We start from the raw sequence: 57,671 nt of genomic DNA, 5'->3' as shown, positions 1-57,671 counted from the left end.
AAAAATTATCTCCAAAGAATCATGATCAAGGGCGTCAGGGGTTCCCCCCTTGCCTCTTCTTTTTTCAGTCTGCTCCACACTACAACATTAACATCGTTTTCTTTTCAGTCAATGTTCTTTGCGTACTCCTGAATGGTCTTGACGCCGATCTTTTTTTTCCGCACCGATTCCATGGCCTGGGTCATGGCTGACCCACCGGTAATGGTGGTGGTGTAGGGAATGTGATAATCAAGGGCTGCCCGCCGGATAGTGTACGAATCCTCGGTGGTCCGGGTACCGGCTGAGGTATTGAGAATCCACTGCACCTGACCGTCCTCGATTTTATCAAGGATGTGGGGTCGCCCCTGGGAAATTTTATTAACCTCCGTACAGGTCACGCTGTTTTCTTGAAGTCGGGCAGCGGTCCCACGGGTAGCTAGAATGGTATAGCCCAGTTGCTGCAGCTTTTTCGCCACCGGAACCACGGCATCCTTGTCAGGATGCCGCACACTGACAAAAACCGTGCCGTTCAAAGGCACCTGGGTGCCGGCTGCCAGCTGAGCCTTGGCCAGTGCCTGGCCGAGATCATCATCAATACCCATGACTTCGCCGGTGGATTTCATCTCCGGCCCCAACAGGGTGTCGACGTTCTCAAAACGGTCAAAGGGGAAAACCGCTTCCTTGACCGCCCAATGGGACAATTTCTTTTCCGTGATGAATCCGAGTTGCTCCAAAGTCATGCCCAGCATGACCTTGGTGGCGATTTTGGCCAACGCCACCCCGGTGGCCTTGGAGACAAAAGGCACGGTCCGCGAGGCCCGCGGATTGACCTCAAGAACAAACAAGGTCGACCCCTGGACCGCGAATTGCACATTCATCAGGCCAACCACCCCCAGCTCCGCAGCCATGACCCTGGTTGCCCGGATGATTTCGTTGACCATTGCTTCAGAGAGGGTATGGGGCGGCAGAACACAGGCCGAATCTCCGGAATGGATACCCGCCTCTTCGATATGCTCCATAATACCGCCGATCACGGTCATCCGGCCATCACTGACCGCATCGACATCGACCTCTATGGCATCTTTGAGGAACTGATCAAGAAGGACCGGATGCTCACCGCCGACCATACCGGGGATGACCATGAAGGCGCGGATACCGTCTTCGTTGTAGACAATGCGCATGTCGCGGCCGCCCAGCACATACGAGGGCCGCATGACCACGGGATAGCCGATCTCTCGGGCAACGGCCAGAGCCTCCTCGAGGGTCTGCGCCGTGCCGTTGGCCGGTTGCCGCAGCCCAAGCTTCTGCAGCAACTGTTGAAAGCGTTTGCGATCCTCGGCCCGATCGATGGCGTCCGGGGAGGTGCCGATGATGGGCACCCCCGCCCTGGCCAATGGTGTTGCCAGATTAAGCGGCGTTTGACCGCCGAACTGAACGATGACCCCATCGGGCTTCTCCCGTTCAATGATATTGAGGACATCCTCGCGGGTCAGGGGTTCGAAATAAAGTTTGTCGGATGTGTCGTAATCGGTGGACACGGTTTCCGGGTTGGAATTGACCATAATCGATTCAATGCCGATCTCGCGCAGGGCGAACGAGGCGTGAACACAGCAGTAATCAAACTCAATGCCCTGGCCGATGCGGTTGGGGCCGCCGCCGAGAATCATGATTTTCTTACGATCACTGGGGCTAACCTCATCTTCCTGCTCATAGGTGGAATAATAATAGGGGGTGTAGGACTCAAACTCCGCGGCACAGGTATCGACGAGTTTATAGACTGGCTCCAGGTTGAGTTGACGACGTAATGTGCGGATATCGTCCTCCGAGGTTCCGGTGAGATGGGCCAGCTGGACATCGGAAAAGCCATGCTGTTTGACTTGAAAAAGAAACTCCGGGTCCAGACCGGTAAAGCCGCGCCTGGCCACCTCCCGGCCTTTTTCAATCAAGGTTTGGAAATTATAGAGAAACCAGGGATCAATATGTGTCAACTCATAAATCCGCTCAATGCTCATTCCCCGACGCAGGGCTTCAAATATGCAATTGATCCGTTTCGAGTTAGGCCGGTGCAATCCCTTCTCAAGGTCATCCTGGTGGAGGGTTTCCAGATCTTCCCTGCCGTCAAAGCCAAAACCCATGCGGCCGACCTCCAGAGAACGCATCCCTTTCTGGAAAGCCTCGTTGAAGGTGCGACCAATGGCCATGGTCTCTCCCACCGACTTCATCGCCGTGGTGAGGATATCTTCGGCTTCAGGGAATTTCTCGAAGGTCCAGCGGGGAATTTTGACCACACAATAATCAATGGTGGGTTCAAAGGAGGCATACGTCTCCCGGGTAATATCGTTACGTATTTCATCCAGGGTATAGCCCACAGCCAACTTGGCGGCGATCTTGGCAATGGGAAAGCCGGTGGCTTTGGAAGCCAGGGCTGAAGAACGCGACACCCGGGGATTCATTTCGATGACCATCAACTCGCCGTCCGCCGGATTAACGGCAAACTGAACATTGGACCCACCGGTTTCCACCCCGATCTCACGGATGATGGCAATGGCGGCATCACGCATATCCTGATATTCTCGATCTGTCAGGGTCTGGGCCGGAGCCACGGTGAGCGAATCACCGGTATGCACTCCCATCGCATCGATATTCTCGATCGAACAGATGATCACCACGTTATCGTTGCGGTCCCGCATTACCTCCAGTTCGAATTCCTTCCAACCAAGCAGGGAACGTTCGAGCATGACTTCATTGGTCATGGACAGGTCGATGCCGGCGGCGGCCATGCGGCTGAGTTCGCTCCGGTTGTAGGCCACCCCACCACCGGTCCCACCCAGGGTGAAACTGGGTCGAACAATGATAGGAAATCCTATCCGTTCCCCGGCGGCCATGGCCTCCTCCAGGGTGTGCACGATTTCCGATTCCGGTACTTTGAGGCCGATGGTACGCATGGCGTCACGGAATTCCTCGCGGCCTTCGGCCTTGCGGATGACATCAATATTGGCGGCCAGCAGCTCGACATTATACTGTTCCAACACACCCATTTCGGCAACTTTGATAGCGGTGTTGAGTCCGGTCTGACCACCCAGAGTGGGCAGGAGGGCATCTGGACGTTCCCGTTCGATGATCCGGGCCACACACTCAGGGGTGATGGGCTCTATATAGGTGCGATCGGCCAAACCGGGATCGGTCATGATGGTGGCTGGATTGGAGTTGACGAGCACAACCTCATAGCCCTCTTCCTTGAGGGCCTTGACCGCCTGAGCCCCGGAATAATCGAACTCACAGGCCTGACTGATGATGATCGGCCCGGAGCCGATGATGAGTATCTTGTGTATATCTGTTCGTTTAGGCATGATATGCTGTCCTGCCGAGCTGTCAGCCGGCCTGCTCCATCAGTTGAGTGAACCGGTCAAAGAGATATTCGGCATCGTGAGGGCCGGGGGCATATTCGGGGTGATACTGCACCGAAAAGGCGGGCCACTCCCGGTGACGCATACCCTCCAGGCTGCCGTCGTTGAGGTTGATATGGGTAACCTCGACATTGTTGGGTAGCGTAACCGGATCGACGCAGAAACCATGGTTCTGCGAGGTGATTTCCACCTTACCGGTGAGCAGATCCTTGACCGGCTGGTTGCCGCCCCGGTGGCCGAATTTGAGTTTATAGGTGGCAGCCCCATAGGCAAGCCCCAGCATCTGATGGCCCAGGCAGATACCGAAAACAGGCACAGCCCCCAGCAGTTGCCGGATATTGTCAACCACACCACGCACCCCGGCGGGATCCCCCGGACCGTTGGAGAGAAAAACCCCGTGGGGCTTGAGGGCCAGCACTTCCGTCGCCGGCGTGGTTGCCGGCACCACCAGCACCTGGCAGCCTCTGCCCTTCAACAGTCGGAGCTGATTGTATTTGATGCCGAAATCATAGGCCACGACCCTGAATCGGTCTGCCGTCCCCTCTACAAAGGCACCGGCCGGAACAAGCCCTTTGTTTTCCCAACGGTAAGGTGTTGCTGTTCCTACCCCCGCCACCATGTCCCGGCCCACCACTCCCGGCCACTCCCGTGCCCGCCTGACCAGGGATGCGCCATCCATATCTTCGGTGGAAACCATGGCCCGCATCGCTCCACCGGTACGGATCCGTCGGGTAAGCATACGGGTATCCAGACCTTCGACGCCCAGGACACCGTACTGGCCGAGAAAATCGGCAAGGGTACCGGTTGCGCGGTAATTACTCGGGTTTTGCTGATATTCGCGGACAAGAAAGGCACGGGGATGCACCTTGGCCGATTCCATGTCCTCGGGATTGACCCCGTAATTGCCGATAAGCGGATAGGTCATGGTGACCAGCTGACCAGTATACGACGGATCGGTCAGCACCTCCTGATAACCGCTCATACTGGTGTTGAATACGATTTCCCCAGCTGCCTCACCGGGACCGGTGAAGGAACGGGCGGCCATGACAGTGCCGTCTTCAAGTCCGATTAATGCTTTCATGAACAAAGGTTTCCTGATAGGACAAAAATAATAATCAAAAGGTTCAAAAAAGCCGGCGGGGCGGGAACTGTCCTGCCGGAGGAGAATAGAGTTTCGTCAGTGATATCGCTCTGGCCGGAGCTGGTCTGGTTCAGTTGAACAACCCAGCGTCCGTACGCGGGGGCTGCTTACCGCACCACTCCCTTAAGCACATCCTCTAAGGTTGTGCCCATCAGGAATCGAGATATTCTCAGCTCTTGTCCGTTGATGCCTCCAGCACCTCATGAACAAGGGCGACCTGTTTCCGCACCGCGCCCCGCTGCCGGCCGGCAATGTCCGCTGCCCGGGCGCAGGTCGCCGCATAGTGATCGGGTGCGTCAAGATGCGCGAGCAGCAGATCAGCCAGGTGGTCAGCGTCGCTGACCTGGAACCCGCCCCCTGCTGCGATGAGTAATTCCGCTGCATCTCGAAAATCCTTCATGTACGGCCCAAAATAGACCGGCCGTCCCCAGCGGGCCGCTTCCATGACATTGTGCCCGCCCCGATCGACCAGACTGCCACCGCAGAAGATATAGTCACCACCGGCATAGAGATCGGCAAGATCCCCCATGGTATCGATCACGACCACGGATGGGCGCTGTTTCCCGTTCGCCAGCCGGGAAAAATAGGCAAAAGGCATCCCGGACCGGTGCAAAAACGCCTCCAAGGCAGGCAGCCGCTCCAGGTGCCTGGGAGCCAATACCCAAACCGTGTCGCATCGCTGACCAAGCTGGAGAAAAACTGGAAGCAGAAGCTCTTCCTCGCCCTGGTGGGTGGATCCACAGAGAAACACCTTTTCACCTGTCACTCCGAGCAGTCGGCGACTGTGCAGGCGAACCTGTTGAGGATTCTCCGCCTGCATGTCGTATTTCATGTTGCCGCAAACCCGGAGCCTCGATTCAGGGAGGCCCAGGGCGGTATAGCGCCGTCCATCCGCTTCGCTGATGACAGCCACGGCAGCAAAACCGCTGACCAGCGAAGTCATAGAGCTCCGAATCCATAGGTAGCGGCGCAACGACCGCTGTGACATGCGGCCATTGAGCAGCAGCATTGGCACCTTGGCCTGCCGCAGCGCGGTCAGCAGGGCCGGCCAGAGTTCCGTTTCCAGGCAGATATACAGATCAGGTCGCAGAGCACGCAGGGCCCGCTGCACAGCCTGGGGTACATCCAGGGGGGCCATCAGACAGGGCACCCTTGCCGGCATACGGCTTTTTGCCAGTTTATTGCCCTGTTCCGTTGCCGAAGTGCATACCAGCTGTGGCTCGTTTTCGGTTCGCTGCAATGCATCGGCAAGGAGCAGAGCGGCCTGCACCTCGCCAACAGAAGAGGCATGTATCCAGATGATTTGCCGATGCGTGCTGCCATCAGAAGGACAACAGGCGTACCTGCCCAACCGTTCGGCCAATCCATAAGCGTATCTGCCGCCGATTCTTTCCAAAAGAGGACGAAAAAGCTGCAGGGACAGATATACCCCCCTACCAAGGGTACTGTAGAGCAGGTACAGCAATGGCCCCTCTTTTCCCGGCTCAGTGGTCCACAGTTCCAACTGCCGGATACAATCCTTCACTTGTACCCGGTGAGCGGATGCGCACAATGATTACTTTTGGATTTATAACAAGGACCTGTACGAAAACTCCCTCCAGCTCCATACTCTCTACCGAAAAAATTACAAAATCTGTTCATATAATCTGATTTGATAAGTGGAGTCAAGCCCGTTTACCGGCCATCCGGGAAAAAGGTCCAGCCTGTCCCGGTCCACCACCCCCGATTGCATGGAAATGAATACGCCGGGATACAGCAGCAAATGGTTCACATACTTCTTGCATCCGCTCAAGGGTTCCCTTTACTATAGGCATGCTCATATCGTGGATTTATCCGCAGCCACCGCGACCCAGGCCAAACCATCCCCTTGATGGGTGAGTGCTCCCCTGAATTCGTGACGGCTGGATTCTTGTACGGTTTTTTATTTTGCTGTAATCAGATTGTACTTGCAGCTGAATCTTGAATTATACATGGATCCGTGAGCGTTCGTCCGTACGTCAGCTCTGTTTTCTCACCTATGCAGGTATCCACCTGCGGACAATCATCACCCGATATCGGTGAACCTTGGCGAAAGCACACCCGTCACCCACTTTGGCCCTCTGGGCGCTGATGTTCGGCAATTTCGTCATTGGCACCGGAGTGCTGGCCCCAGCGGGAATGATCAAGGATCTCAGCCGGGCATTTGGGGTTGATGTGGCCACCGTGGCCCTGCTTATTGCTTATGGCGGCGCTCTTCTCTGTTTCCAATCACCGCTCCTCGCCTTGGTCACCAACAGACTCGACCGTCGTTACCTCCTGACGGGCGCACTCCTGCTGTTTGCGATGGGTCATCTCTTTTCGGCCCTGGCGACCAATTTTTCCATGTTGCTGACTATTCGCCTGATCATGATCGCCTCGGCGGCGGTCTTTACACCTCAGGCTGCCAGCACGCTGGCCCTGTTCCTGCCCGTAGAACGCCGCTCCGGGGCTATTGCCTTTCTTTTTATTGGCTGGTCGTTGGCCTCCGCCATCGGAATCCCCATGGTCAATCTGGTCAGTGGCCTGATCGGGTGGCAGGCTGTGTATCTCGGCCTGGCCACCGCCTGCGCTTTGACCGCCGTGGCAGTTGCCAGCACCCTTCCCGCCGGACTGCGGGCAAATCGTCTTTCCCTGGGGGCTTGGCGGAAACTATTAAGCGGCCGGAAAACCTGGCTGCTGCTCTCCATAACAGCCCTGACCATCGCCGGCCAAAACGTCAAGTATCCCTACATTGTCGTTGAAATTCACTCCCGACTCAACGCTTCTCCCGCAGTCACCGCCACCCTTCTTGCCGTGTACGGCGCGGCCAGCATCATCGGCACCATGATCGCCAGCCGAGTGATTTTCCGCCTCGGCCCCCGGAACACTGTCAACTTCTTCCTCTGTATCCTCTTCATGGGCCTGTTCCTCTGGGCCGGTGAGTGGGCCATACTGCCATTGACCGTATTCGCCCTGTTCATCTGGGGTTTAGGGACCAGTCCCGCGGTTTCCTCCCAACAGGCCCGCTTGGTGGATGCCGACCCTGATGCCGCGTCGGCTTCGACCTCGCTCAACACCTCCTTTGTCTACATGGGCCAAGCGGCGGGCACGGCCCTGGGAGGTCAACTCCTGGTCACCGGCCACTCGGGACTGGCCAGTGGTCTCGCTCTGACCCTGCTCGCCCTGGCCCTGGTGACATCGTTGCTGGTTGCCCAACGCCTGCGGATATAGCCGGAGCATCAGCTGCCCTTCCCTCCTTCCTCAATGCCATTTTCGTTGACAAGCGGTCCTCCTCTTTGTATGCAACCACCTTGACCAAGCTTGTGCTGTGAGCTGCAATCAGCAAGACCTATTCGGAGTTTCTCCATGGACAAGGGCGAACAGCATGCCTTGACTTCGCAAATAAACGTACGCCGGAGACCCCCAATGAACAGATTTTCAGTGCTGCTCCTGCTGTCAGCGTTTCTTTTTTGTTCCGGACACGTTGCATCTTCAGCCGAGGAAAAGATTATGAAAGACGGATTGTATGCCAGGATAACAACCAACAAGGGAGCCATTCTTCTCGAGCTCCATTATGACCAAACTCCGCTGACCGTGATCAATTTCGCCGGCCTGGCGGAAGGCTCGCTTCATCTGGGGCAGAGCGGCAAAGCCGTGGGCACGCCTTTTTACAACGGGCTCACCTTTCACCGGGTGATCGCAGATTTCATGATTCAGGGCGGTTGTCCGCTGGGAACCGGGACCGGAGGGCCCGGCTACACCTTCCCCGACGAATTTGATCGCAGTCTGCGCCACGACGGTCCCGGGGTACTCTCCATGGCCAATGCCGGTCCCGGCACCAACGGCAGCCAGTTTTTCATCACCCACCTTGCCACCCCGCACCTTGATGGCCGCCATACAGTCTTCGGCCGGGTTGTCGAAGGGCAGGAAGTGGTCGACAGTATCAGAACGGGTGATATCATGGAAACCGTGGAAATCATCCGGGTTGGCACAAAGGCGGAAGCCTTCAAAACCGATCAGGCTGCCTTTGATGCCGCTCTGCAGGCCATCAAGGGCAAGGCCATGGAGGCCGAGAAAGACCGGCGGGAAAAAATTATCGAAAATATCCGTGAACGTTGGCCCAGGGCAACCCGGACTCCTTCCGGTTTGTATTATGATGTCACCGAGCAGGGCCAGGGTGATGTGCCGGCCAGGGGAACGACGGTCCACGTCCACTACACCGGTCGTCTCCTCGAAAACAACCGCAAATTTGACAGTTCCTATGACCGGGGCGAACCTATTGCTTTCCCGGTTGGAACCGGTCGGGTTATCCGCGGCTGGGATGAAGCCCTGAGCCAGATGCAGCAGGGCGAGAAAAGAACGCTGATCATTCCACCTGAACTGGCCTACGGTGAGCGGGGTGCCGGCGGAGTCATCCCTCCCGATGCCTGGCTGGTTTTTGATGTTGAAATGGTGCGTTTCTGATCAGGAGCACCGTTCACGCTGCTGTTGTGTTCAAGGCGGGGGCCAGCAAGGATCCCCGCCTTTTTTCGTCCTGAATCCGTGACAGCTGGACGCTTGTTTTTGACATATCTTTCTGTCATCATCCTGAATCCGTGAGCTTTCGTCCGTGCGTCAGCTTCGTTGTTCGTGACCGTTCGATTAAAGTAGACTTTATCGGACGGTAACGGGCAATGAAGATGGCGGGCGGACGGATACCCCGAAGGGTCGGGCGGACGAACGCTCACGGATCCAGGTTCGTGGTTGCTCCTGTTACCATTGAAAAACCATTCCCTCAATACTTCAAGCCCATCCTATCGCGGGCCAGGTCCAGAGTTACGGTGGCCTTGGCTCGGGCCTTTTCCGCCCCGGCGGCGAGAACCTGGCGCAGATACCCGGGGTCATCGAGGAACTCTTTTTTTCTGGCCCTGGCCGCGGCAAAATATGTATTGATCAATTCAAACAGATCCTGCTTCAGATACCCATAGGCGGCTCCGCCGTTAACATACAATGCATGCACCTCCCGCATTTTCTCCGGCGATGCGAAAAGTTTAAGCAGGGCATACAGGTTGCAAGTATCTGGATCCTTGGGGTCCTCCACCGGAGTGGCATCGGTCTGGATGGCCATCACCCGTTTGCGCAGGGCTTTCTCATCGAGAAAAATGGGAATGGTGTTGTCGTAGGATTTCGACATTTTCTGACCATCGAGCCCAGGTATGATAGCGCTGTCCTCGCTGATCTCCGGTTCCGGGACAACAAAGGTCGTCCCATAGGTATTATTAAAACGAATGGCAATATCCCGCGCCACCTCCAGGTGCTGCTTCTGGTCTTTGCCCACCGGGACGACCTCGGCCTGGTAGAGAAGAATATCCGCGGCCATAAGGACCGGATAGGAAAAAAGTCCATGACTGGCTGGGATGTTCTTGGCGACCTTGTCCTTGTAGGAATGACATCGCTCCAGCAGGCCCATCGGCGTGAGAATCGACAACATCCAGGTCAACTCGCAGACTTCCGGGACATCTGATTGCACCCAGAAGGTGCATCGATCCGGATCAAGACCAAGGGCGATGAAATCCGCCGCCGCCTCCAGGGTCCCCTGTCGCAGCCGATCTCGGTCCTGCACCGATGTCAGGGCATGGAGGTCAACAATAAAGACATACAGGTCCGCAGCCTCCATATGGCGGATCATGGGCTGCATCATGCCGAAGTAATTGCCAATATGAAGTTTTCCGGAAGGTTGAATTCCCGACAGTATTCGTTTCATGGGCATCTCATGTTTCATGTTCTTGGGAAGGAAGGAATAAGCAGGAGTCGTTTGTCAATGGCATCCGTTGAGAAATAACTCACAGAGACAGGTTTACGACGAGGCGAGTTTTCAGGTTTACTTTGACCGCACGCATCCAAAGACCGAACTGTTATAGCGCACTTGCAAAAAAAAAGGGAGCGCAGATTGACCTGCGCTCCCCTTTATCGTGCAAATGATGCCGCCCCCCGGGCTCAGCCGTGGGCCGGTGACGAATCGCTTACTTCACTTCTTCAAAATCAGCATCAACGACATCATCGTCATCCTTGCGTCCTTTCTTGCCTGCACCAGCGGCTCCGGCACCGGCACCCGCAGCACCGGCACCTCCGGCATCGCCGGGTCCGCCGCTCTGCTGATTTTTGGCTTGGGCATACATCAGTTCAGCCAGTTTATGGGAGGCCTGGGTGAGAGATTCGGTCCCGTTTTTAATGGCGGTCAGGTCTTCTCCCTCCACAGCCTTTTTCAGGGATTCAATTTCTCGTTCCACATTGGCCCTGGTTTCAGCGTCCACCTTGTCCCCCAGTTCGTTGAGACTCTTGGTGGTCATATGGATCATGGAATCAGCGTTGTTCTTGGCTTCGACAAGTTCCTTGCGATTCTTGTCTTCTTCGGCATGGATTTCCGCATCCTTTTTCATCCGCTCGATTTCCTCTTCGGAGAGTCCCGAAGAAGCCGTGATACGAATAGACTGCTCCTTGCCTGTTCCCAGGTCCTTGGCGGAAACATGAAGGATACCGTTAGCATCCAGGTCAAAGGTCACTTCAATCTGCGGCACACCGCGGGGCGCAGCCGGGATATCAGCCAAATCAAATCGACCGATCGTCTTGTTGTTCTGCGCCATCTCACGTTCGCCCTGGAGGACGTGAATGGAGACCGCCGGCTGATTATCAGCAGCTGTGGAAAAAACCTGGCTCTTTTTGGTCGGCACGGTGGTGTTCTTCTCAATCAATTTGGTCATGACACCACCCAGGGTTTCGATCCCCAGGGAGAGCGGGGTCACATCAAGCAGGAGGACATCCTTGACGTCTCCCTTGAGGACACCGCCCTGGATGGCCGCGCCTATGGCCACGACTTCGTCCGGGTTGACTCCCCTATGGGGATCTTTGCCGAAAATGCCCTTGACCTTTTCCTGCACCTTGGGCATGCGGGTCATTCCGCCGACCAGAATGACCTCATCAACATCAGCAGCACTCAAGCCGGCATCCTTGAGCGCGGTGCGGCAGGGACCTTCACAACGGTCGACCAGATCCTCCACCAGTCCCTCGAGTTTGGACCGGCTCAATTTGACGTTGAGATGCTTGGGTCCGGTGGCGTCCGCGGTAATGAACGGCAGGTTGATATCGGTTTCCATGGCCGTGGACAGCTCTTTTTTGGCCTTTTCCGCCTCTTCCTTCAACCGCTGCAGAGCCATTTTGTCATTACGAAGGTCAACCCCCTGCTCGCGTTTGAACTCATCAGCGAGCCAGTTGACAATACGCATGTCAAAGTCTTCACCGCCGAGGAAAGTATCACCATTGGTGGACTTGACCTCAAAAACACCGTCGCCGATCTCAAGAATGGACACGTCAAAAGTGCCGCCGCCGAGATCGAAAACAGCGATTTTCTCTTCACCTTTTTTGTCAAGGCCATAGGCCAGGGACGCCGCCGTCGGTTCGTTGATGATCCGCTGGACGTTCAGACCGGCGATCTTGCCGGCATCCTTGGTGGCCTGACGCTGAGCGTCATTGAAATAGGCCGGTACGGTGACCACGGCGTCGGTGACTGTTTCTCCCAGATATTCCTCAGCTGTCTGTTTCATCTTGCCGAGAATCATCGCCGAAATCTCGGCGGAGGAATAGGTCTTGCCGGCCACCTCGACCACCGCGTCGCCACCAGGACCTTCAACGATGGCAAACGGGCTGATGCCGATGGACTTCTGCACTTCGGCATCGTTGAATTTCCTGCCGATCAGCCTTTTGATCGCAAAGAGGGTCCGGGTTGGATTGGTCACGGACTGACGCTTGGCGATCTGACCGACAAGACGTTCACCGCTGTCGGTGAAGGCGACAATCGAAGGCGTGGTCCGATTACCCTCACTGTTTTCGATAACCTTAGGATCACCACCTTCCATGATCGCCACGCAGGAATTGGTGGTTCCCAGGTCAATGCCAATTATTTTTCCCATATTTCTTTCTCCTGTCTCCTGTATTGACACACAACCTTAAATCGGTACTGTTTGGTATCTCTTGCAACAACAATGTGAACGAACCAGACTCTGTCAAGGCTCTTTTCCAGGTCCACTGGATACGACCACCTGAGCGTGACGCAGGACCCGATCCTTGAATCTGTATCCTTTAGCGTATTCCCGCAGCACATGGTTGGCAGGGACGGTGTCACTGGCTTCCATGGTCATGGCATCGTGCTCATCCGGATTAAAGGTCATGTCAACCGCCTTCAAGGGTTCAACGCCGAACCGTTCCAGGGTGGCAACCAACCCTCTCTGCGTCAATTCGAGTCCATGGAGCATGGCTTCCAACTTCTTGGCCTCGTCACCAGCAGCAGCGGCACCCTGCTCCAGGGCCCGATCGAGATTATCCACGGTGGTCAAGAGTTCCCGGAGAATATTTTCCCCGGCATACTTGAGCATTTTGCTTTTTTCCCGCTCCATTCGTTTTTTATAATTCTCGAATTCAGCGGCAACCCGCATCAATTGATCACGAGTTTCTTCCAACTCCAGCCGTAATGCCTCAGCTTCGGCCTCACCCCCCTCCTCCGTAATAGTCTCCACATTGCCCAGGTCTTCGGGAGCATTGGCTGTATCCTGTTCGCCGACAGATTCCTGTTCCTTTGTCTCGTCTATCACCTGGTGTCTCCTTGTTCTGATTCCTGTTGTATTTCCTGTACTCCATCCCGAGGTCCCCGCAAATGGTTACATACCCCCCGGATGTGCGCGCCCGCTACTGCCCGTTGGAGGATGATCCATGGCAGGCGGTCACGTCTGCACGTATCTGAGATGCATGTACCTACTTAGACCTAAAGAAGCATGTATAAACCTAAACAGGTACAAATACCTCATGATCATTCAATGCCCTTCCGGAAACGATTTTTTCCACTGACGCTTTGCTACGCTGGCAGATGTACTCTCAAAAAAAAAGGAACCGTAGGCCTGGGTACACATTCACCAGCGCGCCTCAACTCAGCGCGGAATATTTTGTTTCTAAAGAGGCACTGGTTACCGATATCCCATGCATCAAGGCGCGGATACGGTCAAATCTGTCGGCAACATTAAGTATCGGAAATTGCAGTGTCAAGGGCAGGCGCCCCGGGAATGTTCGGGAAAAAGATGAAGGGAGAACAACGGAGCGCAGCTGGAAGAGCAACTGAAAACCAGAGCAGAAGATCAACGAGAAAAACCGGCAGTCGCGTCCACGCAAGATGAGCTGTCTGCTGTGATTACTGTTACGGACAATGCGGATGGTGTACGGACGGACACCCCGGAGGGCGGCTGGTGAAAGGTATTACCAAGGATTCCGCTGTAATGAGAAAATAATGACAGCAAGATATATCCTAAACAAGCGCCCAGCCGTCACGCATTCAGGAATACAACGGCGGAAGCAAGGTCCATGGGGATAACGCACGTCAACCACCCCTTGGCGGGGTAAGGAGGAGTTGCCCCGCCTTGTCTTTATCAAGCGGTGCCGCCAGCAGGGGACCCTGCACAAAATCGCAGCCACAACGGCGAAGCACGTTGAGCTGGGCCTCCTCTTCAACACCGTCGGCAAGCACAGCCAGGCCAAGACCATGACACAGGTTGATAAGGGCGTTGATCAGGGTGACGGCATTTTCCTCTGCCGCCACCCCATTCAGTAGGGAACGGCTCAGCGCTACACGCTGCAGAGGCAGTTGCTGCAAGCGAACAAGCGGACACCCGGCCGCTCCGAAATCCCTCAGTCCCAGCACAACTCCACAGCGAGCAATAGTTGTCAGTCGCTCCAGGTCGAGCCGGGTACCGATGGCAAGAGCGCGCTCCCGCACCTCGAACACCAGCATCCCTGGAGGAATATCGAATCGATTTGCCGTTTCGGCGACCATGATAGGGAAATCTTGGTCCAGCAGTTGCCGGGACGCAACCTGAACCGTCACCGGCAGAATCTGTCCGCCTGCCTGGCGCCACGAATACAGGGAACGGCAGACATCCGTAAAAATCCATGCACTCAAAGCCCCCAGCATACCGCAGGTATCGGCATCGGCAATGAAGGCATCCGGTAACAGCACCCCCATTTCCGGATGACGCCAGGAGAGTTGCGACTTGAAGCCGACCAGCTGGTTATGGCGCGCTTCATACTGGGGCAGAAACTGGAAGACGAACTGGTTCCCTGCCAATGCGGCCTGAAACGGATCCGAGCTCAACTGGGGCCGCTGACCGTTGCGGGGCAGGTCCCTTCGGTAGTGCTCAAAGGTATTGCGCCCGGTCTCCTTGGCCGCATACAGGGCCATGTCAGCACATTTCAACAGCTCTTCACCATCACCGGCATCATCGGGGTAGAGAGCGATGCCGATGCTGGTTGAAATCTTCAGTTCATGATGACCGACCGTAACCGGTTCGGTCATTGCGTTCATGATCTTCGTGGCCACCACGGCGGCATCATGCCGACGACCAATGGCCTCAAGCACGAAAACGAACTCATCACCACCCAACCGAGCCACTGTATCCGACTGACGGCACTGCCGCTGCAGCCGTCCCGCCACCTCAGCCAGCAGACCGTCTCCCACATCGTGCCCCAGAGTGTCATTGATTATTTTGAAACGATCGAGGTCAAGGAAAAGAACGGCGACCCCGGTTCGGTTGCGCTCGGCTTTGCTGATCGCCTGGGCGAGTCGGTCCTGAAACAGCAGGCGGTTGGGTAGCCCGGTGAGAGTATCATGATGGGCCAGGCGGTACAGATGGGACTGACTGTCGCGTAAATCCTTTTCAATCCGCAGCCGGTCAGTGATATCTCGTGCTACTTCGATGATGCCATACAGTGCCCCGCGTCCATCTCTGAGTGGGGAGACATCCAGTTCAAAGGTATTCCTGACGGCGTTGCCGTGATACGGATTGTGGATCAGTTTCATCTGCCGCTGGCCGGTGCGGATTTCAACCACCGGACAGGGAAAACGACTGTCCCGACAGGGCTCCTTGGCGTCGTGGAAGAGCTGATAGCATTTTTGCCCCTGCATTGAGGCAACATCGCCGCCGCCTCGGACCAGAGAGGCCGCGGCCCGGTTGATGAGCAGCAGATTGAAGTCAAGGTCAATGGCCATGACCGGGTCGCCGGCGCTGTCAATCACGGTCTGGAGAAAGTTCCGCTCATAATCAACCGCTTCATGCAATTGTCTCTCCAGCAGGTTGAGGGCCTCGTCCTGCCTCTTCTGCAGGGTGATATTCTGATGGGTGCCGGTCATCCGCACCGGCATATTGTTTTCATCCCGCTCCACCACCCGGCCCCGATCGAGGTACCAGGTCAATCCCCTATCTGGATCATTGACCCGGTATTCGATACGGTATTCATCGGTTTTGCCGAGGAGATGTTCGTTCAACACAGACAATACCCGTTCCCGGTCTTCGGGGTGAATGAACCGTGGCGGTCCACCCTGGTGCTCAGTATCAGCGCGGTAGTCAAGCAATTCCCAGTGATCGGGGCTGGTGTACATCTCACCGGTTTTGATATTCCAGTCCCATAACCCCGCCTGGGAGGCGTGCAGTGCCAGCTCATATCGCTCTTCGGACCGCTGCAGCTCCTGTTCCCGATTTCTGGCCGCCACCTCAGCAAACAGCTGACGGAGGGCCAGGGTGATGGATTCGGCCAGCTCACCGATGAGTCCAACCTCGTCCTCATCCGGCTGAATTGCCGGCAAGAGTGGCACGGTCAGAAAACCGGTCAAACTGGGGCTGCAGCGCAGAGGGGCACAAAGAGCCAGGGTCGCATCTTCCCCGCACATGGAACAGCTGCAATCCGTGCAGAGCACCACCTCCTCGCTGTCGGCCTCAAGCACCCGGATCCCGCAGGCAGGCAGACGTCCCTGACGAAGCTGAGCCATGACCGACTCGAACCGGTCACCAAGATTGGTTTCCGCGGTGATCATTGCTCCTGAATCCCGGTCCATCAACACCACCAGGGCCGCCTGATAAAGACCCGCCTTGGTCAGGTGGTCGCAGAGCCCCTGCAGCAAGGTGGGGAGATCACGCTCCTGAAGAAGGATCCGGGAGACAGCATAAGCAGCTCGGAGCAGGTCCGTTGTTCTGTTCATGAACCTCGTTGCAGATTGCAGTTATTATTTCGAGAAACCCGCGCGTCTTTCAGCCACCCCTGGCAGGTTACCGGTTACGAGTCGACCCTCTGGGCAGAAGCCTGATCATCCGCGGGTGGCCTTCATGGACCATAAACCCCCTGAAGAGCCTGCAGGTATCCTGGATCAGTGAGCGGTCAGCTTATATTATAACCTTTAAGCTTGTTCAAGAGCGTCTTGCGGGTAACCTGCAAACGGCGGGCAGCTTCACTGCGATTCCCACCGGTTTCTTCCAGGGTCTTGAGGATGAGCATCTTTTCCGCTTCCTTGAGGGTGGCAGGCTCGTCAACCTCTCTGGGCACATTCATGCCGGCCCAACGCTGCAGGGCCAGGGGGAGAACATTGGTATCCAGATACTCGCCGCGCATGAGGATGACGCCCCGCTCAATGGCATGTTCCAGCTCGCGGACATTTCCCGGCCAGGGATACCGGTTGAGCACATCCATGCATTCGGGGGCGATACCGCTGACCTGACGACCATTTTTTTCGGCAAAACGGCGTAGGAAATAGTTGGCCAGCAGGGGAATATCGCCATGCCGGTCCCGCAGAGGCGGGACTTCCAGTTCCACCACCTTGAGGCGATAATAGAGATCTTCCCGGAAACGACCAGCTGCCACCTCTTCTTCTAGATTCCGATTGGTCGCCGCAAGCAGACGAACATCGATTTTGATGGTTTCCTGACCGCCCACCCGCTGCAATTCGTGTTCCTGGAGGACCCGCAGCAGCTTGGCCTGCATGCCCGGAGAAGTCTCGCCGATCTCATCGAGAAAAAGGGTCCCGCTCCGGGCCTGAACAAAACAACCCTCCCGGCGGCGGTCGGCACCGGTGAAGGCTCCCCGCTCGTGACCAAACAGTTCCGATTCAAGGAGGGTTTCCACCAGGGCGGCACAATTGACCTTGACCAATGGACCCTGACTCCGGTGGCTGCTGTGGTGCAGGGCGTCAGCCACCAACTCTTTACCGGTGCCGGATTCACCATTGATCAACACGGTAGCCTCGGTGGGAGCCACCTGGACAATCAGATCCCACAATTCCCGCATCGGCACGGAGGTGCCGATAATCCGGCCGTTGTCACCAAAGGGCTGCCCCGCATCGACTGTACTGTCTCCCTGCTGCCGATGTCCCATGGCCACCTCCAGAGTCGCGCGCAGTCGATCGAAGTCCAGCGGTTTGGTCAGGTAATCATGCGCCCCTTTCTTGATGGCCGCAACCGCTGAATCCACTGAGGAAAACGCGGTCATAATCACAACAGGAATAGCTGGATTAAGGGCATGAATACGTTTGAGAGCCTCCATTCCATCCATGATCGTCATGCGCACATCCATGAGAATGGCATCATAGGGTCCCTGCTCAACCGCGGCAACCGCGGTGGTACCATCGTCTGCTTCATCCGCTTCCCAGCCCCATTCCGCAAACAATGAACATAACATGAATCGGTGCACCCGTTCATCGTCGACAACAAGAATCTTGACCTTGGCCTGTGCGTGCACGTTCACTCGTCCCTTTCTTTTAATGAATCCGTGACAGCTGGATCACGTTTTTGATATATTCCGCCGTACTCAGGTTACAAGCGCGACGATATTTTTGACAATTCACCTTCACAAGCCGCCCTTTGCGACGTTCGTCCCCACGCCATCTTTATCCTGAATCCGTGAGCGTTCGTCCGAGCGTCAGCTTCGTTGTTCGTGACCGTTCGATTAAAGTACACTTTATCGGACGGTTACGGGCAATGAAGATGGCGTGCGGACGGATGCCCCGAAGGGCGGCTGGAGAAAATTTTTATCAAGGGTTTATCTGCAGTTATACTATAATTACAGCAAAATATATCCAAAACAAGCGTCCAGCCGTCACGGATTCAGGTTTATTACCCGTGCCCGTCCGATACAATATCCTGTAATCAAACGGCCACGAAGAGCGATACTGACGCATGGACGAACGCTCACGGATCCGGTTTTTCATGTTTTCTCTCCGATCCGGCCCCGGAGCACCCATTGTCGAATTCGTAGCATCTGGACTAATTCTGTAATCATTTCTTGAATATACTAGCACTAAACTGCTACAATGCGCAAATGGAACATGTGGTGACAATCAAAAAGATCATTACCGGAGGCAAGGGATTGGGGCACCTGGCCGACGGCATGGTGGTGATGGTCTCGGGTGTTTTGCCGGGAGAAACGGTCATGGCCCGGGAAACCAGAGCCTGCCGAGGCCACCGGGAGGCCCGTTTGTTGCGAATCCTTGAAGAAGCCCCGGAGCGGGTCGAACCTCCATGCCCCTATTATGGTCGCTGTGGTGGGTGTGATCTGCAACACGCCGCCTACCCCTTTCAGCTGCAGAGCAAGCAGCAGATGCTTGCCGAAGCTCTACAACGGGCCCATGTGGCTCTGCCACCCGGCCAGCCCGCAGCTCCCCTGCCTTCACCCAAACCATTCGCCTACCGTTACCGGCTGCGTCTCCATCTTGACCGGAAAGGTCGGATGGGATTCCATCGACGGGCCAGCAATCAAGTGGTACCGATTCGTCGCTGTCTGCTGGTCCATGAACAGCTCAACCAGGTCATGGCCCGTCTGGTTGACTTCGATTGGCCGCAAAAAATGCGAACCCATGTCCAGGCCCTGGAATTGCTGCTTTGTCCGGCCAGCGGCCGGACTATTGTTGTCCTCGAACCGAGACAAAGACGCCGATCCACCAATTTTCATATCCCAGCGGATTCAGCTTCCTCGCCGGCTGACCTGGTGGTCCTTGCCACGCAACCTTCCACTCGAGGTGAACTCAGCCCGGGCGCCACGGCGTTGCTGGCACAATCCTTCAACGGGCCTCGGAAAAACTACCAGCTCAGCTGGGACCATCGCTGTTTTTTCCAGGTTAATATTGCTCAGAATACCCGGCTGGTGCAGCAGGCCCTGGCCCTGCTTTCCCCCCGGAGCAGACCCTGGTCCGCCCTCGACCTGTTCTGCGGTATGGGCACTTTTTCCATCCCCCTGGCTTTGGCCGGAGCGAGGGTCACCGGGGTGGAACATAACCGGCACAGTCTCCACTGGGCAGAGCGTAACAATCGTGCGGCCGGCCTGCAGGGGACCCGCTTCATAACCGCTGATGTCCGCTCCCAGCTCGAGACCATGGTTGCCGGTCGGGAGGCCTTTACCTCTATCCTGCTCGACCCGCCTCGCCAGGGACTGGGCAGGACCGCTGCCCTCCTGCCTCGACTGGAGCCAGAGCAGATCATCTACGTCTCCTGCGACCCGGCCACCCTGGCCCGTGATCTGGGCCTGATCACCGCTGGCGGCTACCGGGTACAACAGGTCATTCCCGTGGACATGTTCCCCCAGACCCATCACATCGAATCCGTCACGCTCCTTGAAAGGAATTGACATCAGCGGAGCCTCGCACTATCCTATAAATTTGTTTGTTCTGCAAGCAAACCTTTTTTGCCCATCCAGGAACCCGCTCCTCGAGCCACGCCAGCAGGACGCTCGTACCCAATCATGGGGTTTGTTCCCGTATAGTTGATCACGCTTTGGTATCCCTGGAACCGCGTACGGGCGCTCAGGTTCAATTTCTACCCAGACAACCAGATGGAAACAACAAGCAATCTCCTCCAACAGCGGCGTGAAAAAGCCGAATCCCTGGCTGCCGCCGGAGTGAAACTGTTCAGCAACACCTTCAAGAATCCCGAGCCCATCAGCGCGATCCTTCCCCAGGGGCAGCACCTGGTCGCAGAGGCCCACGATGACAGCGGCGCTGTCTTCCGGGTGGCTGGCCGGGTCATGTCCATGCGAAAATTCGGTAAAGCTGCCTTTTTCCATCTCCAGGACGCGGAAGCCCGCATCCAGATCTACGCCCGCCGCGACCTGTTGGGCGAGGAACAGTTCGACCTGTTTAAAAAATGGGATGTGGGCGACATTGTCGGTGTTGAAGGCAAGCTGTTCAAGACCAAAACCGGCGAACTGTCCATTGAGGCTACCAGCCTGCAGATGATTACCAAATCACTGCGTCCCCTGCCGGAGAAATTTCACGGCCTCACCGATGTTGAAACCCGTTATCGTCAGCGCTATCTCGATCTCATCGTCAACCCCGAGGTTCGCGAGCTTTTCCGCAAACGGGTGGAGATTATCCGCCTGATCCGTGAATTCCTCAGCAACCGGGGTTTCATGGAAGTGGAAACTCCCATGATGCAGCCGGTCCCCGGTGGCGCTACGGCCAAACCCTTCCGAACCTACCACAACGCCTTGGACACGGACCTCTATCTGCGCATCGCCCCGGAACTCTATCTCAAACGGCTCCTGGTCGGCGGTTTTGATAAAGTCTTTGAAATCAACCGTAACTTCCGCAACGAGGGTTTGTCCACCCGCCACAACCCCGAATTCACCATGCTGGAATTTTATCAGGCCTATGCCACCTACCATGACCTTATGGACCTCACCGAAGAGATGATCTCCTGGCTGACCGCCGAAGTCACCGGCTCCATGGAACTCACCTACCAGGGCATGGCCGTCAATCTGGCCCCACCCTGGCAGCGATACACCATGGCGCAGGCCCTGGAAGTACTCGGTGGTATCGACCCCGCCGTGCTCCGCGATGACAACGCAATCATGGCCCTGGCCCGCAAACACGGTATCGAACTGCAGCCCGAATCCGGTCCAGGCAAGGCCAGGACCGAACTCTTTGAACTCTTGGTCGAAGACAAGCTCATTGACCCGACCTTCATTACCTCCTACCCCACCGAGGTCTCACCCCTGGCCCGGCGCAACGAGGAAGACCCCACGGTCACCGACCGGTTCGAGCTGTTCATCACCGGCCGCGAAATCGCCAATGCTTTCAGCGAACTCAATGATCCGGTGGACCAGTTACAGCGCTTCCAGAAACAGATCAGCGAGCGCGGCACCGACGAAGAGATCCACCCGGTCCTGGATCGCGACTATGTGCGCGCCCTGGAGTACGGCATGCCATCAGCGGCCGGCGAAGGGATCGGCATTGACCGACTGGTTATGCTGCTCACCGATGCACCCTCGATCCGCGATGTCATTCTCTTTCCCCAGCTCAAACCGGAAAGCGGGGAGTAACCGGGCTATATGGCCTCCTTTGAATGGTTTGTCAGCCTGCGCTACCTGCGGGCCAAACGAAAGCAAAAATTTATTTCCCTGATCACCTTGATCGCCATCCTCGGAGTCGGGGTGGGGGTCATGGCCCTCATTGTTGTGCTCTCGGTGTTCACTGGTTTTACTGAAGGCCTGCGCGACCAGATCATCGGCGTCAATTCTCATGCCATGGTCCAGCGCTATGGCCAGACCATTGACAATCCCGAGGAGATCAGCGCCCGGATCGAATCGGTCCGGGGCGTGGTCGCGACCACGCCCTATCTGTACAGCCAGGCCCTGATCACCTCGGGCAGCGCCTCCACCGGGGTAGTGCTGCGAGGCATTGAGACCGCATCATCCCAGCGGGTGCTCAACATCGGCGAAAAAATGATTGTCGGCAACCTCGCGGATCTCGACGCTCCCCGTGATGTACCGGCCATTGTCCTGGGCAAGGGGCTGGCCCGGCAACTGCGGGTGGCTCCCGGAGATCGGGTTCGTTTGATCTCGCCCAACGGACCGCTCTCGCCCATGGGGGTGCTGCCGAGGATCCGTACCTGTCTGGTCACCGGCATTTTCGAGACCGGCATGAACGAATACGACTCCTCCATGGGTTTTGTCAACCTGGAGACAGCCCGCGGCCTCAATGATCTGCCCCGGGGGGTGCACGGCATCGAGGTACGGGTGGATGATATCGACCGGGCCGACCGGATCGCCGCCGCCATCCGGGAGGTCCTGGGGCCGCAATACTCGGTGCGCGACTGGATGCAACTCAACCAGAACCTGTTTGCCGCTCTCAAGCTCGAAAAACTGGGTATTTTCATCGCCCTTAACCTGATCATCCTGGTGGCTGCCCTCAATATCATCAGCGCCCTGGTCATGGTGGTCATGGAGAAAACCCGGGACATCGCCATCCTCAAGTCCATGGGAGCCACCACCAGATCCATCATGCGGATTTTCTTCTACCAGGGAGCGGTTATCGGCATTTCGGGAACAATCCTCGGCGTGGCCAGCGGCCTGGGCCTCTGCGCCCTGCTCAAGCGCTACAAGTTCATCGAACTGCCCAGCAATGTCTACCCCATGTCCACCTTACCGATCAAGGTGCTGCCGTTGGAGGTTACCATCATCGCTGCATCCGCCATCCTCATCACCCTGGTTGCCACCCTCTATCCTTCGTGGAAGGCATCCCGCGTCCGGCCGGCCGAGGCTCTGAGCTATGAGTGATTTACCCCTCCTCCGCGCCGAAGCGCTGTGCCGCTCGTACCGCAGCGGACTGGCCACCATCAATGTGCTCCAGGATGTCGACCTCACTGTCCAGGCGGGTGAGATGGTCGCCATCACCGGCACCTCAGGATCCGGCAAGACCACCCTGCTGCAGATTCTTGGCACCCTGGACCAACCCGATTCAGGCCGTCTCCTCTTCCGGGAAACAGAACTCACCGGCAAGAGCGAACCGAACCTTGCGGACCACCGCAATACCCATATCGGCTTCATCTTTCAGTTCCACCACCTGCTGCCGGAATTCTCTGCTCTGGAAAACGTGATGATGCCAGGCCTGATCAGCGGCCTGCCCCACGCGCCCCTCAAGGACAAGGCCACAGCCCTCCTTGACAGGGTTGGTCTGGCCGAACGTCTCAGTCACCGCAGCGGTGAGCTCTCCGGTGGCGAACAACAACGGGTTGCCCTGGCCCGGGCTCTGGTCATGGATCCTGATATCCTTCTGGCCGACGAACCCACAGGCAACCTCGACGCGGCCAGCGGTCGGCGCGTTTTCACCCTGTTTCGCGAACTCAGCGGCAGCCTTGGCCTGGCCGTCATCATGGTCACCCACAACATGGAACTCGCCCAGGCCATGGATCGCTGCTTCACCCTGAGTGATGGCAAGCTGCAACCATCCAAACAACCCTGATCCCGCGGATACGGTCTTCTCGGCCAGCATGTATCCTTGTCTGAATCCGTGACGACTGGACGCTTGTTTAGGTTATATTTTACTGTAATCAGATTATAATTGCAGTAGTGTCCTTGACAATACCCTTCACCAGCCGCCCTGCGGAGCGTCCATCCGCATGCCATCTTCATTGCCCGTAACCGTCCGATAAAGTCTACTTTAATCGAACGTTCAGGGACTCAGGGAAACTAAATAACCACCATCCCGAAGAAATCCCCTCCCTGTGGGCAAGCAAATATTGTTTGTCAACCATATCAAGATATGCTACTTGTTAAGAATATTTATTTTTAGGAACACATACTGTCCGTACCGGAACTACCATCACACAAGGAGATATCCATGAAAAGCTTGAAAGGCACCCAGACCGAAAAAAACATCCTCACCGCTTTCAGCGGCGAATCCCAGGCCCGTAACCGCTACACGTATTTTGCCAGTCAGGCAAAAAAAGAGGGATATGTCCAAATCGCCGATATCTTTGAAGAGACTGCCAACCAGGAAAAAGAACACGCCAAACGGTTGTTCAAAATGCTCGAGGGGGGGGAGGTAGAAATCTGCGCCGCCTTTCCCGCTGGAGTCATCGGCACCACAGTCGAAAATCTGACCGAAGCAGCCGGCGGTGAACATCACGAACATACCACCATGTATCCCGAGTTCGCCAAAACGGCCCAGGAAGAGGGTTTCGCAGAAATCGCCGGTATCTTCATGGCCATTGCCGTAGCTGAAAAACAGCACGAAAAACGCTATCTCGACCTCAAAGCCAACATCCTTGCCGACCGGGTTTTCAAACGGGAGGAAAAAGTCACCTGGCGCTGTCGCAACTGCGGCTACCTCCACAACGATACCGAAGCCCCCGAAAAATGCCCGGCCTGCGACCATCCCAAGGCTCATTTTGAACTGCTTAGTGAAAACTACTGAGCGCCCCCCGCTCGGGGGCTGAATCATAAACTAACCTTTCACCAGCACCTCATCTGTCAGCAGTCAGGCTGCCGTGCAAAGTTCCTGCAGGGTCCTCGGCAGCCTGTTTCGCCACATCCGCGGATACAATAAGGTGCAGGCACTTCTCCTCATCCTCACCAGCCGATATCAGGCCTCATCGACAGATGAAAACCTGACCTCCCCAAATGGGACAACACTCAGCTTACCAGATCCAGGTCGCAAATATTTACAAACTGATTCTACCCTGAATCCGTGAACGTTCATCCGTACTTCAGGCCTATTAAAAACGATCAGATGCAACGAGAAAAGCCGCTTCCCAGAGGAGAAGCGGCTTGCAGTATCCCGAGCGTCCGACCAGTCGGTGCGACCTGCTCAATCAGGACGGCTTGTGCGTCCCATTATTTGATATACTCCAAAACAATGTTCAGCATCCGCCGCACAGGTTCAGCAGCACCCCAGAGGAGCTGGTCACCGACACTGAAGGCACTGAGGTATTCCGGTCCTAGATTCATTTTTCTCAGGCGGCCCACCGGGATATCCAAGGTGCCGGTCACCCGGGCCGGAGTCAACTCTTTGAGGCTTGCCTCTCTGCTATTATCCACCAATGACACCCACTTGTTGTGCCCGCCAATAACCTGCTGGATGTCGATGAGGGGAATGTCCCGTTTCAGCTTGATCGTGAACGCCTGGCTGTGGCACCGCATGGCACCGATGCGCACACAGCAGCCGTCAATGGGAATGGGGACGTCATGATTGCCCAGAATCTTGTTGGTTTCAGTGATCCCTTTCCACTCCTCCCGGGTCTGGCCGTTGTCCATGGCGATGTCGATCCAGGGAATGAGGCTGGCTGCCAGCGGGGCCCCGAAATTCCCGGTAGGAAAAGAGGGATGCCGCAGAGTCTCCACCACGTTGCGGTCAAGTTCAAGAATGGCTGAAGCAGGATCGTCGAGGATCTGCTCGGCGTTTTCTCCAATCAACCGCATCTGATTGACCAGTTCGCGCATGTTCTTGGCCCCGGCCCCGGAGGCGGCCTGATAGGTCTGGGAGGTGACCCAATCCACCCACCCTTGGGCAAACAAGCCACCCAGGGCCATGAGCATCAGCGAAACCGTACAGTTGCCGCCAATGAACTTTTTAACACCTTGCTCAAGCCCGGTGTCGATGATCCTGCGGTTCACCGGATCAAGGCAGATAATCGCATCCGTATCCATACGCAGCTTGGAAGCAGCGTCGATCCAGTATCCTTGCCAACCCAGAGCTGTCAATGGTCCGTACACTTCTTCGGTATACCCGCTGCCCTGACAGGAGAGAATGATATCCATCTCTCTGAGCAGATCCACACTACGACCATCGAGAAGCTCACGGACCTTCCCATTGATCTCAGGCCCAGCCAGCCCGGCCTGGGAAGTGGAAAAGAAGTGCGCTTCAAAATTGCGAAAATCATCTTCCTGCCGCATCCGTTCCATAAGCACGGAGCCCACCATGCCTCGCCAGCCGACAATGCCTACTTTTTTCATAAGTTCGTGTTCCAATATTGGTTGCTCTTGATTGAATACATTCCTGAGTCCGTGACGGCAGGACGCTTGTTTTGGATATATCTTGCTGGGCTCAGATTATAATTGCAGCGCAATCCTTGCCAATAACCTTCACCAGTCGCCCTTCGGGGCGTACGGACGGACGCTCACGGATCCAAGACAATGCCTGACCATCAGGGTACAACCGTTTTCCCAGGATGAGACAAGGAAACAGAACCGTTTCCTGATGGGCAGTCATTGACCTTTTGGCCCTATTGCAGACGAAAATATCCTTTCAGCTCATCGGCAATGACTGGAGCCACGGAATAGAGATGAAGCAGGTCATCGCTTTCCTGCCCCGGATAGGTATCCGCGCCGATAATGCAGTTAATTCCTCTTTCGACAAAACGCTGCCGGGCGTTGCCGGCCAGAACCAGATGGGTGGCCATAATCATCACCCCCACGGCGCCGGCCTCATAGCAGCGGTCCACGGTCTGGAGCATGGAGCCGCCGGTACGGATCATATCATCACAGATAATGGCGGTACGGTCGCGTACCGCCCCGGACAGTTGACCGATAATCGTCCGGTCCACGTCGTAGCGGTCCTTGTTGGCGGCAGTATGCGGACAGTCGAGCAGACCGGCCAGGCGTGCCACCCGTTTGGAAAAACCATAGTCAGGGGAGACGAGCACAATATTTTCCAGCTTCATGGCCCGGATCTTGGCCGCAGCCACTTGTTCGGTCCAGAGGTGACGGGTACGGATCTCGCCGGAATGAGCGTGCATGACCGATTCGGAGTGCAGGTCAATGAAGGCGACATAATCAGGCCGGGCCCGGAAGATCTGCCGGGTACGGGTGATTCCCTTGGGGATCTCTCCGGACTCGGGTTTGGCCCGCTCCATGGTCGAATACCCCAGGTAGGGGATGATCACATTGACCGACAGTGCGTTCCAGTAGCGTGCCCCGGTTACCAGATCGATGAGTTCCTGGTGGGCAAGGTCATCCGGGGTGCTGGCGATGATCACCAGATCGTGTCCGGCGATATCCCGAGGAAAGGCATGATAGAGTTCGCCGTCGGCAAAGGTCCGGGTAATCATTTCGGTGACCGGGATAGCAAGCTCCCGGGCTACCTCAGCGGCCATGCGCGTTGCAGCCCGATTACTGATCAGAATAATATTTTCTCGTTTCGGCATGCCTTTCCTCCCTGCTCGTGGTTATCGGGCCGAAATCCTGAATCCATGACGACTGGACTCTTATTTGGGATATATCTTGCTGTACTCAGATTACAATTGCTTTGGAATCCTTGATAATAACCTTCAAGAGCCGTCCTCCGGAGCGTCCGTCCGTACGCCATCTTCATTGCCCGTAATTTTCCGATAAAGTGTCCTTTCATCGAATGGTCACAGACAATACAGCTGACCCACGAACGAACGATCACGGGTCCAGGGAAATCTCACCGGCGATAGCGTCTCCCATGGCTGAAGTGGAAACCGGAACAACACCGGAGGTTGCTATATCCGGGGTCATAATATCTCGAGCAAGAACGGCAGCCACCGCTTCTTCAATGGCAACCGCAGCCTGCTCCTGGCCCAGACTGTATTTGAGCATCATCGCCGCGGACAGAATCTGGGCAATGGGATTGGCGGTTCCCTGTCCGGCGATGTCTGGGGCGGAACCTCCGGCGGGCTCGAACAGACCAAATTTCGAACTGTTAAGGCTGGCGGAAGCAAGCATTCCCATGGAACCAGTGAGCATGGCAGCCTCATCGGAGATGATGTCCCCGAACATGTTGCCACAGAGCATAACATCAAACTGATGCGGGTCGCGGACCAACTGCATGGTGGCATTATCGATGTAGATATGATTCAGCTCCACGTCCGGAAAGTCCCGGGCTACCTCCTTGACCACTTCGCGCCAGAACACCATGCAGGTGAGGACATTGGCCTTGTCCACCGAAGTGACGCGACTCCGGCGCAGACGGGCGGCCTCAAAGGCCATACGGGCGATGCGCTCAATCTCGGCGCGGGTATAGACCTTGGTGTCCCAGGCGCGCTCATCTGGGCCGCTGCCCTCACGGCCCTTGGGCTGGCCAAAATAAATTCCCGAGGTCAGTTCGCGGACCACGAGGATATCAAAACCATCCTCAACGATATCCGCCCGTAGCGGACAGGCGCCGACCAGGGCTTTGAAAACCTTGGCCGGGCGCAGGTTGCAGAAGAGATCAAAATGTTTACGCAACGGCAGCAACGCTGCCCGCTCCGGCTGTTGTTCCGGCGGCAGGCTCTCCCATTGAGGTCCGCCCACCGAACCAAACAGGATGGCGGCACTCTGTTCACAGGCCTCCAGGGTCGCCGGGGGGAGGGCTTCGCCGCAGTTGTCGATGGCCACGCCGCCGACATCGGCATGGACATAGTTGAGGGTAAAATCGAATCGACGCTGAACCGCGCCCAGAACCTTGATGGCCTCGGCCATTACCTCGGGCCCGATGCCGTCACCAGCCAGAACCGCAATTGTCTGTGCCATACATGCCTCGTGTGCTGTAACGAAACTTTGCCGTTGTTATTGTCAATAAAAGTTCACTGCTTACCAGATCAGCCGTAAATATTCCAGAAAGAAGTATCAGCAGAAAATTGTCCAGCGGACAGATGTCGGCAACAGACCCCTGAATCCGTGACGGCTGGACTCCAGGAATCTATATCGGGAACCGGAACTGTTCACAGACAGGCACCAACCACGGCCAAGACCCTGGAGGCTGCGGAAAAAGGCAGGTTAAAAGTCCTGATATCAAGGATATGCCATGGTCCGGATGGGAGCTGCTCGATGCTTGCCAGGAGCTCTGTCCTGGCAAGCATGAGCACAACCCGCGTCTCCGGGGAGACCAGGGGCCGCACCAGGGGGAGAAACAGGGCTGGTTCCGCCACGGCCCGGCCGGTAATATGGGTGAAACAGCCCTGCCGGTCAGGCATGAGGGCTTCGATACGTTCAGCATGTACCTCAGTATTGGTGAGCCTGAGGGTACGGATCAAGTGGCGGAGAAAGCTGACCCGTTTGGCCCTGGGTTCAGCCAGGGTGAACCGCACCTCGGGCAGTACAGTCGCCAGCACCAGCCCGGGAAATCCGGCACCGCTGCCTACATCGAGAAGGTGTTGCGGTGCCTGTCGCTGTTCCAGCAGGAAAGGCAGGAGGGTCAAGGAATCGAGAAAATGGGTTTCGATGATCTGCTCCTCCCGGGTGTCCCGGGCGATCAGATTGATACGCCGGTTCCACTTGACCAACTCCGCCAGGTAAAGAAGCAGGCGCTCGAGCGCCTCTTCCTCGAGGTCAATACCCAACCGCTCTGCCCCCTTGCTGAGGAGGAGGCGCTCAGTCTTCACCAAGCCTTATGGCCACTGAATGACCGTGGGCCGTCAATCCTTCCAAGGCGGCCAATCGGCGAATATGCTCGCTGTCCGCCTCCAGTGCCCGGCGGGAATAGGAGATAATCGAACTCTTTTTGACAAAGGTCTCAACGCCCAGGGCTGAAGAAATCCGTGCCGTGCCCATGGTGGGCAGGACATGATTGGGGCCGGCGACATAATCACCGGCAGCTTCCGGTGTCCAGGGGCCAAGAAACACGGCGCCGGCATGACGGGTGCGGGGCAGCCACTGCCAGGGCTCGTCGATCTGCAGTTCCAGGTGTTCAATGGCGATCTCATTGGCCAGATCCATAGCCTCATCAAGGCTGTCAACCACCAGGATCAGACCGCGGTTCTCCAGCGCGGTACGGGCAATATCGGCTCGGGGCAGCTGAGGCAGCTGGCGTGCCAATTCTCCGGCAACGGCTGTTGCCACCCCGGCACTGGTGGTGATAACAACCGCGAGGGCCTGGGGATCGTGCTCGGCCTGAGCCAGCATGTCCGCGGCAATAAAGGCAGGCTTGGCCGATTCATCGGCAATAATCAGCACCTCACTGGGCCCGGCAAGCATATCGATCCGCACTCGACCCATGACCTGCCGTTTGGCCTCGGCAACATACTGATTGCCCGGACCAACGATCACATCCACTGCTGGAATGGTGGCGGTACCATACGCCAAAGCGGCAATGGCCCAGGCGGATCCGACTTTGTAGATCTCAGTGATGCCGATCTCCGCCGCCGTTGCCAGGAGAAACGGATTGACCCCACCAGCACGGTTGGGTGGTGTCACCATCACCCGGCGAGCCACTCCGGCGATCTGGGCGGGAATACCGTTCATCAGGACCGATGAAACCAGGGGGGTTGCCCCCTCTTTACCACCCGGAACATACAGGCCGGCGGAGTCCACTGGCCGTACCATTCGTCCGGTAATAGTTCCATCCTCCCGGGTCAAAATCCAGGAATCCTCCCGTTCCCGTTCATGGAAGGTGCGGATCCGTTCGGCGGCAAAGCGCAGGGTCTCACGGAAGGCTGCATCCACAGCCCGGTCGGCCTGAGCAAATTCCTCCTCAGTTACCCGCAGGGTCTCAAGAGTCATGGTCGGACTATCAAAACGGCGACAATAGTCGACGACAGCCGTATCACCCTCCTTGCTCACCCTGCCAAGAATCTCCCGTACTGCCTGACGGCAGTTCTCCTCGCCCCCCTCGCTGAAACGTTGCCGCAGTCTGGCACAACTTTGTCGCCCCTCCGGACTGTCGACCCGAAGTGTCTGTATGTTCATGGCTATCTTTCCTCTTGCATCGATGAACACCGCTATCGGTGTATTTTGTAGTACCCGGATTCGTGAGCGTTCGTCCGTGCGTCAGCTTTATTGCCTGTGAACGTTCGATTAATGGAGACTTTTATCGGACGGTTACGAGCAATGAAGATGGCGTGCGGACGGATGCCCCGAAGGGCGGCTGGTGAAAGGTATTGGTAAGGATTCCTCTGCGATCATAAGATCGATCACAGCAAGATATATCCAAAACAAAAGTCCAGCCGTCACGGATTCAGGTTGTAGAGTACGCTGTTTTTTTGTTCTCCGATCTATCTTCCTGCAGGCAGAGCTCATCAAGATCTCGTCTTTCTTCGACTGTATTCAAGTCGTGCGCCCGGCATCCTGCTCTGTGCCAGCATCCTCGACACCAGCGCGATTCAGCTACCATGGCGGTAAAACCATTTTTCGACTTCCCGGACGGAGAACGTCTTAATCACCGGGCGACCATGCGGGCAATGAGAAAAAATCTCACTCTTTTCCATCTGCTGAAGTAGTTTGAGCATCTCCAGTGGTTGCAGACGATGACCTGCCTTGACCGCTGCCTTGCAGGCCATGGAGGCGAGAAGATCATCCACCACCCGTGGTACCGGTCGAGAGTTGTCCGCGGGCGCAAGTCCCCTGAGGGCATCGAGTGTTTCCCGCAATAAAGAACCGGGATCGACATGGCTCACCAGGGCAGGCAGCGTGCTGATCACATAGGTGCTGTCACCGAAATATTTCGTCTGCAGGCCCAGGGCCGCCACTTCCGCTTGCCGTTGCTCGAGGGTTTCTTCCTGAACAGGAGTCAGTTCAACCGTGGCGGGAAACATAAGGGTCTGCCGGGATATTCTGGCCGCCTGATACCCCTGGAGCAATTGACCATAGAGAAGTCGTTCATGGGCGGCATGCTGATCAATGACAATGAACTCCCCATCCTTTTCACAGAGCAGATACAGGGTAAAAAGCTGACCGATCAGAGTCAGGCCGGACAGATCCTCTTCCAGGGCTGAAGAATGCGGGGCTAGAGATGGCTCGACTTCACTGACGGTGACAGCAACAGGATTAAGCGGCGAGGACTCTCTCCCGGGGACGGAGGATGGCGCCATCGGTAAATGCCGCGGCTCATAGACCACTGGTTCAGCTGTGCGCGGGGTAATCAACGAGGCGTTGTCCGGCTGCGCAGTCTGTTGGGGTTGTATTTGAGGCGTCAACAGGGACGAAGACGGAGACAACACCGACCCTGTGAACAAATTAGTCCGCAGGCTGTGCTGATAGGCGCGCAGAGCCTGCGTCACCCCTTCGACAATAAACCGATGAACGACATCGCTGCGGCGAAAACGAATCTCCCGCTTGGCCGGATGCACATTGACATCCACCTGTTCCGGGCCGATGCTCAGCAGCACGGCTCCCGCGGCCTGCCGGCCTTTCATGAGAAACCCCTGCAGCCCCTCATACACGGCATGACGGATCATGCTGTCCTGCACCGGCCGTTTGTTGACCAGGATGCGCAAACGGGCATTGGCAACGGCACCTGTTTCCGGAAGGAGCAGATAGCCCTCCAGAGCAAGTCCATCTTGAGCACTGTCCTGGATTCCATGCAGCGGCAGCATCCGATCCGAGCTGCGGAAAATCGACCGAACCCGTGATTCCAGATCCGTTTCCGGCTGATAGGCAAGCACCTCCCGTCCATCGCTATGCAAGGTAAAACCGACCTGCGAGTGGGCCAGCGCCTGATTCTTTATCACTTCCTCGATGTGATGCATCTCGGTGCGGCGTGATTTGAGAAATTTTTTTCGGGCCGGCATGTTGCCGAAAAGATGACGAATCTCGATCACTGTACCCGGAGCGCAGCCATCCTCGTGCACCTCCCGCAGAACACCGTAGCGGATATCAGCCCTGGTCCCCATCCGGCGGTCGCGGGGACGGGAAAGGATGGTCACCCAGGACACCGAGGCGATACTGGGCAGGGCTTCACCGCGAAACCCCAGGGTGGTAATGGCGGCCAGCTGACCTTCTTCACGAATCTTGGACGTGGCATGCCGCTCGATACTGAGCAGGACATCGTCGCTGTCCATGCCTTCACCGTTATCGGCAACCCGCAGGAGCCCTGTCCCTCCCCCTTCGACGTACACATCGACGCGGTCGGCACCTGCATCAAGGCTGTTTTCCACCAGTTCCTTGACCACCGAGGCCGGCCGCTCCACCACTTCACCGGCGGCGATCTGATTGGCTAACTGTTCCGAGAGAATTCGTATTCGAGACAAAACAATCCAGAGAGTACTTTTTGCTTTAAGGATGCCGGAATGCTGAAATCATGGTACGTACAAGGGCGGAATGATACCTGCACTCCTGTCAGAAGACAACCACACTGTTTTTTGTCGTCAACACTACCGTTTCTTGCCGTCCTTGTCCACCAAACCCGCTGCAAAATCAAAACCGACGCCAAAAGCAGACCTCCCGCAAGGATGGGTGCTCGATCAACGCCATCTCACCGTGATTCTGGTCTCGATTGCCGGTCTGGTCACCCTGATGGTCGGCGCGGTGATGGCCTGGTTCCACAGTTTGCCCGACATCCAGTCCGTCCACGATTATCGCCCCCAGGTCGCGACCCTCGTTCTTGATCGCAACGGTCGGCCCATCGATGCCATTGCCCGCGAATTCAGGATCATCGTCCCGTATCAGGATATGCCGCCCCTCCTGCCCCTGGCCTTTGTTGCCGCCGAGGATAGCCGTTTCTGGGACCACCGGGGTGTGGATGCCTGGTCCATCACCCGGGCGGCAATCAATAACCTCCGCTCCGGCAGACGGAGTCAGGGCGGGTCGACCATCACCCAACAGGTCACTCGGGCCCTGCTGCTCAGCAGAGAGAAAAGCTATGCGCGAAAACTCGCGGAAGCGATCCTCTCCAGCCGCCTTGAAGGCATTCTGAGTAAAGAGGAAATCTTATTTATCTACCTGAACGAAATTTATCTGGGAGACGGGGCCTATGGGGTCGAGGCCGCGGCCCGAACCTACTTCGGCAAGACCGTCGGTCAACTGACTCTGGGAGAAATAGCCCTCCTTGCCGGCCTGCCCCAGTCACCCAGCAACTATTCACCCCTCCGATATCCCGAGGCCGCCAGGGCCCGGCAGCGGTACGTACTCAACCGCATGGCCGAAGACGGCGTCATAACCCCCGAGGCCGCCCGGACCGCTTACCAGCAGGGGGTACACCCTTCCGGGGAATGGCGGCAATCGCTCAACGGCTATTTCAGTCTCTATATCCGCAGCCAACTGCTCAGCCGTTACAGTGATGCAGATCTGTTCCTCCAGGGGCTGACCGTGGCCACCACTGTGGACAGCCGCCTGCAGCAGGCAGCAGCCAAGGCGATCCATCGTGGTGTAGCCGCGGTTCACGAGCGCCAACCTGGACGTAACCGTCCACAGGGGGGCCTGGTGGCCCTTGAAACAGCCAGCGGCAGAATCCGAGCTATGATCGGCGGCACTGATTTCAATCAAACCCAGTACAACCGCACCGTACAGGCCAACCGACAGACAGGCTCGGCTTTCAAACCGCTTATCTATGCCGCGGCTCTGGAGCATGGTCTTTCCGCGCAGAGTGTTTTCGATGACGCCCCCATCGCTCTCCCTGGCGGCGGCGGTACACTCTGGCGACCGGCTAATTTCAACCGGGACTACCGTGGATCATTGAATCTGACCGAGGCCCTGGTCCATTCCAGCAATGTGGTCGCTGTCCGCCTCCTGCGTAAAAGCGGCCTGAAAAGCGCTCTCCGTCAATCCTACCGGTTGGGGATTACCGCGCCCCTGCAGCCGGACCTGACCTTGGCCCTGGGGGCTTCACCAGTGTCCGTCCTTGAGATGACCGCTGCCTATACGGCCTTTGCCAACCGGGGCATGCACCATGCCCCGGTTGGCATCACCCACGTTCGCAACCGGGAAGGACGTATAGCTCCGTGGCCGCAGTCTCCCGGGCGCCAGGCGATTTCCGAGCGAACCGCCTCCTTTATCAACACCGCACTTACCGAAGTTGTCCTCCGGGGCACAGGCAAGAATGCCGCCGGCATACCAGGAAGCAGCGGCAAAACCGGAACAACGGACAACCATATCGATGCCTGGTTCATCGGGTCGGCCGGTGGTCTCACCACCGGTGTCTGGCTTGGCCACGACCACAGCATCTCACTGGGCCCGGGAGAAACCGGCGGCAAGGCAGCGGCCCCGGTATGGAAGGATTTCATGCTTCAAGCCCTGCAACCATAAAGGCCGGGAGGGGTCGGAGAATTCATCATGCTTAATTTCTACAGCGGTACGGCTACTGAAAAGGTTGCACTGGCTCACTCCCTCCACCGGACCTGGGAGCGGCAACACAACATTCATGGCACCGTGCGGGATGCTTTACAAGAGTTGCGTCTGTCCGTGGAGGCTCTCACCCTGCACATGCGATCCATGGGCATGAATCAACTCTGCTGCCACTGCGCCTCCCGACCGGGCGGCGGCTGCTGCAGTGCCTTGATGGCTGACAACACCGACGCAATCCAGATCCTCATCAATCTTCTGCTCGGTATTGTCGTGGAGCCTCTGCCCCACAAGGAAGATGCCTGCTGTTTTCTGGGTGAACAGGGCTGTCTGTTCCTGGCGAAACCTCATTTCTGTCTCAACTACAATTGCAGTCACATTCGCAACAGAGCCACGGACCAGGAGATGAAAACCCTCTACCGGCATACCAGCACTGTCCTTGGCCGGCAAACGCGGATGGAGACACAGCTGATCGAGATCTTTCACCTGCCGTCAGAATAACCAGTGTCCACCCGGAAACAACTATTTTTCTTTGAGAATAAAATACCTCGTTTCTAATGCCTGAATCCGTGAGCGTTCGTCCGTGCGTCAGCTTCGTTGTTCGTGACCGTTCAATTAATGGAAACTTTATCGGACGGTTACGGGCAATGGAAATGGAGTGCGGACGGATGCCCCCAAGGACGGTTGGTGCAAGTTTATTCAAGGGTTTAGCTAAAATTATAATATGCTTACAGCAAGATATATATCCAAAACAAGCGTTCAGCCGTCACGGATACAAGGTAATGGACACTAACTATCGACCAGGTGGTATCGTTGAAAGGGGTAAACAAATATTTGCACTCTTCAATGGAGAATTTCATGCTCCGTCGCGCTTCACTTGCCACCTCCCTGGGCACCTTGACACTGACCGCTGACGCCTCTGGGCTGTGCGGCCTTACGTTACCTGAAGAATCGGTACTGTATCCCCCTCCTCCAGCCGTGGCCACCATGGCCGATCCGTTGTTGAGCAAGGCGGCACAACAGATCCTTGCCTACCTGCACGGCCACCTGCGCTGTTTTGACCTGCCCCTGTCCCTGCACGGCACACCTTTTCAACTCCAGGTCTGGGAGCAGCTGTGCACCATTCCCTACGGCAAGACCCGATCCTACAGTGAACTGGCCGCACATCTCGGCGATCGCCGCAAGGCCAGGGCTGTGGGAGGGGCGGCCCGGGCCAATCCTCTGGCCCTGATTGTCCCCTGCCACCGCCTGATCGGCGCTGACGGCAGCCTGACCGGCTTCGGTGGTGGCCTGCCGCTGAAGCAGATCCTGCTGGAACTTGAACAGGAAAACATGGTAGAACACAAACACAGAGAATGAACAGGCAACGACTCGACCACCACAAAGCACAGGACCATTTCACTTCAGGGAGGAAACAAAAAATGGTTGATATAATTATCGGCTCGATAGAACCGCTTGGCTCCCCTACCAGCAAGCCCCCTGTCACTGGCGGCCTGATAGAGGCTGAGTTGCTCAATGTTCGAAATCCTCGCCAACGAATATCCGGGCCCCGGCTGCAAGAGCGACGGCGACAGCCACGCAGTGACCCTCATAAGGGAAAAGTTCTCACCCTGCTGATTCCCGACGGCACAACCTTGCCCAAGGACCTGGACGGCAAGCAATACAAGGTACTGCTCCGTTTCATGAAAAAATAAAAGATTATTATGTAAGGCTGACGAACGGTTTCCGTCTGCAGGTCAGCAGCCTTTTCCTTCCACCCAGTATATGTGGTCAGAAAATGAAGAAAAAAAGCCCCCAGAGCACAATACGCTCAGGGGGCGGATGCTGGTAACTGTGCGGCAGGAGAGGCTCAGAAAGGACGTAGTACCCAGATGCCGCAGGGGCAGGTATCGGCACAGAAACCACAGGCAATGCACTTGTCGTCGTCGGAGATATATTCATAATCCACCCCATCCGGACCAGGGGGGATCTCCTGACGGGATATGGCGTTGGTGGGACAGATGGTCTCGCAGAGATGACAATCGCGGCAGGAGCCGCAACTCAGACACCGGGCCGCCTGCTGATCTTCAGTGACACCCCGCTCGGCCGGGTCGTAATGGGCCATAGTCAAATCTTCAAATTGGATCAGCCGTTGTCGGAACGGCACCCAGGGTACTCCCTGGAAGGTGGCGATGAGATAGTCCGCGGTGCGCTTGCCTGCCCCCAGCGCATTGGTGGCCAGACCCGGTCGCTCGACATCGCCCACCGCAAGAATCTTGTCGTCGCTGGTTCGGCCTGCCGCATCGGTCTTGATCCAGGTCGCGCCGGCAACCTGCACCATTTCAACTGAATCGGGTAGAAAAGGCAGACTGGGAACATCGCCAATGGAGATGATCACCGTCTGGGCCGGGAGCACAGTACCGTCAGCGCCAACCAAGCCTTCCGCGGTAACCTCCCGGGTCATGAACGGCCATTTAAAAGTAGCTCCCAAGGCTTCGGCCGCTGTCCGCTCATGACCGAAGGCCGAAGGCTTCTGAATATCCACCAGGACAACCTGGTCCGCTCCCAACCGGTAGGCCTCGGTGGCGACATCACAGCCAACGTTACCGGCACCGATGATCACCACCTGCTTGCCGGTGGCCATGGGGCTATCACTTTTGGCCGCCTTGAGATATTCAAGTGCCGGAATAACCCGTTCATGACCGGGAAAGGACAGCGTCCTGGGCTGGTGGGTCCCTACGGCAACCACGACATAATCAAAGGCTTGTTTCAGTTCTTCCACCCGGTCTTTGCTCAGATGCTCGCCAAGATGGACATGCAGGTTGTCGGTTTTGAGAAAGCGATCGATCTCGGCATCCCACACCGCCTGAGAGAGACGCTCCCAGGGAATGGTCTGGGCCAGTTTACCACCAAGCCTGGTGTCACGTTCGAATATATGCGCCTCGATGCCATTAAGGGCCAGGTGCCAGGCCACGGCCATCCCGGCTGGACCACCACCGATGATGGCCACTTTGTGACCGATAGGCGGTAGGGATTTTGGCGGCTCCACCTGCTGCACCGCCCGCCCCAGCACCGAGGCATCGATGGAGTAATCTATTTTTTCGCGGGAACAATTCTGGATGCACAGATTGGGACAGATGGCGCCACAAACCGAGGCCGGAACCGGAGTATACCGCAGCAGCATCTCGTAGGCCTCTTCACAGCGTCCCTCTCGAATCAAACGGAGGCGATCGATGGTCGGAATATGAATCGGGCAGAAAAAGGTGCAGGGCGCGGCGGCATCCCGATTGGCCCAGTACGGTTTTTTCCGTCGGAATTCACCGGTCTCGACCACGCCGATCAAGCCGCGTTCCAGAGTAGGAGCAAGGTCCCGGAGAGGATCGCCGCCACCGAAACCCTGGTCCCAGAAGCGTCTTCGAAACTCGGCCATGGGCATGGGACCGGAAAACATCAAGGCCCGCTCCTGGGGGGTGATCGCCGCCAGCACCTGCCACTGTTCCCGCACGGTCAGAAGATCAAGCAATCCGGCCTGATCAATGGCCTGGAGGAATCCAGGCAGCCGTTCACTCAACCACTGCCACTCCTCATCGCTGAGCTGAGAAAGTTTGGCATTGGTCCGTGAATACGAGTCATCGGTTTTTCCCCGATAGAAGATTTTCCCCCCGACCATACCCACACAGGGGCGGTACCCGAGGACATTGTCGGGATTTTTCGGGTTGATTCCGCAGATCACGCCGATACCGCCGCAGTTGAACTCGGCAAAGGTATCACCCACCGATCCCAGGACCCACATCTCCGGTCGCTGATAATCGGGATTCCATTTGGTCATGGTGAGACCGCGGGCACCGATGCTGCCGCCAATCATCACCCGGCCGCCGGCCATGGCGTTGCAGACGCCGTTGGTGGCATCGCCCTGGACAATAATATCAGCACCGATATTGAGATATCCGACATCATCGGAGGCCGATCCGTCGCAGATAATAGTCGCTCCCGGCATGCCCATGCAGCCGAGCCGCTGGCCGGCAGGCCCTTTGATCCGGAGGGTGAGGGGACGATCCACGGAACCCAGCCGTAAACCGATATTATGCTGCCCGAACGATTCGAGAATCAGTTCATCGGCAACCGCCGCCGCTCCGCGAACCTCCTCCTCGAACACTTTGGAGGAAATCCGCTGGTTGTTGTCATCCCGACCGCGGACAGTGAGTATATTAGGCTTTGTTTCGCTCATAATGCAAAGAGGTCCTGTGATGAATCCTGTGCTCAACAGATATAGTTGATCTGCAGTCTTTGGGCGATATCGGCATCATCGATGCCAAGGGCATCGGACATGCCGATGGGCAGGCTCTGGGAGCGCCCCAGGGGCGCCATGATCTTCTTCATTTCCGTACGAATGGCCATGAAGGTATCGACCGTGCGCTGGGCGACCTCATCTGGATCCAGACGGCGATAGAGCTTTTCATTCTGGCTGGTGATCCCCTTGGGACAGATACCGACGTTACAGACGTTGCAACGGCCCAATTCATTACCAAGACAGCCGGCAGCGGCCTGCATGATATACTTGCCGATATGCACACCGGAAGCGCCAAGCATGATCAGGGCCATACCATTCTGGGTAACATTGCCGTTCTTGCCGATGCCGCCGGCGGCAAACAGAGGAATCTCGTTCTGTCGCCCCTGCCGGACCAGATCGAGGTAACATTCCCGCAGATTGGAAGTAATGGGGTGCCCGGTGGCGTCCATGCTGACATTGTAGGCCGCCCCGGTGCCGCCGTCGATACCGTCGATCATTAAAGCTGCGGCATAGGGATTGCGCACCAGGTTATTGAGGACCGATTTGGCCGAGGTTGAACCGGAAATTTTAGGGTAGACAGGTACCCGGAAGCCAAAGGCCATGGACATGGTCTGAATCATCTTCATGACGCTTTCCTCGATGGAGTAGAGCGTCTGATGCACCGGCGGCGAAGGCAGATCCACGCCTTCGGGCACGCCACGCAACCGGGCGATCAGCTTGCTGACCTTGAACCACATCAGCAGACCGCCGTCACCTGGCTTGGCCCCCTGGCCATACTTGATCTCAATGGCCGCCGGATCGCACTGCATCTCGGGAATGGCCCGGATGATCTCGTCCCAACCGAAATACCCGGAGGCGATCTGCAGGATGATATATTTCAGAAAGGGGCTCTTCAGCACCCATGGCGGACAGCCGCCTTCGCCGGTGGCCATGACCACGGGGATATCCAAGACCTCGTTGCAGTAGGCCACGCCCTGCAGCAATCCGAGCCACATGTTGGGTGACAGGGCCCCAAACGACATCGAGCCGATGATAAAGGGGAACATTTCCCGGGTCGGAGGGATCCATTCCCCCGCGGCTTTACGGCGGAGAAATTCCTCCGGGGGCAGCACCCGACCCAGGATGGTATTGATGTTGAACTCGTGCCGACCGGCATCCAGGGCCGGATCTGTGAGCATGGAGATACGGTCAAAGGAGATGCGGTCGAGCAGCGTCCTGCCGGTGACGTTGCGACGGCCGCCTCGTTTGTAGGCCTCACCTTTCTGGTTGAGAAGAAAGAGGGCACGATGTTCGTTGTCGTTGGCTTGTGGCCCGATGGCCTCATTGGGGCAGACCGAGGCGCACATTCCGCAGCCAATGCAGCGTTTTTCAATAACCGTTTGCTGGCGGATGCCGGTGAAATGCCTGTAGTCATTGCTCCTTTTTTTACGGAGGACATCGAGCTTGGGAACCCGCTGACGAAAATGGCTCAGCGAGATAGCTCCCACCGGACAGACAGCTGTGCAACGCCCGCAGAGGGTGCAGCGATTTTCCCGATGCTCGATGATCCAGGGCAGATCGTGGTAGGTCAGGCTGCTTGGGGAAGAGTAAATTGATCGAACTGAGACCATACTATGAGTTCCTTTCGCTCGGGTGGAATAATAACGGTATGTTCACGCATGGGCTGAAAATCAAGGGCGGGATCACGGTCCGGAACCAGGGCATCGACCCCGCACATCTCCGAGGCCATGGCCCAGGAACCAGGTCGGCCGCCAACGGTGGCCGGCCGCATCTTTTTCTGATCCATGACCAGCAGGCTGGTTTCGTCGGGCAAAGTGCCAATAATCGCATTGGGCCCATCAATAATCAATCGTCGGCAGACCGTGCGCAGCCCTTTGAGAAAATCACCGTTGGGATGTGCATCCAACTCTTCGGTCTTCAGTGGCGTGATGACGTGCTTGTACAATTCCAAGGGCAACTTGAGCTGTTTGGTAATGTAATGGAGGATATGCGTAAAGGTTTCGGAATCGCTGTGATAGCCGATGTATCCAGGAATGTACTTCCCCTGCAGCCACTCCTTGATGGGGACGAAGGCGGTGTTTTCGCCGTTGGTCATGGTGGCAATCCCCTGAATAAAAAAAGGATGGCATGCGTACAGGTTGATGCCGTAATTGGTGTTCTGTCGTCCCTGGGCCATGACCACTCGGGCCTTGAGGCGGCCATCGTGTAAACCGAGGGCGTTGCCCACTTCCAGCGGCCAGCCTACCTCCTTGATCATCACCACATCACGATACAATGAAAAAACCGTAATATCGCCGCCGTTGGCCTCGCCGTCCCTGCGGATGGCAAGCCTGGTCTGCAGCAGTCGATTGTCAACCTCCTCAGCGGTCAAACTGGACCAGCTCTCCGGCATCCTGTACACCCGGACAAGATAATGATACCGATCATTGGCTTCAATAAGCTCGGGCCGCCGGTCGAATTCGTAAGCAAACTTGACCTGAAACCCCTGTCCACCCATCCAGTCGGTGAGGCGGTGAAAGGCGGCCTCGGTGTGGGCGATACCGGAAAGGACAACATGGTGGGGCTTGAGCTTGAATTCCTCGAATTCCACCCCCCGCAGCAGCAGCCCCAGTCCGCTGCCATCATATCCTTCCTGCATAGCCTCCATGGCCATGAGAACATCGTAGGGGGAGAAAGGGGTTTCCGCACTTTTTAACGCTAATCGACACATGGAACGCTCCCGACGGACTGCTCCGGGCATGCGTGGAGCAGTCAAGGCAAAGAGTGACAAAAATGTCTATCTAAAGACAATCTCGTATGGAAAGAATCACAGAATTGGTACGAATACGGAGAAGGACTTGTACTGGAAATGGGGGGTGATTGTCAAGGGCAAAGGCTGGACAGACTTCCGCGGCCCATAGTGTTCTCTTGACACAGAGAATGCCGCCACCCAAAGGAGAACGAGTGAGGATTCAACGCCCCAGCGTCCGGGACATATCCCGCGCTTTTTTGATCGTTTCCTTGACCTCCTCCACATCCTGCACACCGGGCAGGCTCTTTTTCAAATCACGGCCCGCTTCCTCGACCTCACCGATCTCCTTTTTAAAGGAGCCAATGGCCTTGCCGAGACCAGCGCCGATTTCAGGCAACTTTTTACCACCGAAAACGAGGATTGCGATGAAGAGGATGACCAGCAGTTCAGGAGCGCCGAATCCAAACATATGCAGCACCGTTATAAAAGGTTATTTCGATCGCCGAGGGTCAACTGTTCAGGTTTCTTTCTTGTTTTCCTTGTCGTCGTCCAGGGCTTTGGGATCTTCCTCCTTTTTGGTGGCTTCCTTGAAATTTCGAATGCCCTTGCCGATACCGCTGCCGATTTCGGGCAGTTTGCCGGCACCGAAGATGATGACAATAATAACCAAAATAACGATCAGTTCAGGCATGCCGAGTCCGAACATGTTGCTACCTCATGTAAGAGTAAAAAGAAATGTGCTGCCCCCAACTCACATGCCGGGTCAAGGCCTGCGAGCCGGTAGGCCGGGCATGCATCCTTCTGGCCACGCCCAGCGCTGCAGGAACTCACAGACTCAGACTATGCCCTGAACCAGGTTAGTTAACTGCAGTTACAAGAATTTAATTCTAGCACCTCGACCGCCAACATGTCAACAGCCATTGCGAAAACGGGCCAGACCATCGGCAATTCCGGTGATGCGGGCCAAGATCCCTGCCTCATCAAGGGTCAGAATCTGCCGATCCCGCATCACTAAACGACCATTGATGAGCGAATGGAGGACATCACCTCCCCGGGCGGCATAGACCAGGTGGGATACAGGATGGTACATGGGAGTCAGGTGTGGCTGATCGAGGTCAAGAACAATGCAGTCCGCCTTTTTTCCTGGTTCAAGGCTGCCGATCAGCTTCTCGGCACCCAGAACGGCGGCACCGCCGAGGGTGGCAGCGTGCAGGCAGGTGGCGGCATTCATGACCGTGGGATCCATGTGGGACAGCTTGTGGATTTTGGCGGCGGTATTCATTTCTCCGAACATGTCGACATCGTTGTTGGAGGCGCTGCCGTCTGTGCCGATGCCCACGGTGATACCGGCCTGCAGCATCTGTACAATGGGGGCGATACCCGAGGCCAGTTTGAGGTTCGATTCCGGGCAGTGGGCCACCTTGACCTGCCGTTCGGCCAGCAGGGCGATCTCGGCTTCGGTCAGGACAGTGCAATGGTCGGCCACCACCTGCGGCCCGAGCAACTCCAGCGACTCGAGATGCTCCACCGGAGAGCAGCCGTACCGTTCCTGGCAGGTTCGGACCTCTTCCTCATTTTCCGAGAGGTGGATGATATAGAGAGCCCCTTCGTCCCTGGCCATGGTCCCAAGACGGGTAAGCAGGCCCGGCGAACAGGTATAGACGGCATGGGGATCCAGGGTGATGGTGATGAGGGGATGCTCCCGATATCGGGCCAGCAGGTCCTGTGTATAGGCAAATCCATTTTCCAGGGCCCCGTAATTGGGAGAAGGAAAGTCATAGAGGACTTCGCCTATCCAGGCCCGCATTCCCGAAAGAACTGCAGCCCTGGCCACGTCATCGGCAAACAGATACATGTCGCAGAACGAGGTGGTTCCGGATCTGATCATCTCGCAAAGCGACAGCAGGGTTCCCTGGTAGACCAACTCACCGGTGAGAATAGCCTCCACCGGAAAGATATATTCCTGCAACCACTGCATCAGGGGCAGATCATCGGCCAGCCCCCGGAAAAGGGCCATGGCGGCGTGGGTATGAACATTGACCAGACCCGGCATGATCAGCCCGTGCGGTTCGTTGAGCACCATGGCCGCCTGATAGCGCGCCAGCAGATCTTCAGCCGTCCCCACAGCAACAATGGTGTCACCGATCGTGGCGATGCCGCCCGCCGCAATCAGGGGCTGCCTGGTGTCCATGGTCACCAGGGTACGCCCGGTGAGAATGAGATCAACCTGCTGTTTATTCATGGTGCAGCTCCGCGAGAATTTCGAGAATCAACCGCTGCAGGCGCGGCTCAGCCCTGCGGGCGGCGACTATGATATCATCGAGCAGAATCGGTTGAAAATTGTCCGGATCATTGACATTGGCCACCACCGAGAGGCCCAGGACCCGCACGCCGCCATGGAGAGCAACCAGAATCTCCGGAACCGAAGACATACCCACGGCATCAGCGCCGATCAGCCGCAGGAAACGTGTTTCCGCCGGCGTCTCCAGGCTTGGTCCGGGAATACAGACATAGGTGCCGCTGGCCACCTCGGACAACCCCAGCCGTTCAGCACTGTGCTGGGCCAGTCGGCGCAGGTGCGGATCATAGGGGGTGGACAGATCGGGAAAGCGCTCCCCCCAGGCCTCAACATTAGGACCGCGCAGAGGGTTGTCGCCGAGCAGATTGACATGATCGGCAAAAACCATGAGGGTACCGGGACGAAAGGCCGGGTTGAGCCCGCCGCTGGCATTGGTGATAACAGCCGTTCGTACTCCCAGAAGCGACAGTACCCGGATGGGAAAAGCCACTTCCCGAGCCGAGTATCCCTCGTAATAATGGAAACGTCCCTGGAGAACAGCCGTTCGCTTCCCTGCCAGTCGGCCAACCACCAGGTTACCGGCATGACTGGTGACGGTGGAACGAGGAAAATGGGGAATGGCCCCGTAGGCAATGGTGATGGGGTGCTCCATGGCCCTGGCCAGTTCCCCCAGCCCGGTGCCCAGTTGAATGAGCACTTCCGGTGGCTCGGTTATACGTTCCTGAAGAAAAGCGACGGCCTCTTCCACCTGTTGTTGGTACAGAGATCTCTCCTTCATCATGTGCCTCCTGACGGCAAACGGCTGACTGTGATCCGCCGACTCCCTTGCACCGACGCCCATCAACCGCAACCTTCGCGGTCGACTCAGCCTGGCCACACCTCAACGCAGGGCGTTTTTGATTATACATTCCCTGATCGCGGCGATATCAGCATCAACCACCATACAGCGGCTCTCTTTATTGGCCAGGTCGGCCAGAGTCGGTGGCAGGGGCGGCTCGCTGCCGATAGCCCGGGCTACTGCCTCACCAAATTTGGCCGGATGGGCCGTGGCCAGACAGACCACCGGCCGGCCTGGATCACGGAAATCCTGAGCAGCCCTGACACCAACCGCGGTATGGGGGTCGAGCAGGTAATTGTGTTGGTGATAAAAGTCACTGATAGTGGCGATGGTTTCCTCTTCGGAAACAGAACGGGAGCGAAAATCCGCTGCCACCCGCTCGGTACAGGCAGAAAGATCGAGCCGCCCGGTGGCTGCAAAACCCTCAATATCCTGCCGCACCCGAGCCCCGTCTTGATCGCGGAGATAATACAGGTACCGTTCAAAATTGGACGCGATCTGGATATCCATGGAAGGGCTACTGGTGGCAATAACCTCTCCCCGCGAATAATCGCCCCGGGTGACAAAACGCGTGAGCAGATCGTTGGCGTTGGTGGCCAGGATCAAGGTATGGATACAGCCGGGAGGCAACAGATTGCGCGCGACAAATCCAGCAAAAATATCACCAAAGTTGCCTGTGGGTACAGAGAAGTCGATACTGGCGCTGCCCTGCCGACGTAGTCGCAGACAGGCATAAACATAGTACACCACCTGGGCGAGAACCCGGGCCCAGTTAATCGAGTTCACCGCACCGAGCCGGTAGGCATCACGGAAGGACAGGTCATTGAAAAGGGCCTTGACGAGGCTCTGAGCATCATCAAAGGTGCCGCGCACAGCAATGTTAAAGACATTGGCATCCAGAACCGTGGTCATCTGCAGGGCCTGAATGGGGCTGGTACGACCTTGCGGATGCAGGATGAAAATATTGATGTTGTTCTTACCGCGCACTCCGGCAATGGCAGCACTTCCGGTGTCTCCGGATGTGGCCCCAAGGATGTTCATGAAACCACCCGTCCTGGCAAGCACATAGGCAAAAAGGTTGCCCAGCAACTGCAGGGCCACGTCCTTGAAGGCCAGGGTGGGACCATGAAAAAGTTCAAGAATATGAATATCACCCTGCTTGCGGACCGGGGTCACCTGGGGATGGCTAAAGGAGGCATACGAACATTCGATCAGGTCCTCGAGGTCGGGACCAGGAATATCGTCGATGAACAGGGAGAAAATCTCGTGGGCGAGCTGCTGGTAAGAAAGAGCCTGCCAGCGGGCAAGAACGGCCCCATCGACACGCGGCAGTTGCTCGGGCAGGAGCAGTCCTCCGTCCCTGGCCAGTCCCATCATCACTGCATCCTGAAATCCAAGTGGATCGATTCCGCCCCGGGTGCTGATATAGCGCATGCTCGTCTTGTCCTTGCTCTCTGTCTTCCGAATTCGTGACAGCTGGTCTCTTGGTTGGACTTTATTTTGCTGTAATCAGGTTATAATTGCTGGAAAAATCCATGGCAATCACCTCCATCCGTCGCCCTTCGGGGCGTGCGGATCAACACGCACGGATCCAGGACTATATCAACAGACTTTCGCCTTCCATCTCTGCTGGAACAGCTATTCCCATAAGGGCCAGCAGGGTTGGGGCGATGTCCTTGAGGGCTCCATCGCTGCGAAGTGCCCTTGTTCGGTATTGTTCGGCTACCAGAATACACGGGACCGGATTGAGGGTGTGGGCGGTATAAGGTCCGCCGGTCTCGGGGTTGATCATCATCTCGGCATTGCCGTGATCAGCAGTGATCAGCATGATGCCACCCCTTTTACGGACGAATTCCTCGATCCGGCCAACACAACGGTCCACGGTTTCGCAGGCCCTCACCGCCGCTGCCATGACCCCGGTGTGGCCGACCATGTCACCGTTGGCAAAGTTGAGGACAACCAGATCATAGGGGGTGCCGGCCGCCTCCCGGTCAGCAAGGGTTGTCAGCAGGGTATCTGTCACCTCCACGGCGCTCATTTGCGGCTTGAGATCGTAGGTGGCCACATCCCGGGGTGAATCGATCAGAATCCGATCTTCCCTCGAAAAAGGAATCTCGTTACCACCGTTGAAAAAATAGGTGACATGGGCATACTTTTCGGTCTCTGCAATGCGCAGTTGGCGTCGTCCCTGGCGGCTGATCTCTTCCCCCAGGATGCGGGTGAGAACAACCGGCGGGAAGGCGACGGGAAAGGTGAAATCTGCCTCGTATTCCGTCATGGTTACCAATTCGAGCACCCGAGGCCTACTCCCGGGGTCAAACCCCTTGAAGTCGGCATCGCTGAAGGCGTGACAGAGTTCTCGCACCCGATCGGCCCGGAAATTAAAAAAAAGCACGGCATCGTTGTCTCCAATCCGGCCCACCGGTGCGCCATGATCATCAGCCAGCACAGTGGGAGCGATAAACTCATCGGTCTCACCACGTCCGTAGGCCTCCTGCATGGCCAGGACCGCATCGGTTCCAACGAGTCCCAGGCCATGAACCATGGCATTCCAGGCTTTTTGCACCCGGTCCCAGCGTTTGTCACGATCCATAGCCCAGTAGCGACCGGCAATGGTTGCGACCCGACCGCAGCCAATGCGGTTCATGGCTGCTATCAATTCTTCCATGGAGGAAAGTCCGCTGGTGGGCGGCGTATCACGACCATCCATGAAACAGTGAACAAACACCTTGTCAAGCCCCCTGGCTGCAGCCAATTCGAGCAGGGCGATGAGGTGGTGAATGTGGCTGTGCACACCGCCGTCGGACAGGAGACCGCAGAGATGCAGGCTGGATCCGGCTGCCTGAACCTTGCCCATGACCGCGTTAAAGACCGGGTTGGCGGCGAACTCACCCAGGTCGACGGCACGGTTGATACGGGTAAAATCCTGGTATACAATCCGGCCGGCACCCATGTTGAGATGGCCAACCTCGGAATTACCCATCTGCCCCTCGGGCAGACCGACCTGACCGTTATGGGCGATGAGGGTCGTGGCGGGAAAGGTCGCACTCAGCCGATCCATGTTCGGGGTAGCGGCAACAAAGACAGCGTTGGTGGCAGTGGGTTCACCCACGCCCCAGCCATCAAGAATGGTCAGGATAATCGGTACGGGAACAGGCATTATGCAACTCCTTGGCATCAATCCGACCGGGGATCGGCCGGAAGGTCATCAGGATCAATCCTGGGGGCATCATGCCACAAGCCTTCCAGGTCATAAAACGATCGGCTCTCATGGTAGAAAATATGGGTCACCACATCGCCGAAATCAAGCAGCACCCATACACCTTCCTGCAACCCCTCACTGTGCTTGCTGCTGATCCGCTTGGCGCGCAACTCACCTTCAATGGCCTCGGCAAGCCCTTGGACATGACGGGTCGATCGCCCGCTCATGATAACGAAATAATCGGTAAAGGATGCCAACCCGCGGACATCAAGGATGACCAAATCCTCGGCTTTAGTTTCTCGGGCGATGTGGGCACAGGCGACTGCCAGTTCCCTGCCCTCTTTTTGCGCGTATTGTTTCTTTAACAGTCTCATACTCTCCTGGATCCGTAAGCGTTTGCCCGTGCGTCAGCTTTATTGCCTGTGGTCGTTCGATGAAAGGAGACTCTATCGGACGGGTACGGGCAATGAAGACAGCGTGAGGACGGACGCCCCCCAAGGGCGGATGGTAAAGGTTAGTATCAAAAACTCCACTACAATTATAACCTGATGACAACAAGATATATCCAAAAAAGCGCCCAGCCGTCACGGATTCAGGACTCTCTGATCTCGTACTGCGCTGTGATTACCCTGCTCTGCCGTCGAGGTGCGTTTGCACCGACTTCGGGCAGGATGGTCGCGGCAGACGATTTCAGGTACCGGAACATGCAAGTGTGAGCTGGACCGGGACAAAGTTCCGCCTGGCACTTGTCAGCCGTTACCGGCAATCCTGCTGGCCCCCTTTTTACTCCGGGGGGGAAATTCAAAGGTCAATTTCCCCCTGGCATCGAGAAGAAGATAGGCGTCAAAAGGTTTTCTTTTTCTGGAAATGAATCCGGTGATCAACTCGGTACGGCCGTGGGAAAGCAACTGACTGATATGATCCGGGTCGAGTCTGCGGCCAAGAATTATTTTGGATATCCGCAAGCCCTTGTCCCGGTCCCCTTCCAGGGCCGATTCAGAAAGGTACCCGATCGGTGTTTCAAAAACCCTGGTTTGATCGATGGGTGACAAACCCAAAGGTTCCTGCCTGCGGATTTCATCCAGGTCAAGTTCGGCGGTGGAATCGGCAAAAAGAAATTCCACCTTGGAGTCAGTAATCCGCACCGAAGCAGTGAAGGGTTTGCCTTTTTTAGAACGGAAGTCAGGGAAGGGGCCAAGAGTTTTGCCTTCGATCAGGGCAACGATTTCCTCCTCCTCCATCACCCGACCCCCAAGGATTTTACGGATAATCAGTTTTTTATCCGCCGACTCATAGGCTGAAGCGGTTTCATAGAAACGAACCCCGGCCACAGGGGAAAAGGCGGCTTCCCGCAGCTCCGCCTCGTCCCCCTGTCTGACTTTTTCAACGATAACCCCGGTCATTTCCCTGATTTCCTTCATAAACTGCGGCCGGGTCATCGTCCCTTTGAGAATCTGGTTGAGCTTGTATTCCCACTCACCGGTCAACTCTGGAGACGCCAGCACATCGATATGCCGGGATTCGAGCAGCGAAAGGAGTTCAAAGGCCTTGCCGGTGGGGGCGAGGTCACGTTGCTCACGGACAACATACTTCTCATTGAGCAGCTTTTCGATGATCGAGGCCCTGGTCGCAGGTGTTCCCAGTCCCCGCTCTTTCATGGCCTCGGCCAATTCTTCGTCCTCCACCAGTTTGCCGGAATTCTCCATAGCGGAAAGCAGGGTCGCCTCGGTGAAGCGCGGCGGCGGCTTGGTCTGGTGTTCCTGCTGGTCGATTTCCGCACAGATGACCATTGTATCCGGGGGCAGAGCCTGCAGTTCTTTGTCGCCGTCTTCTTCGCTCAATGAGCCGTACACTGCCTTCCATCCCGGCTCTACGAGAATTTTTCCTTCAGTGAGAAAGGTCTCGCCGGCAACCACGGAGAGGCGGCGGGTGTTCTGATAAACAGCCGGCGGAAAAAAGACAGCGAGAAAGCGCTGGACAATCATCTGGTAGACTTTCAGCTCCGGCTCGGACAGTGTTGTGGGAAGAACACTGGTGGGAATGATGGCAAAATGGTCTGATACCTTTTTATTATTAAAAATCCGTTTGTCTTTTTTCAGGTACTTCTTCGTAAGGACCTCAGCGGCGAAACGGCCGAACTGCCAATCCCGCTGCCGGCTCAGCACCTCTTTTACGGTGGGCAGGTAGTCTTCCGGCAGGCAGCGGCTGTCGGTTCGCGGATACGTGATCAGCTTATGCCGCTCGTACAATCCCTGGGCTAGAGCAAGGGTGTTTTTCGCTGAAAAACCGAATCGACTGTTGGCCTCCCGTTGCAGCAGGGTCAGATCATACAGGGGTGGCGCTCCCTTGGTCGACTTTTTACTGCTCTCCTCAACTTCGGCGGGCCTGCCCAGGCACATTTCAGCTATATTCCGGGCTCGCTCCGCCTCCCAGATACGGTTACGGCGGCCGTGGGTCTGTTCATCCTCCTTGACAAAGTCAGGGTCGATCCAGATACCTTCATAGCTGACCGGCCCGCAATCGAAGCGGGCGTGTAATTCCCAATAAGTAACCGGGACAAACCCTCGTCGCTCCGTCTCTCGTTTAACCAAGAGCGACAGGGTCGGAGTCTGCACCCTGCCACAGGGGGTTTTGCGAAATCCTCCGAACCGTGAATTATAACAGGTCAGAGCCCGGGTGGCATTGATGCCGATCAACCAATCTGCCTCTGAACGACACAGGGCTGTATCCTCAAGGGGCAGCATCTCACTGTTGTCCCGTAGATGGCGCAACCCTTCCCGAATAGCATCCAGGGTCATGGACCTCAACCACAGGCGCCGGATCTGTTTACCCTCCACCGCGTGATTGGCGGCAAGTTTGAGGATATATTTGAAAATCAGTTCACCTTCACGGCCGGCGTCACATCCATTGACAATGACATCCACGTCCTTACGGCGAATGAGCTTGCTGATCGCATTGAATTGGGTCTTGGTGTCGGGCAGGACTGCCAAGGGAAACTCCTCTGGCAGAATGGGCAGATTGTCCAGGGTCCATTTCTGCAATTCGGGATTGATCTCCTCGGGGTAGGCGATGGAGACCAGATGACCGATGGCAAAGGAGACGATGTGATCGTCACTTTCAAAATGGCTTTTACTTCTAGAGAACTTTCCAGGCAGTGCCTTGACGATATCCGCAGCTACACTGGGTTTTTCGGCAATGATCAGTGTTTTTCCCATGAATATGCAGGTGTGTTGCTCACGTATTGAGGCTGGTGAAAAAAGAGCGCAGGCTCGCATGCCAGCGTTCCGGCTGGACAAGGTAACAAGGATGTGGTGCTTGCGGGTAGATCTCCCGAGACGCATTGCTGATGCCGGCAAGGAGAAGATCGCTGTTGGCCAATGGCGAAACCTGATCATCAGCGCCCCAGACAACAAGAGTCGGGGCGGCGATCCGAGGCAATCCGCTCCGATTCTCCTCGACTCCCACTGCACCGATGAGGATCAGACCGGCAATCTGTTGCGGGAAACGAATGGCAAACTCGAGAGCAATGCGGCCTCCCATGGAAGGACCGATAAAGACCGCCGGGGGAAGGTCGAACTCTTGGCAGAGCCGATCAAGGATCTCGATCGACGGCACCTCGCAGGCCGGACTCTTGCCAAAACCCGGCATATCTACAGCCAGAACACGCAACCCCAGGCCGGCAAGGACATCGAGGGTGCCCAATTCCCGCCAGGTTTCGGCCTGAAACATCTTGCCGTGCAGCAGAACCACTGGAGATCCTTTATCAGCACCACTTGCAAGGCAGTGGATTGAACATCCCTGCAGATCAATCATATTCGAATATATTTCAGACATTGAATCACACCCCCCCAGGATTTTGACAAGTGAACCCTGCATCCGTGATGGCTGGGCGCTTGCTGTGGATATATCTTGCTGTCATCAGATTGTAATTGCAACGGTATCCTTGATAAGCACCTTCACCAGCCGCCCTTCGAGGCGAACGCTCACGGATCCAGGTCAATGCAAACGTTTGATCTTGACCATAGACTGTCACAGAAGTAAGCGAACCACGCCTCTTTGTCAACGGTAGCGAACTCTTCTTTTCTGTTCCGGGTCCTGGACAACGAGGCACTCCTGGTCTCCCTTTCCTGAATCCGTGACGGCTGGGCGTTTGTTTTGGATATATCTTGCTTTAATCATGTTATAATTGCAACTAAACCCTTGGCAATAACTTTCACCAGCCGCCCTTCGGGGCATCCGTCCGCACGCCATCTTCATTGCCCGCAACCGTCCGATAAAGTGTACTTTAATCGAACGGTCACGAACAACGAAGCTGACGCACGGACGAACGCTCACGGATTGAGGCCTTTATAACCGATGCTGGCCATGAGCGGGGCGGCAAAACGCACAGCTACGGACCTCCGGCTCGTGATATTAATATTCTTCAGCCTGCGCTGCTGAGCAATGTGCCTGTATCCGTAAGCGTTCAGCACGGCCAAGAGAACAGACGATAATCGGCCGCGGCATCTGCCATGTGGAGTACTATTGCGCGCGGATCCAGACCAGGTCCGCAGGTAACGATCGATGAAGAAGATATTGACCTGGCAAAAGAATGGATGCAAGCCGTCACCCGGCACCGGAGGGCAGATCAAACCCAGGTAGAGGGCTCAAGGTTGAAAAGGTGCGGGTACGGCTGATCACCCCTGAACATGAAAAGTATGGCAGCTAAGGAACCGAACCTTCTCAGCTCAACACCCCAGCAAGACGCGGTCGAACCGGACCGGTCCCTTTCCTGGGGCTTCCCAAGCAGATTGGCTCAGTCCTGAATCCGTGACGGCTGGATTTTGTCTTGGTTGCGGTCGGGTGACTCAGGGGTGCATCGGGGCCACTATTCCTCGGGCGGGGGATGTCTCGATCAGGCTGGGGTCGATGGCTCTGAGTTCGTCCTCGATACGGCTCAAATTTCTTTCCACCTTATCATTCAATCCCGATTCGGGGTATTTGATCAGAACATCCTGGAGCAACTGGCGGGAAGCAAGGAGCAAGGCCGTTTTACTTTCCTGGTCACTGGCTCCGGTGGCGCGGACAAAAAGATCAGCAGCTTTCTGCCTTTCTTCCTGGGCGGCCAATTTGGAGGCTTCATGAATCATGGGCCGTGCCTGTTCCGCCAGTGGCGTGCCGACAAGAGTGGTAAATGATTCGATGGCAAGATCGTAGTCTTTGGCTCGAAGCTGTGACATTCCCTGATCAAAAACAGTTTGCAGAGCCTCCAGATCCGCAGTGGGAACAGCAGTGGACTCAAACGGATCAACTCCAGGTATCTCTCTATCCGGTCTCACCTCACCAACCGCTGCTCCCGGGTCTGCCGATGTTTGCCGGGACAGTCGCTCGCTGGCCTGGTCTTCTATCCGCCTGATACCTCTGTTCAACCAGTCATCCACTTGTGCACGAATATCGCGGTGGATCGCGTTGACACTGGGGACCAGACGCGATGCCGGATACGTCTGCAGGAACTGCTCAGCCTGCTCAGCCACCGCATAACCGTCTCGCCTGGGGGTGTAGGCCAGGTAATTTCTCAGGAGGACACTGTACGCCCTCCTCTCATCAGGCTGCAGGACACCTGGTTGCAAAGCGGCATACTGCTGTTCGCCCCACTGTTCTATTCGCTGGTGATCGGCGGCTGTTTGGACCAGTTCCGCATAGTTTGTACGGGCTTCATCGTAGAAGCCCATGGCGAAATTCAAGTCACCGAGAACCCGGAACAGATCATAAAAAATCTCTCCCTGCTCCGGCGAATTGACCCGGGTGCGCAATTCGGTGAAAACGGTGTGCGCCTCGGCCTGCTGATGATTTTTAAGCAAAGCCTGGCCGTACAGATACGTGGCCTGTGGCGAAATACTCTCTTCAGGCTCTCTTGCAGTTTGACTGTACAAGGTGATCACCCGGTCGTATTCGCCCTGGTCAAAAGCTTCAATGAGTTCCGGATCGATCGCGGCCACGGTTTCCTTGGCCGGGGTCGCCATGGGTGACATGAGTTCAGCCAACAACATGTCACAGCCGCTCTCCATGTAGTCCATATCCTGCTGATTAAGCTGCAGGAGTGATTCGCCGGCAAGCAGTTGGGCGGACTCAAGGCTGGTCTGTTGCAGAAGCCGGGAATGCAGTGCATTATAGCCGTCCAAAATATCGACGAGTTCCGCCATGCATGCACTGATCCTGTTCCGTTGCGCGGGAGGGATCATGGAAAGAGTCTCAGTCACCTCCCGCCACTGGGCAAGCTTCTGTTCATTGACATAGATCCGGTTGTTAATGGACGTGAGAGCCGGCATCAACAAATCCCTGCGAGTTGGCGCGGGAACGACCTGCTGGGCTGGATCTTGCTGTTGAACAGCTTCCCGCTGCTCCCGGGCCTGATATGGATCGACCATTCTACCGTCGGTCAAACATCCGGAGAGCAACAGGCCACTTAGCAAAAAAATAACCCACAAACGGCAATATAAAAAATGAAAGAACCGCATAAGCAACACTACAAAGTCCTGTGGTTAACGAGTGCCCATCCAAAACCAACTATTTTTCCCTGATTTTTAGTGCACTGTCAAGGTTAACCCTCGGAATAGTGAATATATACCTGAGGTTACATTCGTCAGCATGGCTACTTAGAGAAAAAACAGCTCGTATTCGGATAAAAAACATCTACAAGATAGCAAAAGCCATTTCCGCAAACAATCGATTTCTCCAAGCGCTTAAAAAAAATGTGTTGCCGGAATTACCGTATTCCAGCAAATTGTATTCAGCATACCGCCGTTGGCGATCCACCATGCATCGGTTATGCAAATATAGCCGTTATGTGAAGTTAACGTAACGAAAGACTCAAATTCAGGCTGTTATCTCTGTACAACTTTGCATAATACTCCGATCTATTCTTAGGAAATCAACCGAGAATAATAGATTGGAGGCTAAAGATGAATGCAAATCCATTGACGGCAACTGAACTTATCACAAAGACAAAGGAGGAACTGCTCCGAACTGGTTACACGCAGCTGACATTAAAGATAATTGACAGGGTCTGGAGCAACCTGGAGAAGTACTTATACCAAAAAGGTATCGACAATTTTTCCACAGAAGTGGGCATGACTTTTCTAGAAGAGCGGTACCATTATTCAGCAGATCCGAAGTCATATTCAAACACCGATCGCTTGCGGGCCATTCAACTGCTTGCCGATTTTCAGGCACATGAACGAATCATGATCAGAAAAAGGCAGGGGCAAAGGGATATCGCCCAGCCATTTCATGAGGTTTTTCATACGTTCATGAATGCCCGTGCGCGTGAAGGGATTTCAAGCAACACAATGGATTCCTACACGATCTATTTGGAGCGGTTCGCTCAATATTTGGTAGATCACCAAGTCCATTCTGTGCTGGAGATCGACGTTTCACATATTCATGGGTTTGTTCAAGCGTGTGCCGCTGCTTACCGTACCGCTACCGTTTATTGCACTACCAGCGTGTTACGTGTGTTATTTCGTCATCTCTATGAACAACAAATTATTTTCGAGAATCTTGCCACCGCAGTTCCCATCATCAAATGTTCAAAAAAATCAAAAATTCCCTCTGCTTATTCACAAGAGGAAATCCAGCGGCTCCTTTCTTGTATCGACCGAGGTAGCCCGAAAGGGAAGAGGGATTATGCCATGGTGCTTATCGCTGTCCGATTGGGTCTGCGCGCATCGGACATTTGCCGATTGACATTCGCCAATTTCAAGTGGGAGTCCAACACCATAGAATTGATTCAGAAAAAAACGAATGAAAATATTGTATTACCGCTTTTGAACGATGTAGGTGAAGCCGTTATCGACTACATCAAATACAGTCGCCCGACCGTACGGGACCGGGAGATATTCCTTCGCTTGTCTGCTCCAATTGGCCCGATGAAGCCACCCACTCTGCACAGTATTGTGACGTTCTATATCAATAAAGCTGAGATACCGATACCAGAAGGGAAAAAACATGGGCCGCATGCCCTTCGCCATAGTTTGGCCAGCGCACTGCTCAACAACAACACTCCCATGCCCGTCATCTCTGAGATACTTGGACATACAGACAGCCAAACCACATCGGCTTATCTCAAAATCGACATCCTCCATTTGCGGGACTTTGCCCTTGATGTACCGCCTGTCAAAGTGGTGTTTATGGCAGGAGGATGGATATGAAAACATTTGTCGGAATTTTTGCAGAGTTGCTGACAAACTTCGTCAAATTCAAACAATCACTCGGCTTTAAATATGAAACGGAAGCCGGTGAGTTGTACCGATTCTCCGTGTTCACCACGACATTTTCATTGAGCAAGCCCATTTTGACGAAGGAGATTGTACAGGCTTGGTGTACTCAACGCGTCCATGAAGGGGTGCGGCATAGTCACCGCAGAGCCTATCCGGTCCGGCAGTTTGCTGTCTACTTGAATAGCATGGGGCTGGATGCGTACATCATTCCGCCGGGTGCTAATACTCGTCATTACACCTACATTCCTTATATTTTTACTCATGCGGAAATTGAGCGGATATTCATTAACAGCGACCGGCTTTGCCCCCGTCGAAATTCGACAATCTCATTCGTTGTTCCTGTTATCCTGCGCATTCTATACAGTTGTGGATTACGGATCTCCGAAGCGATCAGTTTACAAAATAAACATGTGAACCTCCGGGATGGGATTCTGGAAGTCAAGAACAGCAAATTTGGCAAAGATCGACTGGTCCCCATTACCGAGTCTATGACTGAAATATGCCGTCAGTACTTCCGAGTGCTCCATCAATATTCTTCTCCGGATGATTATTTTTTTATGAAATCGAACGGACAACCGGTAACTCGTGACAATGTATATCGAAGATTCCGCGAAATTTTATGGGTAAGCGGCATCTCGCACAGAGGCAGGGGAACTGGACCGCGTCTGCACGATTTAAGGCACACCTATGCAGTTCATACTTTAAAACGGGCTGTTGACCGTGGGATAGACGTGTACTGCACCTTACCGATTTTATCCACCTATATGGGGCACGTATCTGTCACAGCATCCGAGCAATATCTCCGCCTGACCGCCGATGCTTTTCCGGCTATTAGCTGCAGAGGGTAAGCTATTTCGGACAAAAACGCCATTAAATCCCCCCACAGCCTCCCCCATTCAACATGGAGGATCGAGGCATGAGACAACCAATCGATTGGGATCAGGTAGCGGAGTTGGCAGAGAAGATCAAGGAACAGGGGCTCAGTTATCGTGAGGGTGCG

41 protein-coding genes (1 of these 41 running past the window's edge) are annotated in these 57,671 nt (G+C 56.0%); 13 read left to right on the top strand and 28 right to left on the bottom strand.

Annotation, left to right across the window (positions count from 1 at the left end; genetic code table 11):
- The 4 genes from ftsH to JWG43_RS07710 form a co-directional block, all read right to left on the bottom strand.
- Nucleotide 1 carries a 1-nt sliver of an ATP-dependent zinc metalloprotease FtsH gene (gene ftsH, locus JWG43_RS07725; protein WP_205242330.1) on the bottom strand. Its footprint begins 1,991 nt before the window's first position, so just 1 of its 1,992 coding nucleotides falls inside the window; only part of the start codon is in view: it crosses the left edge, with 1 base visible at nt 1; the stop codon falls past the left edge of the window.
- Between the two features lie 103 nt (nt 2–104).
- Complete coding sequence (gene carB / locus JWG43_RS07720; protein WP_205242329.1) at nt 105–3,329, bottom strand: carbamoyl-phosphate synthase large subunit; 3,225 nt, start codon at nt 3,327–3,329, stop codon at nt 105–107.
- A 22-nt stretch (nt 3,330–3,351) separates the two neighbouring features.
- Nucleotides 3,352–4,467, bottom strand: coding sequence for a glutamine-hydrolyzing carbamoyl-phosphate synthase small subunit (gene carA, locus JWG43_RS07715; protein WP_205242328.1), 1,116 nt, complete (start codon nt 4,465–4,467; stop codon nt 3,352–3,354).
- Nucleotides 4,468–4,696: 229 nt separating this feature from the next.
- Entirely contained in the window at nt 4,697–6,031 is a 1,335-nt protein-coding gene (locus JWG43_RS07710) for a 3-deoxy-D-manno-octulosonic acid transferase (protein ID WP_205242327.1), read from the bottom strand.
- Nucleotides 6,032–6,591: 560 nt separating this feature from the next.
- On the opposite strand from JWG43_RS07710, the gene JWG43_RS07705 reads away from it, so the two are divergent.
- Together JWG43_RS07705 and JWG43_RS07700 are read left to right on the top strand one after the other, a co-directional pair.
- Entirely contained in the window at nt 6,592–7,755 is a 1,164-nt protein-coding gene (locus JWG43_RS07705) for an MFS transporter (RefSeq protein WP_205242326.1), read from the top strand.
- 279 nt (nt 7,756–8,034) lie between these two features.
- On the top strand, nt 8,035–8,988 hold the full coding sequence (locus JWG43_RS07700; protein WP_205242325.1) for a peptidylprolyl isomerase: 954 nt from the start codon (nt 8,035–8,037) through the stop codon (nt 8,986–8,988).
- 310 nt (nt 8,989–9,298) lie between these two features.
- Here JWG43_RS07700 and trpS read toward each other — a convergent pair whose 3' ends face one another.
- The 5 genes from trpS to JWG43_RS07675 form a co-directional block, all read right to left on the bottom strand.
- Nucleotides 9,299–10,267: a tryptophan--tRNA ligase gene (gene trpS, locus JWG43_RS07695; protein ID WP_205242324.1), complete on the bottom strand. Its 969-nt coding sequence runs from the start codon at nt 10,265–10,267 to the stop codon at nt 9,299–9,301.
- Nucleotides 10,268–10,526: 259 nt separating this feature from the next.
- Nucleotides 10,527–12,470: a molecular chaperone DnaK gene (gene dnaK / locus JWG43_RS07690; protein ID WP_205242323.1), complete on the bottom strand. Its 1,944-nt coding sequence runs from the start codon at nt 12,468–12,470 to the stop codon at nt 10,527–10,529.
- A 93-nt stretch (nt 12,471–12,563) separates the two neighbouring features.
- Entirely contained in the window at nt 12,564–13,148 is a 585-nt protein-coding gene (locus tag JWG43_RS07685; RefSeq protein ID WP_205242322.1) for a nucleotide exchange factor GrpE, read from the bottom strand.
- A 776-nt stretch (nt 13,149–13,924) separates the two neighbouring features.
- A complete protein-coding gene (locus JWG43_RS07680) occupies nt 13,925–16,576 on the bottom strand; it encodes a putative bifunctional diguanylate cyclase/phosphodiesterase (RefSeq protein WP_205242321.1) in 2,652 nt (883 codons plus the stop codon).
- Between the two features lie 176 nt (nt 16,577–16,752).
- Complete coding sequence (locus tag JWG43_RS07675) at nt 16,753–18,105, bottom strand: sigma-54-dependent transcriptional regulator (protein ID WP_205242372.1); 1,353 nt, start codon at nt 18,103–18,105, stop codon at nt 16,753–16,755.
- Nucleotides 18,106–18,696: 591 nt separating this feature from the next.
- Here JWG43_RS07675 and JWG43_RS07670 point away from each other — a divergent pair.
- The 5 genes from JWG43_RS07670 to rbr all read left to right on the top strand — a co-directional run bounded on the left by JWG43_RS07670 (nt 18,697) and on the right by rbr (nt 24,553).
- A complete protein-coding gene (locus tag JWG43_RS07670) occupies nt 18,697–19,986 on the top strand; it encodes a methyltransferase domain-containing protein (RefSeq protein WP_205242320.1) in 1,290 nt (429 codons plus the stop codon).
- Between the two features lie 204 nt (nt 19,987–20,190).
- Nucleotides 20,191–21,678: a lysine--tRNA ligase gene (gene lysS, locus JWG43_RS07665; protein WP_205242319.1), complete on the top strand. Its 1,488-nt coding sequence runs from the start codon at nt 20,191–20,193 to the stop codon at nt 21,676–21,678.
- 9 nt (nt 21,679–21,687) lie between these two features.
- Entirely contained in the window at nt 21,688–22,914 is a 1,227-nt protein-coding gene (locus tag JWG43_RS07660) for a lipoprotein-releasing ABC transporter permease subunit (RefSeq protein ID WP_205242318.1), read from the top strand.
- Nucleotides 22,907–23,599 carry an ABC transporter ATP-binding protein gene (locus tag JWG43_RS07655; RefSeq protein WP_205242317.1) on the top strand — a complete coding sequence of 231 codons (693 nt, stop codon included), beginning with the start codon at nt 22,907–22,909 and terminating at the stop codon, nt 23,597–23,599. Before JWG43_RS07660 ends, JWG43_RS07655 begins: the two co-directional genes overlap by 8 nt.
- A gap of 378 nt (nt 23,600–23,977) precedes the next feature.
- Nucleotides 23,978–24,553, top strand: a complete 576-nt coding sequence (rbr, locus tag JWG43_RS07650; RefSeq protein ID WP_205242316.1) for a rubrerythrin — start codon at nt 23,978–23,980, stop codon at nt 24,551–24,553.
- A gap of 419 nt (nt 24,554–24,972) precedes the next feature.
- Here the strand turns inward: rbr and asd are convergent, their stop codons facing one another.
- The 6 genes from asd to mutL all read right to left on the bottom strand — a co-directional run bounded on the left by asd (nt 24,973) and on the right by mutL (nt 33,044).
- Entirely contained in the window at nt 24,973–26,091 is a 1,119-nt protein-coding gene (gene asd, locus JWG43_RS07645; RefSeq protein ID WP_205242315.1) for an aspartate-semialdehyde dehydrogenase, read from the bottom strand.
- Between the two features lie 269 nt (nt 26,092–26,360).
- Nucleotides 26,361–27,281, bottom strand: coding sequence for a ribose-phosphate diphosphokinase (gene prs / locus JWG43_RS07640; protein WP_205242314.1), 921 nt, complete (start codon nt 27,279–27,281; stop codon nt 26,361–26,363).
- A 241-nt stretch (nt 27,282–27,522) separates the two neighbouring features.
- Nucleotides 27,523–28,611: a 3-isopropylmalate dehydrogenase gene (gene leuB / locus JWG43_RS07635; protein WP_205242313.1), complete on the bottom strand. Its 1,089-nt coding sequence runs from the start codon at nt 28,609–28,611 to the stop codon at nt 27,523–27,525.
- Between the two features lie 191 nt (nt 28,612–28,802).
- Nucleotides 28,803–29,462 (bottom strand): 16S rRNA (guanine(527)-N(7))-methyltransferase RsmG, encoded by a 660-nt coding sequence (gene rsmG, locus JWG43_RS07630; RefSeq protein ID WP_338033250.1) that lies wholly within the window; start codon nt 29,460–29,462, stop codon nt 28,803–28,805.
- The gene (hisD, locus tag JWG43_RS07625; RefSeq protein WP_205242311.1) at nt 29,452–30,765 is read right to left on the bottom strand and encodes a histidinol dehydrogenase; all 1,314 of its coding nucleotides are present in this window, start codon (nt 30,763–30,765) and stop codon (nt 29,452–29,454) included. Before hisD ends, rsmG begins: the two co-directional genes overlap by 11 nt.
- A gap of 413 nt (nt 30,766–31,178) precedes the next feature.
- The gene (gene mutL, locus JWG43_RS07620) at nt 31,179–33,044 is read right to left on the bottom strand and encodes a DNA mismatch repair endonuclease MutL (RefSeq protein WP_205242310.1); all 1,866 of its coding nucleotides are present in this window, start codon (nt 33,042–33,044) and stop codon (nt 31,179–31,181) included.
- A 205-nt stretch (nt 33,045–33,249) separates the two neighbouring features.
- Here mutL and JWG43_RS07615 point away from each other — a divergent pair, with 205 nt between their 5' ends.
- From JWG43_RS07615 to JWG43_RS07600, 4 genes are all read left to right on the top strand, one after another.
- Nucleotides 33,250–35,037 carry a PBP1A family penicillin-binding protein gene (locus tag JWG43_RS07615; RefSeq protein ID WP_205242309.1) on the top strand — a complete coding sequence of 596 codons (1,788 nt, stop codon included), beginning with the start codon at nt 33,250–33,252 and terminating at the stop codon, nt 35,035–35,037.
- Nucleotides 35,038–35,064: 27 nt separating this feature from the next.
- On the top strand, nt 35,065–35,574 hold the full coding sequence (locus JWG43_RS07610; RefSeq protein ID WP_205242308.1) for a hypothetical protein: 510 nt from the start codon (nt 35,065–35,067) through the stop codon (nt 35,572–35,574).
- A 357-nt stretch (nt 35,575–35,931) separates the two neighbouring features.
- Nucleotides 35,932–36,432 (top strand): methylated-DNA--[protein]-cysteine S-methyltransferase, encoded by a 501-nt coding sequence (locus JWG43_RS07605; protein ID WP_205242307.1) that lies wholly within the window; start codon nt 35,932–35,934, stop codon nt 36,430–36,432.
- 62 nt (nt 36,433–36,494) lie between these two features.
- Nucleotides 36,495–36,767 (top strand): hypothetical protein, encoded by a 273-nt coding sequence (locus JWG43_RS07600; RefSeq protein ID WP_205242306.1) that lies wholly within the window; start codon nt 36,495–36,497, stop codon nt 36,765–36,767.
- Nucleotides 36,768–36,922: 155 nt separating this feature from the next.
- On the opposite strand, the gene JWG43_RS07595 is transcribed toward JWG43_RS07600, so the two are convergent.
- From JWG43_RS07595 to JWG43_RS07535, 13 genes are all read right to left on the bottom strand, one after another.
- Nucleotides 36,923–39,280, bottom strand: a complete 2,358-nt coding sequence (locus JWG43_RS07595) for an FAD-dependent oxidoreductase (protein ID WP_205242305.1) — start codon at nt 39,278–39,280, stop codon at nt 36,923–36,925.
- Nucleotides 39,281–39,312: 32 nt separating this feature from the next.
- A complete protein-coding gene (locus tag JWG43_RS07590) occupies nt 39,313–40,953 on the bottom strand; it encodes a glutamate synthase-related protein (protein ID WP_205242304.1) in 1,641 nt (546 codons plus the stop codon).
- Complete coding sequence (locus tag JWG43_RS07585) at nt 40,911–42,053, bottom strand: class II glutamine amidotransferase domain-containing protein (RefSeq protein WP_205242303.1); 1,143 nt, start codon at nt 42,051–42,053, stop codon at nt 40,911–40,913. The genes JWG43_RS07590 and JWG43_RS07585 overlap by 43 nt, the downstream gene beginning before the upstream one ends.
- A 241-nt stretch (nt 42,054–42,294) precedes the next feature.
- The gene (locus tag JWG43_RS07580) at nt 42,295–42,543 is read right to left on the bottom strand and encodes a twin-arginine translocase TatA/TatE family subunit (protein ID WP_205242302.1); all 249 of its coding nucleotides are present in this window, start codon (nt 42,541–42,543) and stop codon (nt 42,295–42,297) included.
- A gap of 48 nt (nt 42,544–42,591) precedes the next feature.
- Complete coding sequence (tatA, locus tag JWG43_RS07575) at nt 42,592–42,780, bottom strand: twin-arginine translocase TatA/TatE family subunit (protein WP_205242301.1); 189 nt, start codon at nt 42,778–42,780, stop codon at nt 42,592–42,594.
- A gap of 204 nt (nt 42,781–42,984) precedes the next feature.
- A complete protein-coding gene (locus JWG43_RS07570) occupies nt 42,985–44,316 on the bottom strand; it encodes an amidohydrolase (protein ID WP_205242300.1) in 1,332 nt (443 codons plus the stop codon).
- Nucleotides 44,309–45,151 (bottom strand): purine-nucleoside phosphorylase, encoded by an 843-nt coding sequence (locus JWG43_RS07565; protein ID WP_205242371.1) that lies wholly within the window; start codon nt 45,149–45,151, stop codon nt 44,309–44,311. The genes JWG43_RS07570 and JWG43_RS07565 overlap by 8 nt, the downstream gene beginning before the upstream one ends.
- A gap of 102 nt (nt 45,152–45,253) precedes the next feature.
- Nucleotides 45,254–46,645 carry a threonine synthase gene (gene thrC, locus JWG43_RS07560; RefSeq protein ID WP_205242299.1) on the bottom strand — a complete coding sequence of 464 codons (1,392 nt, stop codon included), beginning with the start codon at nt 46,643–46,645 and terminating at the stop codon, nt 45,254–45,256.
- A gap of 163 nt (nt 46,646–46,808) precedes the next feature.
- The gene (gpmI, locus tag JWG43_RS07555; RefSeq protein ID WP_205242298.1) at nt 46,809–48,371 is read right to left on the bottom strand and encodes a 2,3-bisphosphoglycerate-independent phosphoglycerate mutase; all 1,563 of its coding nucleotides are present in this window, start codon (nt 48,369–48,371) and stop codon (nt 46,809–46,811) included.
- Nucleotides 48,372–48,388: 17 nt separating this feature from the next.
- Nucleotides 48,389–48,787: a ribosome silencing factor gene (gene rsfS / locus JWG43_RS07550; protein ID WP_205242297.1), complete on the bottom strand. Its 399-nt coding sequence runs from the start codon at nt 48,785–48,787 to the stop codon at nt 48,389–48,391.
- Nucleotides 48,788–49,162: 375 nt separating this feature from the next.
- Entirely contained in the window at nt 49,163–51,628 is a 2,466-nt protein-coding gene (locus tag JWG43_RS07545; RefSeq protein ID WP_205242296.1) for a DNA topoisomerase III, read from the bottom strand.
- Between the two features lie 19 nt (nt 51,629–51,647).
- Nucleotides 51,648–52,247: an alpha/beta fold hydrolase gene (locus JWG43_RS07540; RefSeq protein WP_205242295.1), complete on the bottom strand. Its 600-nt coding sequence runs from the start codon at nt 52,245–52,247 to the stop codon at nt 51,648–51,650.
- 1,013 nt (nt 52,248–53,260) lie between these two features.
- Nucleotides 53,261–54,835, bottom strand: coding sequence for a tetratricopeptide repeat protein (locus JWG43_RS07535; RefSeq protein ID WP_205242294.1), 1,575 nt, complete (start codon nt 54,833–54,835; stop codon nt 53,261–53,263).
- A gap of 519 nt (nt 54,836–55,354) precedes the next feature.
- Between JWG43_RS07535 and JWG43_RS07530 the strand changes: the two genes are divergently transcribed.
- Nucleotides 55,355–56,602 (top strand): site-specific integrase, encoded by a 1,248-nt coding sequence (locus tag JWG43_RS07530; protein WP_205242293.1) that lies wholly within the window; start codon nt 55,355–55,357, stop codon nt 56,600–56,602.
- Nucleotides 56,599–57,519 carry a tyrosine-type recombinase/integrase gene (locus JWG43_RS07525; protein ID WP_205242292.1) on the top strand — a complete coding sequence of 307 codons (921 nt, stop codon included), beginning with the start codon at nt 56,599–56,601 and terminating at the stop codon, nt 57,517–57,519. The genes JWG43_RS07530 and JWG43_RS07525 overlap by 4 nt, the downstream gene beginning before the upstream one ends.
- Nucleotides 57,520–57,671: the final 152 nt, after the last annotated feature.

Origin of the sequence: Desulfobulbus alkaliphilus, assembly GCF_016918545.1 — a bacterium.
GTDB classification, from domain to species: Bacteria; Desulfobacterota; Desulfobulbia; order Desulfobulbales; family Desulfobulbaceae; genus Desulfobulbus; species Desulfobulbus alkaliphilus.
Note: the sequence above shows the minus strand (reverse complement) of the source record. Positions and strands in the feature narration are given on the sequence as shown.

Coding starts and splice junctions, on each gene's coding strand:
- carA (WP_205242328.1), bottom strand. CDS start 4,467: ATGAAAGCATTAATCGGACTTGAAGACGGCACTGTCATGGCCGCCCGT.
- JWG43_RS07525 (WP_205242292.1), top strand. CDS start 56,599: ATGAAAACATTTGTCGGAATTTTTGCAGAGTTGCTGACAAACTTCGTC.
- JWG43_RS07590 (WP_205242304.1), bottom strand. CDS start 40,953: ATGGTCTCAGTTCGATCAATTTACTCTTCCCCAAGCAGCCTGACCTAC.
- asd (WP_205242315.1), bottom strand. CDS start 26,091: ATGAAAAAAGTAGGCATTGTCGGCTGGCGAGGCATGGTGGGCTCCGTG.
- rsfS (WP_205242297.1), bottom strand. CDS start 48,787: ATGAGACTGTTAAAGAAACAATACGCGCAAAAAGAGGGCAGGGAACTG.
- thrC (WP_205242299.1), bottom strand. CDS start 46,645: ATGCGCTATATCAGCACCCGGGGCGGAATCGATCCACTTGGATTTCAG.
- JWG43_RS07610 (WP_205242308.1), top strand. CDS start 35,065: ATGCTTAATTTCTACAGCGGTACGGCTACTGAAAAGGTTGCACTGGCT.
- JWG43_RS07585 (WP_205242303.1), bottom strand. CDS start 42,053: ATGTGTCGATTAGCGTTAAAAAGTGCGGAAACCCCTTTCTCCCCCTAC.
- JWG43_RS07570 (WP_205242300.1), bottom strand. CDS start 44,316: ATGAATAAACAGCAGGTTGATCTCATTCTCACCGGGCGTACCCTGGTG.
- lysS (WP_205242319.1), top strand. CDS start 20,191: ATGGAAACAACAAGCAATCTCCTCCAACAGCGGCGTGAAAAAGCCGAA.
- JWG43_RS07580 (WP_205242302.1), bottom strand. CDS start 42,543: ATGTTTGGATTCGGCGCTCCTGAACTGCTGGTCATCCTCTTCATCGCA.
- prs (WP_205242314.1), bottom strand. CDS start 27,281: ATGCCGAAACGAGAAAATATTATTCTGATCAGTAATCGGGCTGCAACG.
- tatA (WP_205242301.1), bottom strand. CDS start 42,780: ATGTTCGGACTCGGCATGCCTGAACTGATCGTTATTTTGGTTATTATT.
- JWG43_RS07655 (WP_205242317.1), top strand. CDS start 22,907: ATGAGTGATTTACCCCTCCTCCGCGCCGAAGCGCTGTGCCGCTCGTAC.
- JWG43_RS07700 (WP_205242325.1), top strand. CDS start 8,035: ATGAAAGACGGATTGTATGCCAGGATAACAACCAACAAGGGAGCCATT.
- dnaK (WP_205242323.1), bottom strand. CDS start 12,470: ATGGGAAAAATAATTGGCATTGACCTGGGAACCACCAATTCCTGCGTG.
- JWG43_RS07540 (WP_205242295.1), bottom strand. CDS start 52,247: ATGTCTGAAATATATTCGAATATGATTGATCTGCAGGGATGTTCAATC.
- JWG43_RS07600 (WP_205242306.1), top strand. CDS start 36,495: ATGGTTGATATAATTATCGGCTCGATAGAACCGCTTGGCTCCCCTACC.
- JWG43_RS07680 (WP_205242321.1), bottom strand. CDS start 16,576: ATGAACAGAACAACGGACCTGCTCCGAGCTGCTTATGCTGTCTCCCGG.
- JWG43_RS07605 (WP_205242307.1), top strand. CDS start 35,932: ATGCTCCGTCGCGCTTCACTTGCCACCTCCCTGGGCACCTTGACACTG.
- JWG43_RS07595 (WP_205242305.1), bottom strand. CDS start 39,280: ATGAGCGAAACAAAGCCTAATATACTCACTGTCCGCGGTCGGGATGAC.
- carB (WP_205242329.1), bottom strand. CDS start 3,329: ATGCCTAAACGAACAGATATACACAAGATACTCATCATCGGCTCCGGG.
- trpS (WP_205242324.1), bottom strand. CDS start 10,267: ATGAAACGAATACTGTCGGGAATTCAACCTTCCGGAAAACTTCATATT.
- JWG43_RS07545 (WP_205242296.1), bottom strand. CDS start 51,628: ATGGGAAAAACACTGATCATTGCCGAAAAACCCAGTGTAGCTGCGGAT.
- JWG43_RS07660 (WP_205242318.1), top strand. CDS start 21,688: ATGGCCTCCTTTGAATGGTTTGTCAGCCTGCGCTACCTGCGGGCCAAA.
- rbr (WP_205242316.1), top strand. CDS start 23,978: ATGAAAAGCTTGAAAGGCACCCAGACCGAAAAAAACATCCTCACCGCT.
- JWG43_RS07565 (WP_205242371.1), bottom strand. CDS start 45,151: ATGAAGGAGAGATCTCTGTACCAACAACAGGTGGAAGAGGCCGTCGCT.
- JWG43_RS07530 (WP_205242293.1), top strand. CDS start 55,355: ATGAATGCAAATCCATTGACGGCAACTGAACTTATCACAAAGACAAAG.
- hisD (WP_205242311.1), bottom strand. CDS start 30,765: ATGAACATACAGACACTTCGGGTCGACAGTCCGGAGGGGCGACAAAGT.
- gpmI (WP_205242298.1), bottom strand. CDS start 48,371: ATGCCTGTTCCCGTACCGATTATCCTGACCATTCTTGATGGCTGGGGC.
- leuB (WP_205242313.1), bottom strand. CDS start 28,611: ATGGCACAGACAATTGCGGTTCTGGCTGGTGACGGCATCGGGCCCGAG.